Below are 57,671 nucleotides of genomic sequence, written 5' to 3'. Positions count from 1 at the left end.
ACAGCTTCGCGCATCGTGCCGATTGCAGGAAAAAACTACAGCCTGGGTGTGCTGGTTCAGTCCAACTATGGCGGCCACCTTCTTGTCTGCGGCAAGCCTTATCTGTCTCCCGAACACAAGGACAAGGATGGCTCCATCGTCATTGTCCTGGCAACCGATGCACCCCTCTCGTCGCGTAATCTCAAGCGTTTGGCGGCCAGAAGTTTCGGTGGACTGGCGCGCACCGGCGCAGCGCTCAGCAATGGCTCGGGCGACTACGCGCTGGCATTTTCGACAGCCGAGGCTGTTCGCCGCACGCCAGCCCGCCGCAAGTCTGTGGCCGATTATCCGGACCTTTCCAATGACGTGATTTCGCCGCTCTTTGAAGCCGCCATCGAGGCGACGGAGGAAGCAATCCTCAACTCGATGTGTTCGGCAACCACGACGACAGGGATCAACGCCGCAACCGGAAAGCCATCCACAATCGACGCCATTTCGATCGAAACACTTTCCACCCTTCTTTCAGACTGACTTTTCCAGACGGAGTTTTCATGACATCCCCCACCGGTCGTATCGTTTACCTCAATGGTGCATTTCTGCCTGAGGCGGAAGCGCACCTGTCCATCTTCGACCGCGGCTTTCTGTTCGGCGACGGCATTTACGAGGTTACCTCGGTTCTCGAAGGCAAGCTGATCGACAGCGATCTGCACATGGCTCGACTGGAACGCAGCGCCCGTGAGATCGACGTTGCCCTGCCGGTCACGACGCAGGAAATCGTTGAGGCCGAGAAGCGGCTGGTTGCTGAAAACAACATCACCGAAGGTCTGATCTACCTGCAACTGACGCGCGGTGCAGAAGACCGAAACTTCCTCTTTTCAGCGGATCTCAAGCCGACGCTGGTCATGTTCACACAGGCCAAGAAACTGCTTGGCACCGGCGCCGAGGAAAAGGGCATCGCGGTCAAATCCGTGCCTGACCAGCGTTGGGAACGTCGCGATATCAAGACCGTTTGTCTCCTGCCGCAGGTCATGGCAAAGCGTATCGCCAAGGCGGAAGGCTGCGATGAAGCCTGGATGATCGAAGACGGTTTCGTAACCGAAGGCGCGTCCTCGACAGCTTACATCATCACCGGCGACCGCAAGATCGTTACGCGCGGCAACAGCAACAAAACCCTGCCGGGATGCACACGCCTTGCCGCACTCCGTCTGGCTCAGGAAGAAGGCTATACCCTTGAGGAACGCCCCTTCACGCTGGAAGAAGCGCTCAACGCCGATGAAGCATGCCTGAGCAGCGCCTCGAACTTCGTTGTTTCCGTAACGAAAATCGATGGCAAGGCTGTTGGCACTGGCAAGCCCGGCCCGATGGTTCAGCGCCTGCGTGATCTCTATCTTGAGAACGCCCGCCGTACGGCAATCTGATATACGCAAATCGGACCGAAACGCTCGAAGCTGTTTCGGTCCGATGTTTGATCTCGACAGTAAGCACGCGCTCTAAACTAGAGACACGTCTAATCGGCAACGGCCCAGATGCGTTCGACGATCGGACGGCGATTTTCTCTGGAACGATAAAGCCGGATATCAACGCGAATATCCCAGCTTTCATCGGCAGCACGCACGAGAACGCCACTCTCCAATTCCTGCCGCATCAGACTTTCCGGAACCCAGGTCACGCCCCAGCCGGCCATTGCCATGGCTTTCAGACCCACCGACATGCTGCCCTCATGCACACGCTCGAATTTCGGCAGGCGCGCGCTCAACAGGTCATGCAACAGCGGTCCGAAAAACGATGCCTTTTCATAGTCCAGGTAGGCAAAAGGCTGCGTTTCAGCAGTATCGATACGGTGGAGCGGCAGCCCCTTCGCATCGGGCGCAGATACCGGGATGATGTTTTCATTGCCCAGCACCCGAAACTCGAACATCTGCGCGTCGAGCATGACGGGTACTTCATGATGCGCATAGGTCAGCAGGAAGTCACTGTGACCATCCACCAGTGAATTGAGGTTTTCTTCCATGCTGCCGGAATCCGGTCGCAATGCGGAAAACAGCGGCCCGACCTGATCGTTCACCCGCTTCAGCCAATCGGGGAAAAACGTAAAGGAAAGTGTGTGCAGCGCAGTCAACCGCACCGTTTTGGCATCGGCCCCGTCTTCCTGCAGCAAGGTACGGCGAGCATGGTAGAGCTGCTTCAGCGTCTCCTGCGCAACGGGCACAAATTTCACACCCGCTTCAGTCAGTCGTGACGGATAGGACGCACGATCGACCAGCGTCGCGCCAACCCATGCCTCAAGCTGCTTGATGCGGCGGCTGAAAGCCGATTGCGTTACGTGACGCTCGTCGGCCGCCTTCGAAAAGTTCAACGTTCCGGCAAGCGCCAGGAAATCCTCAAGCCATTTGACTTCCAACGGCCTATTCTCCCAACAAAGATAACTGCCCGGTCTCCATGCGAAGACCGGCATTTATTAGGATCATTCGGGCCGCTTTGAAATCCCCTTTAGGAGATGCGCGAATATTCGATCATTCGCGCCCGGCTCGAAACGAGTTCAATGCGATTGTCATCAAGCCGGTTCAGGCAGATCCGCTTCGTCCACGGACCGTCAACCAGTGTGAAGAGGAAACGGCCATTGCCGAGCGCCATCAACGGCATCGACCGGCGGGTCGGGCCGACACCCATCGTCAAAACCGCACCGGAAATTTCAAACTCCGCGCCTTCACTCGACGTCCAGCGACCGGAGAGCGCCTGTGGCACCGGATGGTTTTCGACCGGCACAAACCGCCGTGGGGCGTGGCCAGCCTCACCAACAATGGCATCGCCTTCCTGTCTCAGCCGCATCGGGGACGATGCGGAGCGGGACGAGACCCAGCCATCACCATCGTCATAGAGTGTATCGTCGCCGTCGATGAAGGTTGAGGTGCTTCCCTTGACTTCAAGCCACCAGGGACCGTTGTCCGTGACATACATACCGTCCGGCAAAGTGCTGGAGGCAACCGGCAAGGGTAGTCCTGTCAACGCCGCCATGCTCTCCAGCGCAATCTTGAAACCGTTGGTATCCTCGCGATTGGAGACAACCACAAAACCTGTTCCATTGTCCGGATCGAGCAGGAAATAAGTCTTGTAGCCGGGATGCGATCCACCGTGACCAACGAAACGTCGTTCACCCAGATGCGACCAGCGCAGGCCGAGACCGTACTCGCTCATGCGGCCATCCGCCAAAGAACGCTCCGCAGAAAGCTGGTTCAGAACATTGTCAAAGCTACCCTCACCGCGCATCAAACCCTGCAGCCAGCGGGTCAGGGCGTCCGCGCTTCCGGCGAGGCTGCCTGATGCGGAAATATGCAGGCCAGCGGCCGAAAGCTGCCAGCCGGTCTCACCCTTCCAGTAACCGGGCACAAGACCATTGACGGGGTCGTTCCAGACGTCTGGCGCCTTCAGGAAGGTGTCGAAGGGTGCAGCAATCTGTTCCTGTACGAAATCATCGAAACGGAAACCATTTCGCTCCAGGGCTGCCTCAACGAGGCGATACCCGGTGTTGGAATAGGATACCTCGCTGCCGGCCGCAAAGTTAAGACGTGTGAGGCGCGACAGATATTCCAGAAGCGGACCCGCCTTGGTTTCGGTAAAGACGGACAGGCCGAGAAGCGAGAGGCATTCACGGGTATCCGGCAGACCGCCGCTCATGTCCAGCGCTTGCCCCACCGTCACATCGCTGAGCGGGGATTGCAGTTCCGGCAGATGCTTTCCGAGAGGATCGTCAAGGCCGATCAGATCGGAATGCGCCAGCACCATGGCGCAGAAAACGTGCTTGGTAACGGATGCGTAACGCACCACGCTTTGCGGCGTGAAGGGCGCGAAGGTCGAAAGGCTCTCGACACCACCCGAATGGGCAAAGCGGATACCCTGCAGATCAAAGCCGATGACCGCACCGCCGGGCTCGTTGCCTGCCCATTGCGATACAAAACCCTGTGCGATTGTTGACGCGCCGTTCCAGTCGAATTGCTGTGACATGTTTCCGTCTCGTATTTCCGAAAAAAGAAAGCCGGCATCAAGCCGGCTCTTCCAATCTTATGCTGAGGCTGCGCAATTCAGCCGTATGCTCATGTTTCGTCCGGCCTTCACGCAGATCTTCCGCGCTCAACTGCTCCACCATCTCGCCATTCAGCATCACACCCACCTGCGGGCAAAGATGCGCGATAACCGCGAGATTGTGGCTGACGAGGATATAGGTGAGGTTTCTCGCCGCACGCAGATCCGACAGCAGGTTGAGGATTTCCGCCTGCACCGAAACGTCGAGCGCCGATGTTGGTTCATCGAGCAGCAGGACCTCGGGATCAGCGATCAGCGCACGGGCAATCGCGACACGCTGACGCTGGCCACCGGAAAGCTGGTGCGGAAAGCGGAAACGTACGGCCTGCGGCAAAGCCACGTCCGACAAGGCTTGCTGGATGCGCTTTTCGATATTGTCCATGCCGTGAACCAGCGGAAGCTCGCTCAGGATACGGTCAATGGTCTGGCGTGGATGCAACGAACCATAGGGGTCCTGGAACACCATCTGCACCTGCCGGAAAAATTCCGGCGTGCGCTTCAACGGTGCATCCTTGCCGCCGAAGGCGATACGACCTTCCCAGCTTTCATTCAGACCCGCCATGGCACGCAGGATCGTGGACTTGCCCGAACCGCTCTCACCGACGATGCCAAAGCTGCCGCCCTTTTCCACGGAAAAGGAAACGCCCTTGACCACTTCGCGGTCGCCGAACTTGATACGCAGATTTTCGACATCAATCATTGGCTGGACCACGCTGCATCACGGTTGAGAACGGGAAGACGCTCGCGCGGATGCGTCAGCGAGGGAATGCAGTTCAACAGACCCTTTGTGTAGGGATGTTCGGCCTTCAGAAGTTCCGAAGCCTTCAACTCTTCCATCACGCGGCCGGAATACATCACCGCAACACGGTCGCAAAAATGCGAGACGAGCGGCAGGTCATGGCTGATGAGGATGAGGCCCATGCCGCGTTCCGACACCAGTTCCTCGATCAGACGCAGAATTTCCGCCTGTACCGTGGCGTCGAGCGCACTGGTCGGCTCGTCGGCGATCAGAAGCTCCGGATCGGGCGCCAGCATCATGGCGATCATGACGCGCTGGCCCATGCCACCGGAGACTTCATGCGCGTAGGAACCAGCGACCTGACGCGGATTGCGGATCTTCACCTGATCCAGAAGCCCGATCGCCGCTTCCATCGCCGCACGCTTGCTGCCACCCTTATGGGTCCGCCAGGATTCAGCAACCTGCGTGCCGATCGTCTTGACCGGATTGAGCGAATATTTCGGGTCCTGCAGAATGAAGCCTGCGCGCTTGCCGCGGATCTGGCGCATCTGCTTTTCGCTGGCCGACAAAACGTCGATACCATCGAAGGAAAGCTTGTCCGCCTTGATATCGGCAATTGGTGGCAAAAGCTTCATCAGCGCCCGTGCCGTCAGACTCTTGCCGGAACCGGATTCACCGACGATACCAAGCTTTTCCGTGCCGAGTTTCATCGACACACCACGCACCGCCTCGAAGCGACTGGTGCGGGTCTGAAACGCGATTTTCAGGTTTTCAATTTCGACCAGCATGGCTCATTGTCCCTTCGGGTCGAGCACGTCGCGCAAGCCATCGCCAAGGAAGTTGAAGGCAAGCGAAACGAGGAAGATGGCAACACCCGGAATGGTGGCGACCCACCATTGCTCAAAGATAAAGCGCTTGGCGGTGGCAATCATCGCGCCCCACTCCGGAGACGGTGGCTGCGCACCCATGCCGAGGAAGCCAAGGCTGGCGGCCGTGATGATGATCGAACTCATGTCGAGCGTGATGCGCACGATCAGGCTCGGAACGCAGAGCGGCGCGATATGGCGGGCAATGATGCGCCAGGCCGAGGCACCGGTCAGGCGGTAGGCCGCAACGAAGTCGCTGCCGCGAACCGTCATGGTCTCGGCACGCGCCAGACGCGCATAGGGCGGCCAGGCGGTCAGTGCAATCGCCAGGATAGCGCTTTCGACACCGGGCTTCAGAGCGGCAACGAAAGCCAGCGCCAGGATGAGACGGGGGAACGCCAGAAAGACGTCCGTCACGCGCATCAGCACGGTATCGACGACACCGCCGAAATACCCAGCGATACAGCCGATCGCCAATCCGATCGGCGCCACGAGAACGACAACGGCGATAACCATGCCGAGCGTCACGCGACCGCCGTAAAGGATACGCGAGAGAATATCGCGCCCAAGCTCATCCGTACCGAACCAGTGTTCGGCGCTTGGGAACGCAAGGCGATTGCCGAGGCTCTGCGTCGCCGGATCGTAAGGTGCGAGCACCGGCGCAAGCAGCGACAGCACGATGAACAGCAGAATGATCGTCAGTCCGATCACCGCCAATGGATTGGATTTGAGGCTGAGCCAGATGCGATAGCGGTTTCCCCACGCCGCTTGGCGACGGGAATGCGGCGTCTCATCGAGTGCCCAGTTTCTGAAAGTAGCAAGCATCATCGAACGCGCGGGTCCATTACTCGGTAAAGTACGTCTGCGAGCAGGTTGAGGGCGACATAGATGAGGCCGATCAACAGGGTTGCCCCGACGACAGGGTTCATGTCTGCGTTCATAAGCGACACGGTGAGGTATTGGCCAAGCCCAGGCCAGCTGAACACGGTTTCGGTCACCACAGCGCCTTCGAGAAGGCCGGCATAGGTGAGCGCAAGAACCGTGATGAGCTGCACGGCAACCGTCGGGAAAGCATGTCCCCAGATGACCGTCAGAGCCGAAAGCCCCTTGGCGCGGGCGGTGATGACATATTCACCCTTCAGCGCATCGATCATGAAGGCGCGCGTCATGCGGGTGATATAGGCCATGCTGAAATAGGCAAGAATGCAGACCGGCTGCACCATATGGGCGATGGCGTCGTAGAAAGCATCCCAATCGCCAGCCAGCAACGTATCGACGCTGAGCAGCCCGGTAACCGGATCGATCATCCCGTCGAAAATGATGTCTTGCCGGCCAGGTCCCGGCGCAACGCCAAGCGTTGCGTAAAACACCAGCAGCGAGATCAGGGCCAGCATGAAGACCGGCACGGAGTGACCTGCCAGACAGACAACGCGGATGACCTGATCGGTCAGCTTGCCCTGACGGACGGCGGCCCAGACACCGAGCGGAATGCCGATCAGCGCCGCAATGATAAGCGCAGCCGTGGCGAGCTCGAAGGTGGCGGGGAACACGCGGGTGATATCCACCCAGACCGGGTTGCGGGTCAGAATGGAGTTGCCGAAATCGCCGTGCAGAACCTGCGAAACATAGTGGAAGAATTGGACGACCAGCGGCTGATCGAGGCCCATTTCGGCCCGGACCCGCACAATGACATCCTCGGGCGCGTTGTCGCCGACCGCTGCAATCACGGGATCGACGGGCATGACGCGCCCGATCATGAAGGTGATGACCATCAAACCGAACAGCGTCAGAATGACGCTGCTCAGTGTCGACGATATGCTTTTAACGCGCTTGTTCAATGTCACGCTTTCTTCGCATCGTGGTAGGAATTGCCCTCGGACAGAACGCCGAGTTCGAAACCGGAAACGCCCTTGCGGAAAGCTGCCGTCTTCGTTGTCTGGAAGATGAACACGAAGGGGCTGTTTTCCATGTGCTCACGCTGCAGGGCTTCGTAAAGCTCGACACGCTTTGCCGGATCCTTCTCGTCGCGGGCAGCTTCAGCCTTGGCGGCGAAATCGTCGTTCTTGAAGCGCGAACGCCACAGGAACGGCTTCGACTTGGCGTCGTCGGCATTGTTCTTGTTGATGTTGAAAACATCAGCATTGGAATGCGGATCGAAGTAGTCGGTACCCCAGGCAGACAGAGCCATCTGGTGCTCACGCGCACGCATCTTGGTCAGAACCTGACGGTTTTCAGCCGACTGCAGACGCACCTTGATGCCGATATCGGCGAGGTTTGCCTGGATGGCCTGCGCCAGATCCGGGTAAGGCTGCGCGGAATAGTGATCCATGCTGATCTCGAAACCATCGGCAAGACCGGCTTCCACCATCAGAGCCTTGGCCTTCTCGACATCGCGCTGGTACGGAACGTCGTTGACGGCGCCCGGGAAGCCCTTCGGCTCGAAGCTCTGGTGAACTTCATGTGTCAGCGGCACGATGTTTTCCTGCATGCCCTTGTAGTCCAGCGCCCACTTGATGGCCTGCCAGACCTGCGGCTTCGCAAGGTTTTCATTGCCCTGGTTCAGCGAAATCAGAACCAGCGATGCGATGCTCTTGCGCTCAAGCACGATGTTTTCATCGTTCTGAACGGTGCGAAGCTGCTCGGACGTCAGGTCGCGTGCAATATCGATATCACCCTTCTGCAGCATCAGAAGCTGCGAGGACGGGTCCGTCACGTGACGCAGGATGATGCGCTTGAGGTTGCCCTTGTACGGGCCATTTGGATTGAGCGTCAAAGCCACGCTCTCGCTCGGCTTCCAGGACTGCAGCATGAAATCGCCAGAACCGGCGCTGTTCTTCTGCAGCCAGCCATTGCCGAGGTCTTCGCCGTTGGCGTTCTCGAGCACAGCCTTCTTTTCGACGATCGCACCGATATTGGCCGACAGGCAGTACAGCAGGAAGGAGATTGCCGTCGGCTGGGCAGTCGTCAGCTTCACCGTCTTGGCGTCAGTGGCAACGATGGTGGTTTCGGCGTTGTCAGGCGTGAAACCAAACTGGCTGATGATGAAGGCCGGGCTTTTGTTCATCTTGATGGCGCGCTGCAGCGAGAACGCGACGTCCTCAGCTGTAACCTTTGCACCGCTGGAGAAGGTTGCCTCTTCACCGATCGTGAAGGTGAAGACCTTGCTGTCAGCATCGGCTTCCCACGCGCTTGCGATCACCGGATCGACCTTGGTGGAATCTTCACGGTTGGCGCGCACCAGCTTCTGGTACATGTTGCTGATGATTTCGCCACCAACGGCTTCGAAACCTTCATGCGGATCGAGGCTCGTCATGTTGTCCAGCTGCTGCGCGACAACGAGAATGTCCTTTGGCGTGTCAGCGAAGGACAGGCGGGCATAGGACAGGAATGGTACTGCAGCGCCAGCGATCAGCAGGTTGCGTCTAGAAATCATCAGAAAATCCCCTTTCGGACCTATTATCGAGAAAAAGATCGGAGCTTTGCCCCAATCCAGTCGTTATTTTTCTTTTTTTCGCGATTACCACGACGGATTGAGGCCACACCAATTCCAAATTTGGCAGGCCCTATGCAGGGATTGCATCTGCCCGCACCTTGAAATTTCGCCCGCGAAGGCAGACAACGCTGGCATCTCCACTTCCTTTGCTTCCGAAATTTTCCAAGGTGATGCGAACATGACAAGCGAAACGGCCGTTCCCGTATTCGACGGACATAACGATGTGCTGCTGAGATTGTGGCGCTCAGGCAATCCGTCGCCGGAGACGCTTCTGGTGGACGGTGATACCGTTGGCCATATCGATCTTCCGCGTGCCAAAAAGGGCGGTCTGGCCGGTGGCCTCTGCGCAATCTATGTTCCCTCGCCCAGCATGGAAAAAGATGCAAATGGCGATTTTCTCGCACCTGAGCAGGGCGACGCGCTTGCCGCGACACTCTCCATGGCGAGCCTCCTGTTCCGTGCCGAGAACAAGTCCAACGGCGCGCTGAAGGTCTGCCGGACTGCCGCAGATATTCGCGACGCCATGGCAACCGGTGCATTCGCATCGGTCTTCCATATCGAGGGCGCCGAAGCGATCGCCGGTGATCTGGATGCGCTCTACGTTCTGCACCAGGCTGGCCTGCGTACCCTTGGCCCGGTCTGGAGCCGCCCGAACATCTTCGCCTACGGCGTTCCGTTCCGCTTCCCTTCCACCCCGGATATTGGCCCTGGCCTGACGGAGACCGGCAAGCGGCTGATCAAGACCTGCAATGAACTGAAGATCATGGTCGACCTGTCGCACATGAACGAGCAGGGCTTCTGGGACATCGCAAAGATCACCGACGCACCACTCGTGGCATCCCATTCGAACGCCTATGCGCTGTGCAATCACAGCCGCAATCTCACCGACCGCCAACTCGACGCGATCCGCGAAACGGGCGGACTTGCCGGCATCAACTTCGGCGTTCTTTTCCTGCGTCAGGACGGTGTAAAAAACCCGGATACCGATCTTGGCGAACTGGTGCGCCATGTCGATTATATCGCCAACCGCATCGGTATCGATCACGTTGCACTTGGTTCGGATTTCGACGGCACGACAATCCCGGCCTCAATGAAGGACGCTGGCGATCTGCAACTGCTGGTCAAGGCGTTACGCAACAGTGGTTATGACGATGACGCCCTTGCCAAGATTTGCCACGGCAACTGGGTTCGCGTGCTGGAAAAAACCTGGAGCGCATAAGACGCCCGAGGTTAATCTCAATTGCTCCGGCGCAGATGCGGCGGAGACAAGGGCGGCAAGGCTCAGGCCTTTGCCGCTTTCTTTTTGCCCGTTGCGCGAAACGCGAGAAGGCCGCCAACCAGAGCGAACATCGCCCACTTGAGCGGCAATGCATCCGCCGTCTCGCTGCGGATCGGCAGGACGGTGACAGTGCCGGGGCTCGATTCATATCCGGTCTGCCCGCTGGCCTTTGCATCGGCAATCTGCTGTGGCGAAACAACCCATTCCGCTCCCCGCATCTTGTCGTACGTCATGAAACCACCGCCGGCGACAACGGCAACAACGAGTGAAATCACGATTCTTGTGGGCATGTTCATAAGCATCTCCTTCAACTGAAAGGAGCGTGTAGTCGCATCAAACAACACCACCAAGCAACCATCACGTTTAATTTTGCACAGTTTGGGACAATGGTAAAAAACGCGCATCTCCTGGTTGCTTTTTACCGTTCAATCTGGCGAAATCCTTTAAAAACCAAGCCCAAAGTACACATCGACAGTTTACGCGTTTCTGCTAATCACATTTCCCGAATGACACCGAAATGGCGACACAATCCTGTGGTTCGCCAGTCATCACATCGGCGCCGGCAAGCAGGGCAACATGGCAGACAAGAGCGAAGTAGCGCAGACCGAAACAGCGGAAGCAGAAGCTGAAGGCTTTTTTGCCAGACATCGCCCCTACATCACGGCAGCGGCAATTACGCTGATCTTCGTGATGATGACCGTCGCGATCTATCAGCTCACATCTGAGGTTCGCTATGACGACGTGATCGCGGCCTTGATGGGGACATCGATCACCTCGATCCTGCTGGCAATCCTCTTTACGGCGCTCAGTTTCCTGGCACTGATCTGGTATGATGCCAATGCCATTGAATATATTGGCAGAAAAGTTCCGTTCCATTCCATGGCAGCAACGGCCTTCGCCGCTTATGCCATTGGCAATACGGCAGGTTTCGGCCCCCTGAGTGGTGGGGCTATCCGCTTCCGCGCCTATTCGCGACTGGGCCTTTCCCCAGGTGAAATCGCCCGTGTCATTGCCTTCGTCACCCTCTCTTTCGGGCTTGGGCTGCTATCCGTCAGTGCCATTTCCACATTCATCGTCGCACCGCGAATTGCCGCCATCATCAATGTCGATGCTGCTGTGTTGCGCGCTGCGGCACTTGCCATCATCGCCATTCTGGTGCTTGGCGCCTATTTCGGCCGCAACGGCAAAGCCATTCGTTTGGGAAGCTGGCGCTTGCGCCTTCCAGACAGCCGCACCTCCTCACGCCAGTTCCTTGTCTCGGCCCTGGATATTGCAGCGTCGGCATCCGTTCTCTACGTGCTTTTGCCGGAAACCCACCTCGGTTGGCCGACATTTTTTGCGATCTACGCGACCGCAGTCGGTCTCGGCGTGCTCAGCCACGTTCCCGCGGGCCTTGGCGTTTTCGAGACCGTGATGGTTGCCGGTCTCGGCAATGCCATCAGTATTGATCAACTGCTGGGCAGTCTCGTCCTCTACCGTGTCATCTACCACGTCCTGCCGCTTGTCGTCGCCATTCTGGTGATGATCGCTTCCGAAATGAAGCAGTTCGCAGCCAGGCCGCTCGTCTCGGATATCGGCCAGCTTGCCGTCAGGCTCGCTCCGCCCTTGCTTTCCGCCTATGCAATGCTCCTCGGCGCGATGCTGATCTTCTCGAGTGTTACACCCACGCCGGACAGCAACCTTGATTTCCTTGCGAATTTCGTCCCCCTGCCGATCATCGAAGCCGCCCACTTCCTGACAAGCATCATGGGCCTCATCCTGGTCGTTTCATCGCGCGGCCTGGGTCAGCGCCTTGATGGAGCATGGTGGATTGCACTCGTAGCGGCTTCTGCCGCCCTCGTATTTTCACTTCTCAAGGCCATCGCCGTCTTCGAAGCGGCTTTCCTCGGCATCTTCATCGCGGCACTCGTCGCCAACATGCGCAGCTTCAACCGGCACGCATCGCTCATCAAACAGGCGCTGGGGCCAAGCTGGCTCGGCGCCATGACCGTGATCGTCGCCGGCGCAGCCACGATCCTGCTCTTTGTTTATCGCGATACTGACTACAGCCACGCATTGTGGTGGCAGTTCGAGTTCTCAGAGGAAGCACCGCGCGGATTGCGTGCCGTATTGGGTCTGGTTCTGGCCTCTTCCACCATCGCGATCTTCAGTCTCATGCGCCCGGTCCGCTACAAGCCGGATGCCATCCAGGCGGATGATATCGTCAAGGCGACCAGTATCGTCATGCAGCAGGACGAAGCGGATGCCAATCTGGTGCGCATGGGCGACAAGCACGTGATGTTTTCGGAGACCGGAAACGCTTTCATCATGTACGGCATTCAGGGCCGTTCATGGATTGCCTTTACCGACCCGGTCGGCGATGAAGAGGACTTTCCCGATCTCGTCTGGGAATTTGTCGAAGCTGCTCGCTCAGCCGGTGCACGCGCCGCCTTTTATCAGATTTCCCCATCGCTTCTGTCGCATTGCGCCGATGCGGGCTTGCGCGCCTTCAAGCTCGGGGAACTTGCTCTGGTCAACCTGACGACCTTCGAGTTGAAGGGTGGGAAGCTCGCCAATCTACGACAGTCGCTCAGCCGCGGCGCACGCGACGGGCTGAGTTTCGAGGTCATCGATCCGCCGCAGGTGCCGGATATTCTCGACGAACTGAAACAGGTTTCCGACGGATGGCTGACGCACCACAATACGCGTGAAAAGCGTTTCTCGCTTGGCGCTTTCGAACCCGACTACATTCTCTCGCAACCTGTCGCCGTGTTGCGAAAAGATGGAAAGATTACGGCCTTTGCCAACATCATGGTGACGGACACGAAGAAAGAGGCCACCATCGATCTCATGCGTTTTTCGGTCGACGCGCCGCGCGGCTCGATGGATTTCCTGTTCGTCAGTATCATGCAACATCTGCGCGAAGCCGGTTACGAAAGCTTCAACCTTGGCATGGCGCCCATGTCAGGCATGTCGAAGCGCGATATCGCACCGGTCTGGGACCGCATCGGCGGAACGCTGTTTGAGCACGGCGAGCGCTTTTACAACTTCAAGGGTCTGCGCGCCTTCAAATCCAAGTTTCACCCGAAGTGGGAACCACGCTATCTTGCTGTGCAAAATGGCGCCGATGCCGCGCTGGCACTGATGGACGTCACCGTTCTCATCAGTGGAGGGGTCAGAGGAGTGATTGGCAAATGAGAAAAACCATCCTGCTGAAATCGGCACTTGCAGCCGTTGCCCTTCTTTTCCCGAGCATGGCTTTTTCGCAGGACAAACCGGCTTATGAGACCGGAATGATCCCGGCCGATCACATCATGGTGCCCGATGGCGACATCCTTGCCAGCATCTTCCTGATCTCGGATGCCAATGGCTGGACCGACGCCGATGAGGCACGTGCCAAGGCGCTGGTCGAAAAAGGCGCAGCCGTGGTCGGTATCGACTTTCGCGACTATATCAAGGCGCTCGAAGCCGACGAAGACGAATGCATCTACATGATCTCGGATATCGAATCCTTGTCTCAGCAGATCCAGCGCACGGCTGGCACAAGCAGCTACAAGCTTCCGATTGTAACGGGGATCGGCGAAGGCGGAACGCTCGCGCTGGCAATGATTGCCCAAAGCCCGCCTTCGACCGTTCGTGAAGCAATCGCCGTCGATCCCAAAGCAGGTCTGCCGCTCCAGAAAATCCTCTGCACACCGGCGAGCAAAGACAAGGTCGGCAATGAGACCGTTTACGGCCTGACCGATGGCGCTCTGCCTGCCCCTGTCAGCGTATCCTTTACGCCAGAAGCGGACCAGAAGGGTCGCGACCATGTCAACGGCCTGTTGAAGTCGCATCCTGATATCGACGTCGAGGATGTAACCGACAAGGCCGCCGACGTGTTGGCGCAATCCCTGTCCGATGAGATCGACGCCGCGGGCGATTCCGGCTCGCCGCTTGGCCTGCCGATCACCGTGCTGGAAACCAAACCCGTGATGGATACGATGGCGATCATCTATTCCGGCGACGGTGGCTGGCGCGACCTGGACGAGGAAGTGGGCGGCGCATTGCAGAAGGAAGGCGTTCCCGTCATCGGCGTCGATTCACTGCGCTATTTCTGGAAGGAAAAGAAACCGGAAGAGATCGCCAGCGATCTCGGCCGCATCATCGATACCTACCGCAAGGAATGGAAGGTGCGGAATGTGCTGCTGATCGGTTACTCTTTCGGCGCGGATATCCTGCCAGCAACCTTTAATCTGCTACCGGATCGCGACAAGTCGCACGTCGTGCAGCTAACCCTGATGGGCCTTTCCGACGAAGTCGATTTCGAGATTTCGGTCGGGGGATGGCTTGGCATGTCCGGTGAGGGCAAAGGCGGCAAGACCGTCGACGATATCGCCAAGATCGACCCGAAACTTGTTCAATGCATCTACGGAACCGAAGAAGAGGAAGATGACCCCTGCCCTCGCCTGAAAGCGCAGGGCGTTGAAACCCTCGGCATCGAGGGCGGACATCACTTCGACGAGGATTACGAGGCGCTTGCCAGGCGCATCCTCACCGCGCTCAAGACGCGGTTGCCGAAGTGACGATGTGGACAGTCGGCGGCAAGACTACGCGAACAGGCCGTCTGACACGACGAAACCGCTTTTCTGCAGATCGCTGAGTGTCGTATCAAGGAACTGTATCGAGCCGCCGTCCGGCGTTGCGACAAAGAGTTCGTTCGCCGAAACCACCGTCACTGCGGCCAGCAAAGCAGCCTTGGATGCAAAAAGGTCGCTGCTGAACACAAGCGTATCGTCGGCGCGCAACTGATCCACGATATCGGCGCCGTGGCCGCTGCTGAACCAGAAGGCATCTGCCCCTGCCCCACCTTTCATACGGTCGTTGCCAGTTCCGCCATAGAGCACGTCGTTGCCTTCATTGCCCTCCATCGTATCGTTGCCAGCACCACCAACAAGCACGTCATCACCCAGCCTGCCCTTGATGACGTCGTTACCGCCTCGTCCTTCGATGATATCGTTGCCTGCCAGGCCGGAAATCGTTTCGTTTGCGTCGGTACCCACGATGGTCGGCGTACCATATCCGGGCCCGCTGCTGGCCGGAGCCCCTTTGACTGTCAGGGCCAAAGTTGCCGTCGCCGTCGCACCCTGGCTGTCACGGATCGTGTACTGGAAATTATCCGTCAGACTGGAGCTTTCAGAAAGGCCGGCAACCGAAGGGTTGCTTTCGTCCACATCGTAACTCCAGCTTCCATCCGCTTTGAGAACAAGCGTTCCAAAACTGCCGGTTATTGTAGTCCCTGCTACCGTGACGTTGACGGCGGCGCCAGTGCCGCTGGCAGACAGAACGGACAATGTATCGCCGGTATCGACGTCACTATCGTTGCCAAGTACCGTTCCAGTCGCATTGGTCGCACCAGCGGTGGCCATGGCCGCATCGTCAGCGGCAACGGGCGCATGGTTGGTTCCCTTGATCGTGAACACCAGATTGGCCGTCGATTGCAGCCCGGTTTCATCACGAATGGTGTAACTGAAGGTTTCGGTCAGGGTGGAGCTACCCGAAAGTCCTGAAACCGCCGGATTGGATGCATTCGGGACGTAGCTATAGCTTCCGTCGGGATCGATGACCAACAGGCCATAGGTACCTGTCAACTGTGTATCGTTCTCGGTGACGATAACACTCGACGAACCATGCACCACCCGTGTCACAGCCATGAAATCGCCGGTATCAGGATCTGAATCGTTGGTAACGACGTTGCCACTGGCGCTGGCATTGGCGGCCACCGTGCCGCTGTCATTGATGGCTACTGGCGCATCGTTGCTGCCAGCAATCGTAACCGTCAGGCTCGCCTTGGCCGTACCACCGCGACCATCCGAGATGGTATATTCGAAGCTCTCGACCAGATTGTCGAAATAGAGTGCGTTGACGACCGGGTTGGTCGCAGATGGCGTAAAGCTATATGCACCGTTCGCCGCAATCGTCAGCGCACCATAATTGGTCTGAATGGTTTGCGCTGAGCCGAGGGAATAGGTGACGCCCTTGACCACGATCGAGGCAACCGACAGGACATCCCCATCACTGTCCTGATCATTGGTCAGGAGATTACCCGACGCCGTGTTGCCCGGGCCGTCTTCCGCAACCGTTTTGAGGTCACCGGTCGCAGTTGGCGCGGTATTGGCAGGCCCGGACGGAGCCGAGGGTGTGACAATGAATTGCGCTGCCTTCACGCTCGAAGCCGTAACCGCGCTCAGGGTCGCAACCGTCGCAAAGGCACCGGGACCAGCAGCACCGTCCACATCAACCTCGACAAGCGTGTCGGCACCCGACTGCGTGACGCGAATGTAGCCCGACGCAAAGGCATTTGCGCCGGTCGTGCCCGTAGGCATTGCCAGAATACCGGAAAGATCGAAGAAGTCGTCGGATCGAAAGTCGGAAACGATGTCGCCCATCTCGCTCATGCTGTTGATGACGAAGGTATCCGTACCCGCGCCACCTTTCAGCGTATCGACGCCGGCGCCGCCAATCAGCCGATCGTTGCCCTCATTGCCCTCCAGATAGTCATTCCCATCGCCACCGATCAGAATATCGTCTCCGGTGAGCCCCTTGATCGTGTCGTTCCCCCCAAGACCTGCAATGACGTCAGCGCCCGCGGTACCACGTAGCGTATCGGCTCCCGCCGTTCCGCTGATCGTCGGCTCGGGTTCGCCGCCGGTAGACGAGGCGCGAATGGAAACCGTCAACGATGCGGAAGACTGGAGACCAGCAGCATCACGGACGGTATAAGTGAAGACCTCCGACAAAGAAGCGGAGCCGGAAAGTGCCGCAACCGCGGGGTTGCTCTGATTTGGTTGGTAGACCCAGCTTCCATCGCTTTTCAGGATCAGTGATCCATAGCTCCCGACAAAGGTTGTTCCGCTGGCCGTTACACTCTGCGTCGTGCCTCCCGTCGCGTTGGCGGATAGCACCGAAAGGGCATCGCCCACATCCGGATCAAGATCATTGGTCAGCAGATTTCCGTTGCCCGAAACGGTTTTGACAACCGAGGCCGTGTCGGCAACTGCCGTCGGAGCGTCGTTCAAACCGGTGATCTTCACCGTAACGACAGCGCTTGCTGTGCCGCCGCGTCCGTCCGAAATGCGATAGGACAGAGTATCTTCGGCTGTCTGCCCCGCGCCAATCGCATTGGTGGCAGCCAATGTCGGGTCCACCTTGTAATAATAGCTGCCGTTCGGGCTTATGTAAAACGTGCCGTATTTGCTGGCCACGGCAGTTTCCGTCATCTGAATGGCCGTTGCCTTGGACCCGTAAGTCGCCTGCGTTACCTGCAGGGCATCTCCGTCCACATCGCTGTCATTGGCGAGCAGATTGAAGGTACTGCTTACCGTTGTCCGGTTTTCCGTAACGGTGATGTGGCTGTCGGCGACAGCAACCGGCGCTGTATCGCCAGGCTCCATCACCTCATCCGGGTCTGGTGAGGGACGTGGCCCGGAAATGGTACCAGTGAGCCCCTCCGTGTAAGCGATGTAATTTGCGAGGCGGCCGCCGACCACTTCGTAGGATTCGTTATCGGTATGGACCTGATCCTTCAGCGGCAGATCCTCGGTAATCGAACCGATATAGATGTCGTCGCGACTGGCCGCGATTTCGCGCTGCGCCTCCCGCACGATATCCTGCCCGCCGTTCCAGCGGGCGTCCGAGCCGGTATAGGCGGTGTCGGCGACTTCTTGTATGAACACGGGTGCCGAAGGATCGGTCTGCGCGCGGATATAGTCCAGCACCTCAACCGTCGCATCCTTGTAGGTCTCGACGTCGCTCGTACCGTCCATGATGCGCTTGGCATCAGCCTCTCCCTGTGCCCAGACGATTTTCAATTCTACCGTATAACCTTGCGCCTCCAGCGCGGCGATCGAAGCATTGATCCCCTGTATCGCGGCGACAGCGAGCGATCCGGGTGTATTCGTGTCAGGATACCACCAAAGAAGGTCTGACCCAGGTGCGTCAGAGGCATTACCATCGACGCCACTTGCCCCCTTGGCGAAATCCTGCACGACCACGTTATTGGCAGTCGCAAATTTTGACGACGTTCCCGTACCCTGGATCACTGTTTTCAGTGTCGATGCCGAAGCCCCACCGGAACCAAGATAGGACGACAGGTCGGCAGCAAGGACCGAAGCACCGGAATCGTTGTCCCCATAAAGGTTGAACATGTTGTCGGCATTCGATTGACCCATGAATGCGATAAACTGAATGACTGCCATGGTCCCCTCCGGGCAAACGCCTTTTCGTTAAACTGACTGACTTGTCTGGTACCGGTCGGAACTGATGTCTCCAGTCCCGGCTCAGTCCTCCCTGAAAACATGATTGAGCTGATCCGTCAGCGGCTTGACGAGGTAGGAAATCACCCGCCTTTCCGCCGCTGGCATCAATACCTCTGCCGGCATTCCCGGATAAAGCTTCAGGCCTCCCAGCCCCTCTAAGCTCTTTGTCTCCGGCCTGATCCGAACCGCATAAAACGGCTGCCCCGTTCTCTGATCAGTCAGCACATCCGGCGAAACGGACACGATTTCGCCGTTCACCTTTGGTGTGGTCGTGCGGTCAAATGCGGTAAAATGCAGCTCGGCTTTCTGGCCCGGCTCCACCTGGTCGATGTTGCGCGGTGAAATCTTTGCTTCCACCATCAGGCCATCGTCGCGTGGTGCAACGAGCATCAAGGTTTCTCCCGGCTGGACAACACCGCCAACGGTATGCAACGCCAGCTCGAAGATGCGGCCACTGACCGGCGAACGAATATCCAGCCGTCCGAACTGTTCGATCACCTCGATACGTCGCGCTTCCATCTCAGCGATCTTCGCCTCGGTCTCGGCGAGATCCTTGGCGTTTTCCCCGCGCCGGTTCTCATCGAGCTGGAGAATTTGCAGCTCTACTTCGCTGATGCGGCCCTCGGCCTGAGCTCTAGATGCCAGCCTTTCGCCAAGATTTCCCTGCAGTTCGGCACGGCGTTGCTTGAGTGATGTCAGGCGTTGCAATGTGACAAGCTGTTGCCGATACAGCCCTTCGACAGAGGAAAACTCCTCATCGACCGCTGCAATCGACGCCTTCAAGGCATCGATCTGCACGTTTTCACCATTGATCTCGTCGGCAAGCTGTCCTTTGCGTTCGCCGAGTTGCCGCTTCATGCCTTCAAGGCCATCCCGCCTTGTTTCAAGCAGATTGCGCTCCAGCAAGACAAGCTGACCATAGGCGGGTCTGGCCAACCCTTTCTGTGCAAGAAAATCGGGCTCGAAGGTCTCCCCGCCGGCAAGCTCTGCTTTGAGCCTGGCAGCACGCACCAGAAACTGCACCAGCGCATTTTCTATGATCGCCAGGTTTGCCTCGACAGTCGTACGACTGAGGCGCAACAGCACATCTCCAGCAGCAACCTCACTTCCTTCGTGCACCAGTAGTTCCGAAACTGTCCCGCCGCTCAGGTGCTGCACTTTTTTGACGTTATTCTCGATGACGATGAAACCCTGACCGTTGACGGCTCCCGCCAGCTTCGTCGTTGCCGCCCAGCCACCAACGCCACCGAACAGTGCAAGGCCGAGCCCGATGACAATGGCGATGTGACGGCGGATGGAACGCCGCCAGAAGGCGGCTGAAAGCTCTTCGCTCATCGCCGCATCTCCAGCTTGCCTGTTGCCCCGACAACTTTCAGAATTTTTCCGGCGTGGGCCGCCGGTTCCCGACGAACAACCTGCCCCATGATAGCTTCACGCGGGCCAATGGCTGCCATCTTGCCCTCGTTCATGACCAGAACCGTGTCCGCTTGTGCGAGAATGCCGGGCCTGTGGGTGATCACCACGGCAATTCCCCCACGCGCCTTGATGCCGTTGATGGCACGAGACAGCGCCTCTTCCCCTTCGGCATCGAGATTGGCATTCGGTTCATCGAGAACGACAAGGAATGGCTCGCCAAACAGCGCGCGCGCAAGAGCGATGCGCTGGCGCTGACCGGCAGAAAGCACCGGAAACAGCGGATCGATCTGCGTGTCGTATCCGTCAGGCAATTGCAGAATGAGATCGTGCACACCCGCCGCGCGTGCCGCTGCAATGACCTCTGCAGACGAAATCTCCTTGCGGAAGCGGGCAATATTCTGAGCTATGGTCCCCCCGAACAGCCCGACCTCTTGCGGGAGATAACCCATGTGGCGACCAAACCGGTCAACGTCCCACTGATCGATCGTTGCTCCGTCAAAACGCAGGGTTCCAGCGCAGATTGGCCAGATACCAAGCAGCAGACGGGCAAGCACGGTTTTGCCGGAACCGCTGTGGCCGATAACCCCGAGAACCATCCCCGCAGTCAACGAAAAACCGATATCGGATATGACAGGCTTTTCGGCACCTGGTGGAGCGCCTGAGACAGCTTCAAGCGCGACGGTGCGTGATGGCAACGGCAACTCCGTGGCGTTCGACTGGTCCGCGACATCCCCAACGACGATTTTGAGGCGAAGCCAACTGTGCCTTGCAGCAGCAAAACTCCGCCAATGAACAATGGCCGATTCAACCGGTGCCAGCGCTCGTGACGTCAGGATCGATGACGCAAGAATAATGCCACCAGATGCATCACCCCCGATGACAAGAACTGCCCCGGTCGCCAGAACCCCAGACTGCAGGGCAACACGGAAGATTTTGGTCATTGTCGCGTAGCCATTGGCAACGTCTGCATGGCGTGTCCCAGACCGACGAAACGCCGCATTGTAAATGGCCCACCGCTCCGCGACGTCGGCCGTCATGCCCATGGCCTTGAACACCCCGAAATTCAGACGGACAGAATCGGAAAAGGCCCGACGCATCGTTGTCAGCGCTGCCAGGTCACGCTGCGATTGCTGCAGACCGACATGCGCAAGTGCCGTCAGCACCATCAACACCACCACACCTGCCAGCGCCACATAACCGATGACCGGATGCAGCAGAAAGCAGATGGCGAGATAGACAGGTAGCCACGGAAGATCAAAGAGCGCCGATGGACCGGGCCCAGAGAGAAAACCACGCACAGTATCAAGATCGTCGCTTGCCGAAACCAGTTCCGGCTTGCCACACACAAGCAGCGATCGGCGGTAAAGCACCTGATCCAGCGTGACTTCAAACAGACCGCCGAGACGCGACAGCATTCGGCTTCTGACGATTTCGAACGCCCCCTGGCATACGAACAATAGTCCGGCCAGCAGCGACAGTGCAATCAGCGACTCGATGCTGCCGCTCGGGATGATGCGGTCATAGACCTGCAACATGAAAAACGGGCTCGTCAGGTACAGCAGATTGATGAAACCGCTGACAATGGCAACGACCACAAACCCGCTCCTGCACCGGGCAAACGCCTGATGCAGGAGCGGGGTGCGGGCATGTCCCCCACCCGTCTGACGATAAAACGCGCCGTCTTTGGGCATACTCATTCGCCTGCTCTGTTATTACACGAAATTCTACAGTGGCCGGTGCGTCGCAAGCAGAGCCGCATGAAAGCGTCAGCCCAAAGCCAGGCGCGCTCATGCCATTGTCAGCACCACGCCATTCTCAGTTGGCGGGATGGGGCTCATCATCGAGAGTGCTGTCCGGGACCATGTTGAGATCGAAGACTGGCAGGTCCGCTTCGACGGAAATGATGTCGAGGAGCGTGTCTGCGGTAAAGGCTTTCGGCACGACAGCCAAGTTCCGCTCGGAACTGCGCTGACGGGTGACGACAATCGTGCTTTCTTTTGCAGCACCGTTGTAAAGGGACAAGACCTCACCTTCGCTCGGCGCAATGCTGGCCATCGGCACCAAATGGCGTACGAAACCGTTGCGTATGATATCGATTTTGCCTGACGATATCGCCCAGTTCTCCCAATATCCCTCAGGGACGCGCAACGCGATCATGGCGTTGCTGCGCAAGGTGACTGTGAACACCGAGAGATCACCCTGATCACTCAGTAGTCGCACCTTGCCCCAGCCATAAAGCTGTTCGCGTGTGGCACGCGATTCCGGCATCTTGTTCTGCTTCAGCAGATTGACGGCATCCTTGACCTTCTGGGCCTGCGACATCCTGGCGACCAGTACCGCATCGTCATCGTCGATTACGATCAGGTCTTCCAGCCCGATCAGCACAACCTTCCTGCCACCGCGGGCATAGGCAAGCGTGTTGCTGGAGCCAATCGACACCACCGGTCCGGACAAGGCATTGCCGTTTTCGTCCTTGTTGCGATCGATTTCATGCAGGGCCGAAAGAGAACCAATATCGGACCAACCGATACCCTCGCACCGCACAACCGCGCCACGCGCAGTCCTCTCCATGATCGCCGTATCGACCGGAACATCCGCAGGGGCTGCACGGAACGCCAATTCTTCGAGCATCACGGCCGGTACATCGGCGAACATATCGACGGTGGCTTTTTCAAACGCCTCCTCAGCCGCCTGCAGGGTTTCGGGCGCATGCCGCGCCAACTCTTCCAGCATGACGCCAGCCCGGAACATGAAGATCCCGGCGTTCCAGCAGAACCCTTCCTCGACGTAACGTTTTGCATTCTCGAGCGAAGGTTTTTCCAGAAAATCTCCGGCGCTGATGGCGTACCCTCTGACCTCACCGTCAATTTCGAGCGCCTCACCAGGACGTATGTAACCAAAACCCGTCTCCGGATGCTCCGGTTTGATACCGAAAGTCACGATGCGGTCGGCAAAACGTGCGACAGGCAAGGCGGCTGCCACTGTCTTGTTGAACAATGCAGGTTCCGCGATGATGTGGTCGGAAGGAGCCACGAGCAGCACGGCATTGCTTCCTGCCGCATCCATCCGTGAAATGGTGACCGTCAGCGCCGCGATCGCTGCCGCAGTGCCCTGCATCGACGGTTCGACGATAAGCCCATCAACGGCAAATCCACCGCTGGAGACCTGCTCTTCCGCATGAACCAATGTGTCACGTGCACACATCAGCCACGGCAGACTGTAACCAGGCACAGCGAAACGGCGCAGCGCCTGCTGGAAAAAGCTGTCCTGCCCGTCACCACCCAGCGTGAGAAACTGCTTCGGTTTATTCGAGCGGGACAGAGGCCAAAGCCGCGTGCCGGAACCGCCGATCATGATGGCAGGAACGATCCGAATATTTTCCTCTGAAACAGCGGTCAAAACCTGACGCATGTCGCTTCCTCATAACTCATAAAATATATTTTATAAAAATGGGAGGCCTGACGGCCTCACCAGCAAAGGCCGTGATAAACGATCTGGCCACTTCTGTTGGGCACTTCGACGCGTGCCAGATCCACGACCACCAGCGGTTTACCCGCCGCTTCGATCGCGCCCGTCAGACCAGCATATTTGTGACCGACCACGACGATATCAGCATTATCAATGACATCATTGATTGATGGACGTACACGCGGGGCAATATGGCGAAGATAGTTGCGGCCTTCACTTTCATCTTGAACAACATTTGGATCAAAGATCGAGACGTCTTTGCCGTTGCCAATGAAGTTCTCGACAAGGCTTAGCATCGGGCTCTCCCGCATATCATCGGTATCGGTCTTGAAGGTGATACCGATAAAGCCAATACGATCCTTGCGCGCGTCATTGATCAGCTGCTTGGCGCGATCAATCTGGACCTGGTTTGCCGCCTTTGCGGCATCGAGCATCGGCGTAGCAACATTCATCCGGCGTCCGAAGGCTGAGAGCGCACGCAAGTCCTTCGGCAGGCATGAGCCGCCATAGGCAAATCCAGGCTTCATGTACGCCTTGGAAATATTCAGATGCGTATCGGCACAGACAACATCCATGACGACATGACTGTCGATGCCTTTTGCCTTGCAGAGATTACCAACCTCGTTGGCGAAGCTGATTTTCACCGCATGCCAGCAGTTGTTGACGTATTTGACAATTTCGGCGCTGCGCATGGGAATGACATGCGGGACAACGCTGATATGCGCGACCATTGCCTTGAGAACATCGATCGAGCGCGTATCGTCGCCGTATTGACCGAAAACAATGGCGCCTGGCTTGTAATAATCCGCGATCGCCGAGCTCTCACGCAGGAATTCAGGATAATAGGCAACGCCGAAATCCACCCCGGCAATCTTTCCAGATGCTTCCTCAAGCGCCGGAATGACAATTTCCTCCATCGTTCCAGGGAGAATTGTCGAACGCATGACAACAACGTGGAATTCGGTCTTGCGGCGCAAGGCACGGCCGATCTCGACCGAAACCTGACGAACGTAGTCTGTGTTCAGCGTGCCGTCGAGAAGGCTGGGTGTGCCGACGCAGCAGAGCGACACGTTTGTGTTTTCGACAGCGTCTTCCGCCGAGGTCGTCGCCGTCAGCATGCCGTTCAGATTGGCTTTTTCCAGAAACTCGGCAAGGTCGGGCTCGATAATCGGCGCCTCGCCACGGGCAAGGCACGAAACCTTGAAGCTATCGGGATCAACCGCCACAACACGGAAACCGTCGTTGCTCAGACATGCGGCTGAAACACAGCCCACATAACCGGCCCCGAAAACACTGACCCTAAGACCCATTGCACTGACGTTAATATCAATTTTGGTCATATGAACCCCCGAAAGCGGCTAAGCAGGACACTCAAAAACTTGAAAAAAATTCTGCGAATTCAAAAGGCAAACCCCTTCCAGCATGGAAAGAGGTAAAGCTCGAAAGGCATGGCAAGATCGGGCCCGATGAGGCCGCAGCATGTGAAATTATATTTTCTGAGGCGCCTGTCCGAACTCCAGGGAGAAAACGGCGACAGGCGCAAGAGCGTAAAAATGTATCTTAAGCTGCACGAAACACGGCATCTGCCTAAAAACCGGCAATAGCCCAATTCAAAAAATATACATGCAAAGCAAAAATCACGGGCGACAAACGCAAACTCTTATCGATGCCCAATTAATTACAAATATATTAAACAGGAAGCGATTATTACAGTCAATTAATATTTGAAAAGAAATACAAAAACTTTACGAAACTTAAACAATACTTCAAACAATTTCACGGGCCGTTGCTTTCAGGCATCACCCGGTCGGTAGCATTAACCCGACGTTTCCTTCGATTTGCTTCAATGTTCACCTACCGTCGTCGGGAAGTGAGCCGTGTTGCGTTTTGCGTTGATTGCCTTTTCTGCATCCTTTCTGTTCAGCTTGCCCATGCTGGGCGTTGACAATGATTCAGCTCGAAGCGTTGCAGTCGACAAAACCTTGAATGACAGCGCGGCACCTCAAAGGCTCCCCACCGTCCAGGTGAAACTGGAAAGATCCGGAGGTACTGCGATCGCGAGCGGTGCAAAGGCCAGGGAAATGAGCTGTGGTGTCGCCATTTCTCAAATTGAAACGCCGCCCAGAAAAATTGCAACGATATCGAAATATCGCACGACCGAGCTGACCGGAGACGCTGAAGGTGAAAACGTCTCGCACATCGCCGTATTCAAGCCGATCTGGCGCTCCATTCTTGAGCTTGAAAGCATCGAAACACGCTTTGGAACTGACTGCGCGATGCGCGTTCTGTCTCAATGGGCCACGTCGCAAGCGCTGACCGATGCCATGACCGCTGATGCCAATCTGACACGCGGGCGTGTGCTCGCCGAGATATCCGGATTGATCGCAGCCTGGGATGTTACCGCTGATCGCGAAAAGCAAGACGTTGTTGTTCAATGGCTGAGCCGGATGGCGGACGACACGATGCTGTTTTTCGACAACGAGGCCGGGCCCAAGAGTGCCCGCAACAATCATCGTTATTGGGCAGCGCTTGCTCTTGCCTCCATTGGCAGCCTGAGTGGGGACCAAGCCAAGATCGAGTGGGCGCGCCAGTCCTATCGCATCGGAGTCTGCCAGGTAACGGAAGACGGGACCCTGCCACTTGAAATGCAACGGGGCGCTCTCGCCCGCAATTACCATCTCTACGCATTTCGTCCCTTGGCCGGCACATATGTCGCCTTGCGAAAAATTGGCCAGCCGCTCGATGACATCTGCTCCGGATCGCTGCAGAGACTGGAAAATGCGACGTTGAATGGTATCGATGATGCCGCGTTGTTTGAGGCTGCGACGACAAAACACCAAACCGAGCCGCCACGCGAGGAGACCTATCCAAGCCATTTGCGGCTGGAAACGCTGACACGCAAACTGCGGGAAGGATGACGCGACCACCATCATCGTCGTTTACCTTGTCATGCTGTCAAGCGAGATGAGAGCGGAGCGGGCCAGCAGATATCCGCCATCCGCCGACTTCGTCAGCCAATATTTGGCCTGCCCGATATCTTTGACGACGCCGGTTGCCTGGGCATACATCAGGCCGAGCAGATATTGTGCTTCGCTGTCTCCTTGTGTGGCAGCCAGTTTTCGATAGGCCGCAGCCTTTTCAAGTGAAGGGCTGGTGCCGCGCCCCACAAAATAAGCCTCGGAAACGGCGCGAATGGCATCCATGTTACCCCTGTCGGCATAGGGCTCGAGGATTTTCAGGATAGCGTCGTGCATGGTCACAGGTACACCTGACCGGTTCAGTGCCTTGGCCAGAAAAGGAACGGCCTTTTCGTCACCTGCCCTGGCGGCTTCCGCGAACATGTCGACACCTTTCTGGATATCCGCCGGGTCGTTGCTGTTCCAAAGCGTACGGGCAATCTTGCCCTCCTCGGACACCGGACTGCTCTGCGGTGCAGTGGCGATAATGGCCTGCGCCTTTTCCCGTGCCGCCAGGCTGAAGCGCGTGTCGGAAAGTTTGTTGGCCGCCGAAAGGCTTCTTTTCGGTGCAAGATCGATTGCCGAGAGCAGAAGCTGTTCGCTGCGCGCCGTCGCATCGGGATCTGTGCTTTGCATCAGCAGAGATGCGGTTTCGATATATCGCCCTGCACGACGTTCCGGCTGCAACCTGTCCAACATGGCAATTGCCTCGTTCACATCCCGCGTCACGCCGCGCCCTTCCAGCAAGGCGAGAGAGGTTTCTTCAATGCCACGCAGATTGCCGACCAATGCAGCCCACCTGTACCACTTGTAGGCAAGTGCATCATTTTTAGGAATATCAGTGCCGAGTTGCTGCATGCGCGCCCACGCCACGACACAGCTGGACGAGCCGCGCATCGCCTCCTTCGCCAAGAGGTTCATGACCTTTCCAGCATTCGGCCCAAACGAATAATCGTTGTTGACAATCCCTTTGGCCAGAAGGCGTACGGCCTCGCGATTTCTGGGTGCCGCGGCCATCAGCAAGGAAAACCCGAGATCAGCATTGCGAAGGTCGCGACGAGGATCACTCAGAGCAGCCGTGGCAATTTCCAGTTGCTTCGCAAGCGGGAGTTTTTTCGCAGCCTCAAGCGAAGGCAGCCGCACCGTCTGCGCAGGCTGTGGATTAGCCACCACTGCAGCACGTGCGGTTGGAACAGGCACGTTGCTTGCTTTTCCCGCGGCCATGGCCACCGTCGCGACCGGCAAAACCGTAATCAAGGCCAATATGACAGAAGGTTTCATCGAACGATCCTTTCTCCGGCATCCGGGTGCGTGCGGAGGTTGTGCTATTGGGTGATGGTGGCGGCCTTGCCCAGCCACCGTTCCGCTTCCTGCGGATCAGGCGGGACGCCATAACCAATCTGCAATGCGATGGCGTAAGGTTCGAAAGCCTTGGGGTAACCTGAGATCGCCGCCCGTGCGAGCCATCCAGTGCTATCCGCCGCAGAGAGCGGAAAACCGCTTGTGCCGGTTGCGAAGGCATCGGCAACCATGACCATGGCAGCACCGTCGCCGGTTTCGGCAGCTTTCGTCATCCACACTCTGGCTTTATCGGAATAAGCACCGTCCTCTTTCGCCATGATCGAAAGGACACGCGCCAGAGCCTGAATCGCATTGCCGGAACCACCCTTTGCGGCATCCTCAAGGGCTGGCAATGCTTCAACGACGATTGGATTGGTGGATGTTTCTGGCGCCTCGTCTCCCACCAATTGCTCCACAAGGGTCTTCAAGGCTCCATCGTCTCCGGCACGAACCGCAGCGAGCAACCATTGTGTCGCTTTACCCGGGTCGGCATGGGGCGAGAGAAGGAACATCCGGCCGGACTCACGCATGGCCTCCACCTTGCCGGCCTCGGCAGATTTGACCATCGTGGTCAGCGCCAGTTCCGGGTTGAGAACACCGCGTTTGTTGTCGTTCAGAAGGTTGGCGAGCTGATAAAGCGTGCTCGCATCGTCCGTCTCTGAGGCGAGAGCCCGATCGACCAGTTCTCGCGTCTGCCTGGCGTAATTCGCATCGCGCGATATCGCATCGGCCAAAGCAACTTCGTCCTTCGCGCTGCACAGCGGCTGTTTCAAGGCGAGGTCAAACATGGTGCGGCGAGACTTCTGGTCACCCGCACGTTCGGCGGTCTTCAGTATAGCTCGGATGTCACCGTCATCCACCGCCTGCCCTAGCCAGACATCCGCCGTTCTGCCACCGCCTTTTTTGGCATCGACACCGAGATCGGCGAGCTGGATCATGGAGGCAGTATGCCCCAGACGCGCAGCCTCAACGAGAAGTTTGATCCCTTCGTCCGGTTGAGGCGCAAGACCTGCCGCACCCTTCAGATAAAGCTTGGCGAGGTCATAACGAACCGAGGTGTCGCCACTCGACAGGCCATCCTTCAGAAGATCAACAGCTGCCTTCACATTTGTCTTGTCAGCATTTTCAGAAGAAAGCTGAAGTCTGGCCAACAGAACGAGCGCCTGACCACGAGCCTGGCCTGCTGCCAATGCTTTTTCGTACCACTGGCCGGCTTCACGCGTATCGATATTGGTACCAACGCCATCGCGGTATGCCAGTGACAAAAGCACCATCGCGCGCCGGTCGCCGAGCGCGGCCGCACGACGAATATTGCGGAAGTACATCAGTTTTCCGTCATCACCGGCTTGCTCCGTGAGGGCCTGCTTGGCGACAGCGATCAGGCTGGGACGATTCCCCCCAGCGGCCGCTCTTTCCTGCCAACGGCGTCCAATGTCAGCATTACGCTCAACACCAATGCCGCAGCTATAGGCGTCTGACAGCGTTGCCATAGCCTCGCTCAAGCCGTTATTGGCGGCACGCCTCAATATTGCGATCGGATTGACGCTTTTTGAAATGTTGTGCGAGCTGTCGACCATCAACTGGTAGAGCTCAAGAGCGGCGGTATCAGACCCCAAAGCCACGGCACGTGTGAGATAATCCACGGCCTTTTCGGTGTTGCGTGCCGTTCCCGTACCACTGGCATAGGCACTGCCCAATTGCTTCAGGACATCGGTATCGACAACGGGATTGCGCGCGGCCTGTTCGAGGTAGCCAACCATGGCGGCGTAGTTCGGTTTTCCACCAAAATCCCCATGCGAAATCTGCGCGAGAAGCTCGAAGGCTCTGACATTGCCGCGCTCGGCTTCCTGTTTCAGCGCCTGTGTCGCCTTCGGCAGTGCATCCTTGAGGTCGAGATTCGCCAGCAGCAGACGGGCGAGCGAAATACGGCTACCCGCGTGTCCCCTCGCAGCGGCCGTTTCCAGCAATTCCACCGCCTTGTTGCGGTCCACAGGCACACCATCGCCAATCATGTAGCGTTGCGACAGGCGTTCAACCGCGACGAAATTCCCCGCTTTTGCTGCGGCCATCAACCATTTTGCGGAAAGCTGCGGATTGAAGAGACCGAATTCTTCATTGGCATAGATGCCGGAAAACAGGGTGAGAACGTCGCACTCACCGGCACCAAGCGACTGACTAAGCTTGTCGATCGCCTGATTGAAGAGCAGTTGCGGCGCCTCTTCCGAGGGCGCCAATTCTGGATTGTTTCGATAAAGTCTGGCGAGCAGCAAGGCTGCATCCGGGTCACCGTTCTGAGCGCCCATCTTGAGGTATTTTTCACCCTTCAGCTTGTCCTGCGGCACCACTTCACCCGTGGCGTAAAGCCGTCCCAGGAAGGTCGCGCCTTCCATAAAGCCACGCGCTATCGCCTCGTCCTGCAGCGCCAGGCCACGGCCGAGATCAGGCGACCCGGATGTTGCATCGAACATCAGACGACCCAAAGTGTGCGAAGCGCGGCCCGCCAGTTCATAATTGGCGTTTTTCAGATATTCGAGCATGCGGCGTGCAAGTACCTTGTCGCGCGGCGCGTTACCGGTCCCACCGATGTAGGCCTGTGCGTCCAGCAACATGTCGTCGAGATTGCTCTTTACCGGCCCACCGTCCCATTTGCTCCAGTCGTAGGAAAGGTTGCGCTGCTGCGCTCTGACCTTGCAGATCGGCGCGTAATCAAAATCGGGGCTTGGCATGAGCCCGTCCTGCAACGGCAAGGCCACCTGCGCCTGCGCGGGCTGCACGGCAAAAACGGCCGCAGCAATCAACAGCCCTGCGCTGAGCACTTTCTTTCGGTGCCGGCTGAACAGGAACGCTTTTCCGATTTTGAATGTTGCCATGGACCTGACCCCTCTCATCTTCCGACCTTCGTTCAGGCTTTCGCCGCAACGGATGTGAGAACGATATCGTTCGGCCCGCTGCCCAGAACAAAGATGGACGTAACGGAACGACGTTTCAGCGTTGTCTTTTCGAACGTTTTGGCAATCGCCCCGGCAATCTCGACATTCAAATCGATGGCAACGGCGTTAACCTCCAGCGAGATACCGCTCATCGGTGACACGGCCTTGATAACGGGCGAGCGTTTGGCGAGCGCGGTCAGCGAAACCGGTGCGTCAGTCAGATTGTAAAGCGCAAGTGCGCACTTCGCCGGATCGGCCGTAAAGGCATCGGCAACCACCACCGGCTCTTTTCCGCCAGCACCAGAAAGGATGGTCAGGTATTGCCCTTGCCCGACCGGAAGCGCCATGGACTGCCCTTTGACCAACAGGGTATAATCTCCAGGCGCGCGCGCGACATAGTCGGAGATGCCGCTTGCGGATACTTTGAAAGGCTTCTCGCCGATTGTTGCCGTGGCGACGGCAGCAGGATCGGACGCAGCGATACGCACAAAGCTCCAGTCTTTCGGAATATCCGCGTCATAAATGCCGGCATCGTCGCCGGCAGCAAAGGCAGACGGGCTGACTGCGAGCGTGCCGGAAACGGCAGCAACTAGATGAATGAAACGGCGGCGATCCGCGTTGAAAACAATCTCAACCGAAAACATCTTCTTCAGCCCTGCTTTTTGACAAATTGGTCGGGAACGCGGCAAAGACGGGCTGTCACCGTGACATCGCCGAAATTCCCGTTGACGGAAACGCCGGTAATGGGTGTCGGAAACTCGTCATTCAGCATCAGGTAAAACGTGCCGTCATCGACAAAGCGGGGAAAACCGCCAAGTGTGAGAGTGTCTTCATCGCCATCGCGATACCGCACCGTCACCGTCATCTGGTTCAAACCGGCCTGCGACGCAGCGAACTCCAGATAGGCGTCTCCGTAGTGGTCTGCCTTCAGGTCTTCCGCACCAAGCAGCACGGTTTCGCCGGCGATCTTCTTCGGCCGCGAACTCTCGATGGTGTCCTTGCCTTCGCAGGAACCGTAAACTGCCGCCAGCAATTGCCGTGATGCCTGAAACATCGTCTGATCCACGGCGTAGTAGGACGGAGCTTCCCAGACGATCAGCGGCGTGGGCTTTTCATGAAAGCTTTTAGAAAACAGCAACGTCGCGAGAGACGAAATGAACTGCGCGCCGTTTTCAGCGTAGTTGGTGAAATCCAATCCCGTTTCCTGCGCCAGAAAACCCGCGAAATTGAATTCAGGTGTTGCGCTGAAGGAGGAGCCGACAAGCGCCACCGGTTCGGAAGTTTCAGCAGCATTGCCCAGGAGATCGCTGGCATCATCAGCGGATCGGGTCGTCTGCCAGACTGTTTCCTTCTCGGGCTCGACAGCATTGCCACACAGGGCCTGAATCTCATGGCCCATCGGCGCGATATAATCGAGACTGCCGATTGCTTTGGTCTCGAAATTGTATGTCGAGAGCGACGGATATTCCGGCAGCTTTTTTATCGTTTCGGCAGCGGCGATAGCGGCCAGATGCGCACCTGTTGACGTCCAGTGATGGTCGCGCGCAAAAAAGAAATTACCGCGGGCCTGATGATCGTCGATTGCCTTGAGAACGTCGACAGTGGTTATGCCGTATTTTTGCAGTTGCGCGACATAATGCCGAAACTCCTGCTCCGCAACAGGGGCATTATAGCGGGACTGGATCTCATCACTGTCATCAAGTTTGGATTGTTGTACGATACCGCGGGATGGAAGCGGCAGGAAAACGAGTTCCGTTCCCTTGACGCGCAAGGCATCGGAAATGGCGCGCAGAGAGACCATCGTTTCCGACGTTCTGACGAAGAACTCCTCGAAATCCGTATTGGTGCGGAAAAATACGCCATCGCGGCCTTCGGCCAGATTGAACGCGGTTTTCTTGTTACCGATGTCAGGGCAAACCATGCCAGCAAAGGCAGGTGTTGCGGTGACGACAAATAGCGCACTCGCAAAACCCAGGATCGCCAGGCTCATCTCACCCATGTCGTGACGATCATGGAATTTACGGCTCGTCGTTTTCATCGACCACCTCCATTTTTGGAACTTCGAAATGGGGATCGGCTGCCGCCATCTTCACCAGAATTTTATTCGCCTGATTGTGTTTGAGTGCCTGCGCACGCTTCAGCCAGATGAGACCTTCCGCCTGAAGTGCTGGGGAATTGTCGGCACGAAGCGTAAGCGCCGTCTGGAACATCGCAGAAGGGTTGTTGGCGGCTGCCGCCCGCGCCAGCCATTCATTCGCCTTTTCAGCGTCTCGATCCACGCCCTGCCCCGACTTGTACGCCTCGTAGAGCCGATACATGGCAAGCGGCCCTTCCTCGGTACGGGTAGCTGCGGCCTTTTCCAGCCAGGCAATACCCGCCTCGCCGTCGTGCGGCACACCAAAACCGGACAGAAGCGACAGTCCGACGTCAATCATCGCCGCAGCGTCGCCGCGCTTTGCACCCTTGTAGTTGAAGGCGAAGGCAGCCTCCGGATCGATCGGCGCCGCAAACCCCGAGCTTTCCAGAGCGGCTAGGTCATGCCAGGCCCGATCAAACCCGGCATCGGCCGACGCCTGCAGGTTTGCTCTCGCCAGCTCTCTGTCCTGCGGCACGCCCGCTCCCCAGAGGTAGGCAAGGCCGAGTTCTCGTTGAGCTGAACGACTGCCCGCATCGCTTGCCGTTTGCAGGTATGCGGCGGCCCGCGCCTTGTCGATCTTGACACCCATGCCCTCCGCAAACATGCGGGCGAGCTTCAGATTGATCGACGGATTTTTCGGCTGCAAAGCAAGGACACGATCATAATAGCCCAAAGCGCGCTGCGGATCGGCAGGCGTATGAACGCCATCCAGCAGCAGATCAGCCATCATTATCGTGGCTTCGATATCGCCATAAGCAATACCTGTTTCCAGCACACCCCGGGCTTCATCGATGTTCCGCTCGCTTTTTTCACCATCAAGATATGTCGAGGCCAGCATGGATGCCGCTCCCGGATATCCCGCACCCGCCATCTCCTTCGCAAGATTGACACCACGCAGGTTCAAGAGAGGGTCCGGCGATTTCAACAGGGCCGCAGCCAGCAGGAGGCGATCAGCAGGTAGCAGGTCTGGTACGTTTGCGGCGAGTTCCAGGAACTCCTTGGCTTTGGCGCTCTCGCCGTCTTGCACGGAGAGAACATCATGGAGATCGATTGCCGCAGAGAAGTTTCCGGCGCGTGCTGCAGTTTCAAGAAGCGGAATGGCCTCTGCCAAACGGCCATTGGTCTTGAGAAAACGCGCCATCTCAACCGAAGCTTCGACATTGCCTTTGTCGACCGCCCGTTGAAAAATGGCGTAGGCTTTTTCAAAGGCATCCGGGCCACCGATGCGCATATGCAGATTTGCAAGCTCTATAAGCCCATCCGTTCTGCCCTTCGTTGCCGCTCTTTCCAACAGTTCCGTCGCCTTGCTGACATCAACAGGAACGATCTGCCCTTCCGCATAAAGCTTGCCGAGCTTTAGCATCGCCGCATCGCTTCCTAGGGCATCGGCCTTTTCCAGCCATCCCAAGGAGAGAGCTTTCTGCTCGGCGTTGGGGGAAAGAAGTGCCGCGTCTGCCAATCGGTTCAGCACACGAACGGAAGGACGAACAGCAAGCGCCTTTGAGTACCATGCCATGGCATCATCGACATCAACTGCCTGCCCGACACCGTGGAGGCTGAAATCACCCCGCAACACGATTGCGTTGATGCTGCCTGCGGCAGCGGTTGCCGCAAGCCCGTTGCGCGCCGTCGTCAGCCGCTCGTCTGTCCTCAGCTCCGGCTTTTCGAGAAGCAATTGCGCAAACTGGACCGTTCCGTCCTTGGATTGGCGCCCAACCGTCAGTCCGAAAACATCGAGCGCCTTGCGTGCATCGGCAATCACACCGTCCCCGTCACGAAACATGGTGCCGATGCGCATCAGCGTGTCGACATCGCGCGTCTCACCACCCATGACCTGAGAGAACAGATCATCAGAAAGCTTTTGGCGATTTTCCAACGTGTTCTGGAGCTGAACCGAGAAGTAAAGGACAGCCTTGGCATCCTTGATGCCGGCGAGACGCCGCATCCACTTGTCGAATGTGGCCTGGTCAATATTGATATCGCCGCTTTCGGTGAAGTCCTTGACCAGTTCTTGCGCTGCTTCAACATCGCCCGTCTCAGCCGCCTGATCGAGATAACGTGCTGCCTCCGCGGGATTGAAGAGGCTGCCCACGGAATCCATCTGCAGACGTGCAATCCAGAAGATCGATCGCTTGTGACCGAGCTCAGCTGCTTTTTGATACCAGTCGAGCGCCGCCCTCAATGCCGCATCGGAACTCGCGGTTTCGCGATAATAGGTCGCAAGGTCATAAGCGGCCCGCGCATCGCCGGAGGCTGCGCGCCGTTCGAGCAGCCCGATACCGAAACGAGCCATGGATTGAGCCTCTGTCTCAGGCGTACCAGCTAGGCCTGCAAGTTCGAATGCAGCGGCGCCATAACCGAGCCGCAGCGCCATTTGCAACCGGGCCTTCGCCTCGGGCGCATTCATCTGGCGCTCCACCATCGTTCGCCCGGCAATGTAGGCGGCCTCAGCCACCCCGGAACGCCCGGCTTGTTCCAGGAGCGACAGGGCCCTGTTGATATCGAACGATCCTCCCTCTCCTGCAAGCAGCATCTTTGCCAAGGTCAGCTTGGTTTCGGGCTGGTGCGGACCAGGAATCGTCAACGCGGCTTCGAGCACCGTCCGGGCTTTACCAAAATCCGAAACGAGCAGGGGGTTCTGCGGATCAACAGGCACACCGGCCCTGAGCAGACGCGCATAATCCAGCATTCCCTGACCGTCGCTGCGCTGCGACAGCGCGGTGGCAATCTCAATGAGTTTTCCCGGCGCTTCCGGCTCCGCAGCCGATGCTGGGACAACAGAGAACAGAGCCGTTCCGGCCAAAAGGGCGAGGGTAAGAAAGTGACGATTCTTCATCAGTTCCCCCAGAAACATGTGGCATTGCCGCCAACAAATTCATCGATCAATGGACGCTCTGGCGCGGCATCCTTCTGCAGGAGAGCAACCGCGCGCTGCATGGAAATGTTTTCAGCCGGTACGGCAGCCAGAGCCTCAAGGAATGCAAGGTAGTGTCGGCCATTGCCGCGATTTTCGAGGAAACCGACATCCTGATGAAGATAATCGCGGCTTGGACCGGGAATGTAGTTCTCCGCTGCATAAGCGTTGACGAGAACCGGGTCGTTTATGCCGTTGAGCCAGTAACCGAAGATCGTCCAGATCGACCGTTTGACGGGATTGGCATCGCTGGATGTTTTCACATAGAGGTTTTCGCCACGACCGCGGGCAACCTCCGCCATCACCACCATGCTCGTCAGAGACTGGCGCATATACCAGAGTGCCCGCGCACCCCGGCGCGTTTCAAGCGGCAGACCGCCATTGCTGCGCGCCTCATCGAGAATGGAAAGAAAGCGAGACTTGCCTTTCTCATAGAGACCTTCGTCCCGAATGATACCACCCCATGTCATCAGTACGCTGTCTGCCAGATACCGATGGTTGTTGATGTCCACGTCACCATTGAATGTCTGGTCGACGCGACGAACCAGCGGATCGAGCCACGTCTGAATTTTCGTGCGCTCCAGTTCCGGCAGATCATCGCGAATAATCGAAAAAGCGGTAATGGTCGGCAACAGGGAACGCTTCAGCGCATAATAGGCGTCATGCCCGACTTCCGTTTTTTCAAAGGCACCGCGGTCAGCCCAGCTGTTCAGAATCGTGCGCAACATCTTGGTGGACGCAGCATCCCCGCCAAGCGAACGTCCGGACAAAACCATCAGAGCCCAGGCGAACTGGGACCCGGCACGATCGCTGCCATAACCGGCCGTGGGACGAAACCCTTCGACGATTTCCAGATCGAGCCACTTCGGATCTGCCTTGATAGCGAGGCATTGTTTGCGCAACCGGCCCGAACCATCGGCGGCGATTGCTGCCTTGCGGGCCGCAACGTCGAACAGACCGTCATAGGCCGGAGCAGCAGCGGCAGCCGAAGTGACGGTGAGAACAACAGCAAGGGCAGTCCCAGCACCGCTTTTTAGCATCGTCTTTGCGCCTGGAAGCCTGGAAAAGACTCTCATCAGCTTCGCCCTCCCGTCCCGTTGAAGTTTTCGTACTGAACGGAGTTTGAAACATTGGTGCAGGTATCGGTCAGCGCGTCCTCGGCAAAGATTGCCGATTGGCCATCACCATCGAAGAAGCCGGCATCGCGGAACCGGCAATGATAGGCCTCAGGTCGTTTCGGGCGGCACACCGTCGAGGTTATCAACACACTCTCACGCTCGTTGAAGCGCAACATGTGTCCTTCCATGGCCCTGCCATCGCCATCGATCAGCCGACCAACCTGGTTGAGGTAATCATTGCCGGAAAGGCTGAAACCGGAGACACCGTCCACTTTGATACCACCGCCATTGCCATGAATGCGGTTACCACTGGCTGCAAATGTCGTCAGAGGCAGATAGGGATCGAACTCAAAGTCACGCAAGGCATTTGCCGGTGATGCGCGCAGGTTGCTGATATAACCGTGGATGGCGTCCTGCGCGTTGTTTTCCAGAACGTTTTCATGAACGCCAACTTCCCAGCTATTGCGGATTTTGATGCCAGCGCGCTTGTTATCGAAGAAGCGGTTGCCAACGGCCAGATTGCAACTGCTTTCGAAGAAAGTCAGGCCATCCTGCTTGTTGTCGAAAGCGGCATTGGCATAGATGAAGTTATCGACGCTGTCGCGGTCGACCATGAAACCCGAGCCGGTGTTGGTATGGGATATATTTCCAACGATCCAGGAATAATTGACCTCACGCGAAACGATGATGCCGTGTTTGGCTTTGGTGTCGTACGTGGTGTTAAGGGCGATCAGAAGCCGGTGCGACCGGTCGTGCGGGTCGATCGCGTAAAGCACGTTATCGCGATATTCATTGCCCACCAGGCTGACTTCGTCCGCCTCATAGGAATAGAACCCATACTCGAAATTGTGGAAGAAGTTGTCCGCAACGATACCCGTCGGCGCACGTGGTTCGCTTATCTGCTGTGCCACCGTTTTAGGGCCTGCGGAAAAGGCCAGCCCGAACGACTTGGGCGCAGCATAACCGAGCGAATCGAGCACGGAACCACCGATCATCAGCCGTGAATTGCTCCAGCCGATGATGTAGGGTCGGAAGACGTGGCGTTTTTCCTTGTCAGAATACCGTGGTGTTCCGGTCGCTTCGTCCCATGACGTAACGGTCGTGTCCTGAACATAAAGCGTTCCAGCCACGGAGATGAAACTGCCGGCCGTCGCCGAAAGACGGTACGTGGCTGCTTCCTGCCCGGACAGGATCAGCGTAGCGCCCTCTGCCACCAGAACAGGAGCGCGCAATGTCACGATGTCATTTTCACGGGTCACCAGCGGGAAGCCGCTACTTTTATCAAGTTCGCTGGCAAGGCTGCCAAGCGTATAGACACCGCTCTGGATCACAATGATGCGTGGATAAGGAATTCCCTGCGCTTCGGCAGCAAAGGACAGCCCGGTATTGCCGGCAGCCAGATCTTCCATGAACTTGTCGCTATAGGGACTGAGATTGGCAAGCGTGACAGCAGCGTGGCCGGGTTGCGGCAAGGGCATGCCCTCACGCACGGTTTTTACGCTGACGGAAATGTCGGGATAGGTGTAGCCTTCTGGAAGGCTCATCTTGCCATCTTGTCGAGCAAGGGTCAGTCGTCCGTCGCTGAAGGCCGCAGCCGGTGCGATTGGCGCCGATCCCTCTGGTTTCGGTGCCTGCTGCATGACCCGGTAGTCAACCGGGGATCCTTTGCCCCAGCCGAGGTTTCGCACGTCCAGGGAGCGGAAATTGGCTTCAGCAATGGACCGCGCCGTACGGACGCGAAGCATGTGATCCTTTATCGTCGCGGCCTGGACCGACGCAAACTTCAGCATCGCTGGATTGGCAGCAGCCGCGACCAGAACCTCAGCCTTGAGCGCCTCGTCACCATTTGCACCGGTGAATGAGGCAAGATAGGTGAGAGCCCCGTCACCGGCCCCCTCCAGCGCTGCACGTTTGCCGATCATGCCGGCGGCCCGTGCCTTGATTTTTTCATCGTCAATGCGGTCGACCAACTGCTTTGCAGCATCGGTTTTTCGCGCGTCGGTCAAAGCCTCGACAATTTTAAGATAACCCTTGTCGCGGTTATCTTTTTTGTCTTCACCGGCAGCGACCTTGACCGCCTCGCCAACCAGTACATCGAAATCGCTTGCTTTGTTGTCGTTGGCGACCGAAGCGAGCCGTAACAGTGCCTCTATCCGGAATTCCGTGTCCTGAATGGACAAGGCGACTGACTTGGCGTCGTCCATTTCGCCGTTTTTGGCGAGTGTGCGGGCCAGCTCAGACTGGACGCGCCCCTTGTCACGACTGTTTACGATGATTTCGATTGCATTCTTGCCAGCTTCGATGTCGCCTTCACGCACCTTTACGCGGGCAATACCCGAAACAGCCTTGTCGCGGTCATTGCCGCCCTGGAGATAGGGAAGCAAATTCTCCGCATCTTTGATCTTGTCGGCGTCCGCCAGGCTTTTGGCGAGATTGGCAAGCGTATTGCCACCATCGCGCACTGTCCGCAGTTCCGGCACCAACGCCACGGCATCATCCAGTCGTTCGAGACTGATCGCGCTTTCTGCCGCTGCCACAACCGCAACACCCCGCTCGGCGCCAGACAGGCGCGCAAGAACGGAATTTCCATTGGCGTAAGAAGCATCTGCCATCTTCGTCAGATCGTTTTTGGCGAAAACGGTTGCAAGCGTAAAATCAAGCTCGGCACGCAACGCGCTTTCCGGCAGATATTCCGCCAGTTTCGCCGCATCGAGCCCACGCCCGGCCTCAATGCGCTGCTTGACGATCTTCTCGATCAGATCTTCCTGATCGCTGTTGTCCGCAAGGCTGGTCGCCAGCACCGGCATCCATTCGAGTTTGCCTTCCTTCAACGCCAGATCAGCGACGTTACCGACAGCCTTCTTGCGCGCTTCGGAATCTTCAGGGTTGATTGCAAGCGCCCACAGCAATGCTGTTTCCAGATCGCCTTTCTTCAGCGCGTTGGCACTCTGAGCCAGAATACTCTCTGCGGCGGCCGCACTGACGGGCTTGCCTTCGATCTGCTTGCCTGCAAGGAGACGCAAAGCCAGATCATAGCGGGCATAGCCGCGCATACGCGTCGGCCACATGCGCGAGATAGCCTTGTCGGCGATGGCGGACGACAGATTGGGATCAATGATCGTCGCGGTCTGCGCCAAGGTATTCAACGCCGCATTTTTCGCCGTCTCGTCCTTGATGGACACCACACGGTCGGCCGCTTTTTCCACCAGGCTGATGGCGCTGGATTTGTCGCCCGCCGCAACGATAGCCGCATATCCACTGAGAGCGGCAACCTGCAGTTCGGGCAGGGAAAGAGCATCAATCAGCTCCATCATGCGGACCCGCATCTCGGTTCTCTGTTGCGGATCGGCAATGCGGCCCGCCATCTGCTGCTGCAATGCGGAGATACTGGCGGAAACCAGGCTGTCGGCATCGATGCCACCGGAGGCAAGCGTGTTCAACGCGGTTTTCGCCTCAGCGGCGTCTGCCGCCGCCCAGGATTTCAGCTGGGCCAGGCCAGCACGTGCCGCGTCGAGAAACGACAGGCGCTGCCTGGCATCTGACGCACCATCGGCCTTCAGCACGTTTGCTGAAATGTCAGACAGGACGGTATCGACTTTACCTGCCGCCGGGGGCTGCGGTGCCGCAGCCTGTTGGGCAAAAGCAACCGACGAAACAGCAGACCAGTCGCCGGCCGGAAACACGAGGCAGACCGACAACGCCAATGCGCGCAATGATCCCTGTACTACCGCCACATTCGGTAGCCACTGGCAGTGGGGACGTGATGAGCGGGTGATGTCGCGTGTCATCATTTTTCCTTCGTCAGGTCAATGTCGTAAAGCGGCTCGATACTTGCGTGCAGAGAATTTGAGGCAGGCAACAGAAGTCCCATCAGAGACATCGACCTTGTCCTGCCCATGAACTTCCTGCGATTGGCATGCGATGCGGCGGCCTATGGTGGCCCTGCGGCGGCGGGAAGCGCGCGGCCTCCCGCATCCCGTCATTTCGGCAAGAATTTGCTCTTCAGGTCAGCAAACCGCTGGTTCAGGCCGAACCAGGGTCCGTTGTCGAAACGAACGGAAGCGGGTGTGCCGATCGCGGACGACAGATCATGTCCACCGAGATCGATCCTGACCGCGACCCGATCGCTCGTCGCGGCGGACTGTTCGCTGACCTTCGGCAGTTGAGATACAGTTACGTCATGCAAAACCGTGCCTTGCGGCAAGTCCACACTGACATGCGGCGCGTTGTAAAGCGCCATCAGATGCGAGCGGTCGACCATTGCCACGACATGCGGCCTGGCATCCGCATTGCGAAGCCCCAACACCTGAGCACCCACCTTGACCTGTGTGTCGACTGCCGGGCCCGTCGACTCGGCAACGCAATCGCATGAAGCAACCACTGACGTGCTTTGTCCGCTTTCGGTCAGAACGGTCAAAATCCGTTCGCCGCTCTTAACAGGTCCGGTCACAATATTGGTGATAATGCCGTTGGCTGGCGCCAGAACTGGTGTTGTGTCAACCGTCACCACGGCACTGTCTGCCTCGAAGACCCAAAGTCGCTGATAAAGACTGCTTGCCAGAAAAGCGGCGAGCGCCAGCGAAAGGGCCAAAGTGGCAACAATACCAACAGCCTGACGAACCTTGCTTGCGCCGGGAGCGGCCTCGGCTGATTTTCGCGGCCGCAGCTTCACGTCGCCCGAGGCACGCTTGGCGAAATCGAGAAGATCGTTGCCATCAACGATTTCACCGCTGATGTAGGAATCGTGAATGTAACGCAACATGCGTTGTGCCGCCGCCGACGTATCGACATATTTGAAACCGGTACGCCCGGTTTCGGCGCTGGAATGGCGAACTTCCGCTTTTACAGGCAGAAGGACATCAAAGCCATCAAGCGGGATCTGCAACTGCAGGGGCAGCACTTTTCCTTCTTCGAACGTAGCGCTGCCCGTTGCGACACCCACGCCGCCCAAGGACCAGTCGATTGACGAATATCTGTGCTGATCAATGACGCATTTTAGCGGTAACTTGTAGCGCGCATGCTGACGTTGTTCATCCGCTTCGAAACTCACGACGCTCATATTCATTTTGGGCTCCTTCGCGGGTCAACGCATACCGAAAATCGCGGTCGTCGCCCCAATGCCTGGGACTGACAATTGGCCGACGAGCAACGATATGAGGGTTACAAACAGGGTAATCGATAAAACATGCATGTATGTGGAAGAGGCGTTTTTCAACGCGACGGCACGGCCCGCACCACTGGAGGACAGCGTTGTTTTCTGCCGCGTCCACTTCTGACGATCGAGGTGAAAGAAAATATAGGTTTTAATGATCGAGCCAAAGACCTGATTGAAATAGATAAAAAATGGATAGAAGATCGACACCCGCGGACGGGAATTGAACAACATCAATGTCATGATGTAGCGGGTCAGCAGAACCCAGGCGATATAGGCCGGAAAAATGAACGGGTTATCGAACAGCCCGATCAGAATGACCATCACCAGACCGGCAAGCGATGTCCACATCGAGATGCGTTGATCGAAAATCGTCCACCAGGTGAAATAACCGATACGCCAAGGACCGAGTGCCAATGCGCGGCTGTTTGTGCGTAACATGTTGCCGAACCAGCGCGTCATCAATTGCGCTGCAGCCTGGAAAAATCCGGATGTCGGCGGATCTTCAACCGTCGCGACGCTAACGTCAGGCAGATAAAGCATCTGATAATTGTTGCGCAGCAGCCAGTACCAGCTCGACTTGTCGTCACCGGTGAGAAACTTCAACCTGCCAAGACGCCAATGCTCGATATAGTCCGACTCCACCTGACAGATAAATTCGGGATTGGTGATGACGGACGCGCGGAACATCGACATCCGGCCGGTCAGCGTCAGCACACGCCTGGAAAGGCCGTTGGACGACATCAGAATGTGGCGTTGTGCAAAACGCAGCGAATACCAGATGTGAAATGATGATTTCCCACGGACCCGCGACGTCTCGTCCGTGGTCAACGCACCAACCCGACCATCCGCGAAGAAACCGGCACACCGGTCGACAAGATTTTCAGGCACGATGGAATCGCCATCGATCACGGCAACCACGTCGTCGGCACGAGGCTCCAGCTTGGAGACCGCCCGGAAAGCATAGGCCAGTGCATCACGCTTGCCGCTGCCATTGATGCGGGTGATCACCAACCGGACACTGGTTTTTTCGCCACAGATAAGGCGGTGCATGGAACGGATCAGGCGCTGATCCGACATTTCTACGATCGACGCGACAACAGTCGCTCCACCGCGAGACGAAAGAGCGGCGCGGAATGCGGCACGGTAGACTTCCGCCGTTGTGTCGCCGTCGATACGAAAACTCGTTACTATGAGATAGGCATGTGGCGCCTGGCCATTTTCCGCACTGTGCAGAAGATGGCGATCCGCACGGCGACGCATTTTGGGGAAAACGACGCTGCGGTAAATGTTGGACCGCACGAAATGCAAAATACCCCAGAAATATCGCCATACGGCCAGAGCGCCCAGACCAAACAGGAGGCCGGTGTTCGCGCCAAAAAGAACGCCTTCCGGAACGACAACAATCAGACTGGCGAGCGCCAGCACAAACAGCACGTGCGCTGGAAGGCTTTCACTCCAATAAACGATAGCGGATTGCTCTCCCGCCTGAGAAACAGGGACTGTTGATAATCTATCGACAGGCAATACTTCAACAGGGAGACCGAGCACTCTCTTTTCGAGATTGCGTCTCATGGCATAATCCATCAATTAAATATTTTTTGCACCAGCATGCAATTCTAAGTATAAATCTGAATATATCCAATATATTTCTTTATTATAAGATAAATCTGGAATTATTCAAACTATAAATTCAAAAATACAAATAATTATTATATTCTACGCAGCATCATCCAAGTAACGAACTGGAATTTCCCACAATACGACCTTCGGCACGGTCTGGGCATCCAAAGCCTTGAGAAACTCCTGCATGGGCGCGAACGGCCCCTTCCCCTCTCGGGCGTAGTTGAGAACATCGACCTCGCATATCGTTTTCAGCTGGTCCTCGAAAGACCACAGCGGGTTTGCGCTGTAGCTGGTTCCAACAAGCACAACCTGGTCCATCACTTGCGCTTCACCGTCACTACCGGCAAACAGCGCATCGGCATCATCGACCTTGGCCGCAGCCGATATTGGCTGGATAATATCAGCGCTTTCCTGAGAACCGGACAGCATCCAGCCTGCATCGACAAACTTCGCAAGGTCGCCAACGTGGCGCACATTATCTTGCGGCACACTTTCGAAAGCGGTTTTCATCAGCTGGTCCCGACCGGGAATTGCCAAACAGGCCGCCTTGGCGGCAAGGCCACTGCCTTTGACGGTCCAGTGTGTATCCGCCCGCAGGAAAAGTTCTTCCGGCTTTGCAGCTCCGAACGTCGCTGCGACATCCGCAGCCGGAATGCCTCTTTCTTTAAGAAAAGCCAGAAACCTGGGGTAAAGATCGGCGTTGCTATCAGGCAGGACGTTACCCCCCAGTTCGCCGGCAACGACCTGCGCTTTGGGCGGGACTGGCACAATCACCAGAGTGCTGCCTTTTTCGACCAGAGTGGCACGGATATCCGTGATCGTCTGGAAAGATCTATCCAGGTTGGCCTCCGATGTGCGGCCCCAGGCAAACTCCTCCGCCGTGAAAAGCCAGCCATTGCGACCAACGATAGCACCCTTCCGCGCCTCTCCGAAAATACCGAGAGAAACTGCATTGAAGAGTTCGACAGCAAAACCGCTGAACGGCAGTTCCCGCTCATAACCTTCTTCAAACCGGCTGGTCATCTTGCCGGTCCACACATCGGCAAGCGCGTCCACCCTTATATCCTCCTCCGGAAGATCGACGACATAGTTGGCGGTGATGCCTGCACCGGTCAGCAGAAGGAAAAGAACCGACGCGGTTGAAAGCAAACGTGGTGAGATCATGCGTCGCACTCCCTAAAACTGAAAATAGAGGAAGGGTGAGTCGTTGTCGGCCGTCAGCTTCAGTATCGACACCATACCGAGAAAGCACACGATGCCCGTTGCCGCCAAGGCTACACCCCCAGTCGACGGGGAAAGTTGCATATGGATCAGTCGCTCAGCCGGAAAAGTCCGATTAAACCATGGTTCGACGAACACGACCACAACACCCACAGCCAGGGATGCAAGGGCGAAGTTCTTGATTTGCCAAGCGATATCCGGCTGCATGGCCAAACCGTTAAGTCCGATCATGCCACGATACATATCGAGCGCACTGTGCACGTCGAGTGACCGAAACATGACCCAGCCAAGCATCACCAGCAACAGGGTGCCACCCAAGGCGACGACAGAACGTTTATCCGACGGCTTGATACCGAGCAGGCGTTCCAAAGCCAGCAGGCCACCATGCCACACACCCCACAGCACGAAGGTCCAGTTTGCACCATGCCACAGTCCGCCAAGAACCATGGTGATGAACAGATTGAAGTAAGTCCTGAATGTCCCGAGCCTGTTGCCACCGAGTGGAATGTATAGGTAGTCGCGCAGCCAGGCCGAGAGGCTGAGATGCCAGCGACGCCAGAATTCCGTAATTGACCGCGATACATAGGGACAATCGAAATTCTCGATAAAACGGAATCCCATCATCATGCCCAATCCCACAGCCATGCTGGAATAGCCGGAGAAGTCGAAATAGAGTTGGATTGAATATGCGATCGTTCCAAGCCAGGCTTCGGCAAGGGTTGGATCGGCCTTGGCAAAGATGGCATCGGCAATGGGTGCCACGGAATCCGCAATCAGCACTTTTTTTGCAAGCCCGGCAAAGAAACGAATGCCGCCTTCGGCAAAAAGCTCCAGGGAATGCTGCCTATACATGAACTGATGGGCGAGATCCTTGTATCGCAACACCGGACCGGCGACCAACTGAGGAAACAAAGCCTTGAATGCAGCGAAGTCAAAGAAGTTCTGCGCCGGCGGTGCGTCCTCTCGATAGATATCGATAAGATATGAAATCGCCTGAAATATATAAAAGGATATTCCGATCGGCAGCAGAATACGCGCATGCCATGATGTGAACGGCGCGCCGCCATTGAACAAGTCGGCAAGACTGTCCATGAAGAAATTACAATATTTGAAGTAACCGAGCACAAGCAATGGCCCGGTAATGGCAACAACCAGCAGTCTTTTGCGCGACTGTGCCGTCCGCTCTACATAGATCAGCTTTCCGAAGATGTAACTCCAGAGAGTGACCAGGAAGAGCAGGGCAAGATAGTCCATCCTCCACCATCCATAGAATAGATAGGAGAACAGAAGTATAACAAGGGATTTATACCGAAAAGGAACGGAGAAATACACACCGAACGCAATTGGCAAAAACATAAATATGAATAAAACGGATGAAAAAACCATCTTTATCGACTTTCTTCATGAAGGCCGAATTAAATATGCTGATATAAGAATATGAATTAATACCAGAGTCAACAATACTGTTAATAAAAAATTAAGGCGCTTGTAAAAGCGCGCCAAATTGACTTTCGATCCACAATTATGGAAAATAGATTTTAGAATTTTTTTGCCATGCAGCATAGGCAATACGAAAACTAGGATTTATCAATATATTTCTCAAACGGCGTCGTAGTATTGCGAAACTGCAATTGAGACACTGCGAGAAGACTGAAGTTAGAATTATTTTTTGATTTTTTAGCATTAATTGGGAAATACGGTTCATCAACATGAACTGAACGCCGCGACGACAGGGAATAATTTCGCCCTCAGGAACGGCGATATCCGGATGATTTTACCATATGCGACATCTGCGAGCACACAGAGGAGACGGTGTGCGGCGCGTTAAAATGACATGTGCATGTCTTTCAGCTTTGGCCGCTAGAGGGAGTAACTCTTTTTGAGACACAACCTTCTGTCGCACCAGCCATATTTTCTATTGCTTGCAGACAACAGATTTTATATGTCCGGAACGGTTCAGGGAGCCGCCGATGTCCGTATTGAAAAGAAAAACCAAAACACCTGTACTCGTTGAGCGCATCGAAGAATTCGTGGAAAAAATCAACCGGACGATGGAGAGGAACGAGGAAACTCGCAACAAACAGATTCGCGATCTGTGGGACGAGGAAGTCCGTTTCCATTTCGACAATGGCCGTACAGAAAAGACGCTCGAACTCTATATCATGAAGTATCGGTATGCGCTGAAAGCGAAGTTTGGCCCCAAGAGCACGCCGCTTGCCATCTGCAACATGAAAAAGCTGCGAGAGCGGCTGAAAACCTACATTACATCCACGGACTACCAAAGAACCGGCGTGGCAACCTCAATCGTCGAGAAGATCGAACGCGCCGAATTCAATACCGCCGGACGCAAGCCGACGGTGCTGTTGCGCATTTCAGATTTCATTTCGTCCATGAACGGCATGTCCTCCAAGGAAGACATGGTGGCTCTGTGGGAAAATGAACTTCAGAGCATGGACGGCAGAGCCCGTACTACGATCATTTCCTACATCACCAAGTACCGCAATGCGATCAAGGAGGCATTTGGTGACGAACACCCGATGCTCAAGATCGCGACAGGCGATGCGGCGATGTATGACGACCAACGCCGCGCCAAGATGGAAAAGATCGCCACCAAACATGGCGCGCTGATTACGTTCCAGAACTACAAGCAGGTCTTGAAGATTTGTGCCGATTGCCTCCAGTCGAGCGATCCCTTGATGATCGGAATCGGGCTGATTGGTCTGACGGGACGGCGGCCGTACGAGGTTTTCACACAGGCAGAGTTCTCCCCTGCTCCTTATGGCAAGGGCGTTTCCAAGTGGAGCCTTCTGTTCAGTGGTCAGGCCAAGACAAAACAGGGCGAAGGCACGAAGTTTGGTGTCACCTATGAAATTCCGGTTCTGACGCGCTCCACTGTCATCCTTGCGGCCTATGAACGGCTGCGAAAGAGCAGCCAGGGCATCCTCTGGCACAAGATGTCGATTGACGATTTTGCTGCTGCAACGCGCCTGCCGTTACGAGAGGCCGTTTTCAACATTTTCGAGAACGTCTGGCCGGAGGAAGAACTTCCCAAGCCCTACGGACTGCGTCATCTCTATGCGGAAGTGTCCTATCACTTCTTTGCACCGCCGCACGTGACGAAAAACAGCTATTTCGCTGCCATTCTCGGGCACAATAACAACGACCTCGAAACGTCGCTCTCCTATATGACCTATACGCTGCCGGAAGATCGCGCAGACGCCGAGGCACGGGCGAAACGCATTACCGAGCGAACGTTGCTGCAGATGACAAACATTACGCCAGCGTCTTTCGAGAACGAAACGCGCTGATAACGGTGGCATTACCTATGTCTTCGTAAACAGAGAAGCGATCGCTCTCAGGCTCAGTCACTTTGATGTTGCTGGCTAATCGCACCAAGACCGCCAATGGCGAAACTATAGAGGTGCTCGACAAGCGCCTCGCGCGGCATCTCCAGAATCTGGTTGGCAAAGATGTTGGGGCCGCGCCCGACCACCAGCAGCATCGCGCAGGGCGCCGCGACACTGACGAGACATCTGACCAATGCGGGATCATCGGAAGGGATCGCCGTGATCTCGCTGAGGATCGGCAGAATGATCCGGAATTTCGGCATGACCTCGGTCTGCTGCATCGACAGGAAATGTGAGGACGGTGCGAGAATCTCCCGTCCGAGAATCCTGACCGGCCATCGTTCTGTTCCTGTCGCACCGTCAACAAGGAACTCTATCAGTTTTTTGAGCTTGGTCGTCGCCGGAACAGTGCTGGCGGCAAGCCGTTCCAGATCTCCGACATTGATCAGACGGCGGTGCGCTTCCGTTAGGGCAGCCTGATAAAGACCGTTTCGGCTGCCGAAATGGTAATTGATCGAGGCAAGGTCTACCTCGGCCTTTGCGGCTATCATCTTGCTTGTCGTTTCGGCAAAGCCGACTGAGGCAAAGAGTTCGCCCGCCGCCACCAGGATGCGATTGTAGGTCACCTCCCCATCAGCGCGCTGCGTTCGGACCGTCTTCTTCCTCATCAACTCACCCCAGGTACAGAACCCATCTTCTTCGAAGCCATATCTGTCGGGCGTATATTCCTCGATCAGACACGCCACCGGATAGCGAAATTACCCTCAATTTCAAGAGACTCGACAATAACAGTGCAATAGTCTAAATTCAATTTAAATTTAATATCGCACATGCCGGTGTTTGCCAGCCTGCTGCTCAAAGGCCCTTCTCATGAAAAAAGCACTGTTTGCTCTCCTGCTCATCGTTGCTGCCGCTGCAGCCTGGTATTGGCAAGACCAGCGGAAAGACGAGGAAACCGGTGTTCTCGCTCTGTTTGGTAATGTGGATATTCGGCAGGTCTCACTCGCCTTTGACGGCAGCGGCAGAATTGCAGAGCTCAATGCTGAAGAAGGTGACCGCGTCACTGCCGGACAGGTCGTCGGCCTGCTTGATAACAGGACACTCGAGCTTCAGGCAAATGAGCAGGAAGCGAATGTCGACGTGCAGCGACAAACCCTTATCAAGCTTCGCAACGGCTCAAGACCTGAAGAAATCGCCCAGGCACGTGCCCAGCTCGCTTCGGCAGAAGCATCGGCAGCACGTGCCGAACAGGATTTCGCCCGTGCCAGCCGATTGCGCTCGCCCTCCGGTGGCGCGATCAGCGAGCAAAGCTACGATCAGGCACAGGCAGACGCCCGCGCCGCAACCGCAAAGGTCAATGAACTGCGTGCAGCCCTGCAACTGGCGGAAGCCGGTACGCGAAAGGAAGACATTGCTGCCGCAGAGGCACAACTCAAGGCATCGGAAGCGAGCCTTGCGCTTTTGCGGCACCAGATCGACCAGGGCCAACTCCGAGTTCCCATGGACGCCGTTATCCGATCACGCCTGCATGAACCAGGCGACATGGTTACATCCGCCTCCCCCGTATTCTCTCTTGCCCTGACCGATCCCAAATGGATTCGCGTCTATGTCGACGAAGCTGATATCGGCAAGATCAAGCCGGGGATGCAGGCGCGGATCATGACAGACAGTCACTCGGATAAAGCCATCGAAGGCAAGGTGGGCTACATTTCCTCCGTAGCTGAGTTTACACCGAAATCAGTGCAGACAGAGGAGCTCCGCACCAGCCTCGTCTATGAAGTGCGTGTGATCGTTACGGACACCGAAAACGTGTTGCGTCTTGGCCAACCGGCAACGGTTCGCCTGCAAATCGGGGCGCCATCGTGACCAAAGCCGATACAACCGTCGCGATCGAGAACCTCCGCAAGACCTTCAAGGGTTCAGACGGCGGACCGGTCGTCGCCGTCGACGGTATATCGATGACAATGCGCCCAGGCGAACTCACAGCACTCGTCGGCCCAGATGGAGCCGGAAAGACGACCCTGATGCGGATGATTGCCGGTCTGCTCCAACCAGATTCAGGGTCACTCGCTGTTTTGGGCATGGATGTCGTCGCCACGCCGCAGGCTGTGCAGGATCGCATCAGCTACATGCCACAGCGGTTCGGCCTCTATGAAGACCTGAGCGTCCAGGAAAATCTTGATCTCTACGCCGACCTGCATGGCGTGCCGCAGCAGGAACGTCGGGACCGCTTTGCCCGCATGCTCGCGATGACGGATATGGCGCGGTTTACCGATCGGCCGGCTGGCAAGCTGTCCGGGGGGATGAAACAGAAGTTGGGGCTCGCTTGCACCCTCGTGCGCGCACCGGATCTTCTGCTGCTTGACGAACCGAGTGTCGGCGTCGATCCGTTATCACGCCGCGATCTCTGGGAAATCGTCCAGCAACTTGTCGATGACCAACAACTCAGCGTCATTGTCAGCACGGCCTACATGGACGAGGCAGAGCGCTGCGCTCAGGTGTTTGTCATGAACAATGGGCGGCTTTTGGCCAACGGAACACCTGAGCAACTTAAACAGCGCGCGGAAGGGCTGACCTTCATCGCAACGCCGCCTGCGGGCGAACCAGCTCGCGAGCTTCAGGCACATCTGATCGATGCCAAGGACGTCATCGTCGATGCAGTCCCGAAGGGTGGCAATGTCCGTTTCATTCTTCAGCCACAAGCCGATCAAGCCCTGACCGATCGACTTCTGAAAGACCTGGATGTCGCGCCGTGCCCCGAAGAACTGGAAGATGCCTTCATGATGCTTTTGCAGCAGGAAGCGCATGGCGCAACGCCCGCTACGGAGGCTTCCGACCAGCACGCGGCTCGATCGCCGTTACGGGCAGAAAACGACGAGAAGCCGGTCATCGTTGTTCGTGATCTGGTCCGGAAGTTCGGTGATTTTACGGCTGTGGCCAGCACCTCCTTCGATGTGGCTCGCGGAGAAATATTCGGCCTGTTAGGGCCAAACGGCGCAGGCAAGACGACAACCTTCCGTATGCTGTGCGGTCTGCTCCCCGCCACCAGCGGCCATCTGGAAGTCGCAGGACACAACTTACGAACTGCGCGCGCAGAGGCACGGGGACGCATTGGCTACGTTTCCCAGAAATTTGCGCTTTACGGCAACCTGACGGTTCAGGAAAACTTGGAATTCTTTGGCGGTGCTTACGGTTTGCGAGGCAAAAAACTGCGCGAACGTGTCGATGCGGCTCTGGAACAATTCACGCTCAGCCCTTCCGCGCAAAGCGGTCTTCTTCCCACCGGTTACAAGCAGCGTCTGGCCATGGCGACCAGCCTCCTGCACCAACCGGACATCCTGTTTCTGGATGAACCCACGAGCGGCATCGACCCGTTGGCTAGGCGCGCCTTCTGGCGCACCATCACAACGCTGGCGAGACGGGGTGTGACGATCATCGTCACCACCCATTTCATGGAAGAGGCCGAATATTGCGATCGCATCGCCATTCAGGATGCCGGCCATCTCCTTGCGCTCGGAACACCTAAGGCGGTGCGCGAACAGGCCGGTGAGGCCGGCGCCACGGATATGAACAGCGCCTTCATTGCCATCGTCGAGCAAGGACGCGCCGAACGAGACGCAAAAGAGGCTGCCGCATGAGCGCCTCCGGTTTTACGAGACGTCTGATCGCCCTGACCCGCAAGGAAATTCGCCAGATGCTGCGCGATCGGAGCAATCTGATCGTTGGGCTGCTGTTGCCGGCAATCCTGATCCTGCTGTTCGGTTACGGCCTTTCTTTCGACGTAAAAGATGCGCGCGTAGCCATTGTCCTCGAGGATAGTTCTCCAACGGCCCGTCAGGCGGTCGCCGGGCTGCAAGGCTCGCCTTATCTCGCCCCCCGTTGGAGCAATTCGATGGCCGAGGCCGAGCGCATGATCCGCGCTGGTGAGACCGACGCAATTTTGCGTGTGCCTGGCGAGTTCTCACGCCGCCTCGCCGCCGGCAACGCTGAGCTCCAGCTTTTGCTCAATGGTGTCGATTCCAACACGGCCTCGGCAATAGAGACCTATGTCACAGCCGCTATCGCCATTCCGATACAGCAACAAACCGACCGCGCCGGCAACAAACCCGCTGGAACGGCAAGCGTCGTCATCACACAGCGCATGTGGTTCAATGAGGTGGGCGAGAGCACCTGGTATCTGGTGCCGGGATTGATCGTGCTGGTCATGACGTTGATCGGCGCATTTTTGACTTCACTGCTGATCGCAAGGGAATGGGAGCGCGGCACGCTCGAATCCCTCTTCGTCACTCCAGTCCGACCACTTGAACTGGTTCTTTCCAAACTGGCGCCTTATCTCGTCATTGGAGGTATCGACCTCGTCCTGTGCCTTCTGGCGGCCAAATACCTTTTCGAAGTGCCGATGCGCGGCTCTCTCTGGATCATTATCGGAGCATCGATGCTCTATCTGCTGGTATCGCTCAGCCTTGGTCTTCTCATCTCCGGCACAACACGCAACCAGTTCGCCGCCAGCCAGATGGCGCTGCTCACCAGCTTCATGCCGGCCATGATGCTGTCAGGGTTCGTTTTCGACCTGCGCAACGTACCCGTGGTGATCCAGATCATCAGCAAGCTTCTCCCGGCCACCCACTTCATGGGTCTCATCAAAACGCTTTTCATGGCTGGTGACTATTGGCCGGACATCGTGCGAGACTGCACGATCCTCGCTGTCTACGCGGTGGTCTTGATCGCACTGACACATCGCACTCTCAAGAAAACACTGGAGTGAGACGATGGAGGCGGTGATCGGCTATATCGCGAAAATCGTTTTTCTGTTCCGCAAGGAACTGATGGCCCTTCTCAAGGACCCATCCAGCCGGGCACTGCTGGTCGCGCCGGCGCTGATGCAGGCACTGCTGTTTGGTTATGGCGCAACCTACGATCTCACCCATGTTCCCTATGCCGTTCTGGACCAGAGCCGAGGAAAGGCTTCAACGGAACTGTTGAGCCGGCTGGACGGGACAGGCGTGTTCGAGCGCGTTGCAACGCTGACATCTTCCAGTGAGATTGCGGATGTCATCGACCGAGGTGACGCTCTGCTGGTGATTGCCATTCCCTCCGATTTCGAGACACGGCTGGCGGCAAACCGACAGGCTCCCCTTCAGGTCATTCTCGACGGTCGAAACTCGTCCACAGCAAGCCTTGCCGCCGGCTACGTCTCGTCAATCGTCGCATCCTACAACCAGTCGCTTGGCCAAACGCCGTCCATCACTATTCTGCGGCGCGCCTGGTTCAACCCCAACCTGGAATCTCGCTGGAACCTGATGCCGGCGCTGATCGCCTCTCTGAGTATGCTGCAAACGCTCATGCTGGCGGCACTGTCCGTCGCTCGCGAAAGGGAACAGGGCACATTTGACCAGTTGCTGGTCACCCCGTTGACCCCACTGCAAATCCTGATCGGTAAGGCACTGCCATCTATTCTCGTCGGTCTCATGCAGTCGACGATCATCTTCCTGATCATTCTCTTATGGTTCCAGATACCGATGAATGGGTCGGTCTGGCTGCTTTATCTGGGGCTGGTCGGTTTTACGACGGCGTCGGTTGGCATAGGCTTATCCATCTCTGCGGTATCGCTGACCATGCAACAGGCCATGCTCTACACGTTCATGTTGGTCATGCCGCTGACCCTGCTCTCCGGTCTGCTCACACCCATCCGCAACATGCCGATCATCCTGCAGATAGCCACATATGCCAACCCGCTCCGTTTCGGCATAGATCTGGTCCGGCGCGTTTATCTGGAAGGTGCCGGGCTTGGCGATATCGCCTTCAACTTCGTCCCGTTGCTGGCAATCGCCGTCGTGACGTTGCCGCTCGCAGCATGGCTGTTCAGAAATCGGCTGGGCTGACAAAGACGTTACACCGACATTTATTCCTTATATTTTTTTTACTCCGGGAGCCCCGATCCGCAATCGAAACTCTATGCGGATCGGCGCTACTCAAGCTGCAAACAACCTGCAGCCGCATTGAATGCACAACGACTTGTTCGACACCGCCACACTTCGCCACCGCCTGCTGAATGGATCGCAGCTCCGTGAGGAGCATGTGTGGTGCCTGGCAAAACAGGCTTTTCCTGCGCTCTGTTCAGACAAAACCGTAGCAGCCGTGCGCTTTCAATCGTTCCTCCGTGCAAACGCGCTTCTCGATGCGATGGTTCTGGCCATCTCGACGCTCTCTCCGCCCATATGTCTCGACCATATGCGACGAACGGGAAGCGACTGGTTTTGTTCGGCATCGACCGATGTCGAGGGCCACGCGGCAAAAGCAACCGGGAAGCACAGGGATATGGCGGCTGCCATGTTCATTGCCCTCCTGGATATTTTCGAACGCCGAAATGGTGGCCAGTCCAAGCGCAAGAGAAGACTAATCGCAAACGAAGACAAGGATGAATAGCGTGCGGGAAAGTTCCCATTACAGACGTCGGTTAGCTGTTACGATGACCGCGCTGGTAACACCGTTTCGTGGACATAGTGTCGATTACGCAGCCTTTGACCACCTGGTGGAGTGGCAGATTGATCAGGGCATCGAAGGCCTCGTCCTCAATAGCCTGACAGCAGAAGCACCGACTTTGACGGAAACGGAACGCCGCAGTTTGATAAGCCGTTGCGTGCATATCAGCAAAGGCAAGATTCCCATTGTGGTCGCAACCGGGACGAACAGCACAGCCACCACCTGTGACAGAACCCGCGAGGCCGAACATCTCGGCGCCGACGCCGTTCTAATAGTCCAGCCATATTATAATCGCCCGGCCCAGAAAGGCATCATTCACCACTTCGAAGAAGTGGCGAAACGAACCGCGATGCCGATCCTCGTTCAGAACGATCCAGGTCATGCGGCAGTGGACATGAGTTTGGATACCATTCATCGCCTGTCGCAAATACCGAGTGTGATTGGCGTCGTTGACGACACCGCCGACTTTGGCCGCATCATCGCACACCGCAGCTGCATCGATCCCGAAGTCCTGAGTTTTTGCAGCAACGACGCCGCAACGGTCAGTCTTCTGGCCCAAACCCACGGATCGATATCGAGCGTCGCAAACCTCTGCCCATCGCTGGTTTTGGACCTGCATCGCGCGATCCGCGACGGTGACCTGCAGCAGGCATGCGAGATCGATGAAAAATTGCGTCCCTTGATAAAAGCGGTCTCGCAGGAAAATACTCCGGCCGGATTGAAACAGGCTCTGTCCCGCTTGCGCGGTATTGATGCCTCAGTCCGACTTCCGCTGACAAACATTTCGGACGAGACGGCGCAGTCGATCTTTCAGGCGCTGAAGACACTGCGAAGCGAATGCGATAACTGCGGAAGATCGGACTTGGTTATCGAGGCAAAAACCGCACGCCAAATCGCCAGTGGCAAGTTGTCTTTATGAAAAGATTATCTGGCGCACTTCTCTCCCCAATCGAAAACTTATGCGCCGATCCATATCGTTCATTGGCGCAGGGAAGCCAAATGGCTGCCTGTTTCAAGGAGTGTTCACAGATGCATGGACGTTTTGGATTGTATTATCGGATGCAGAGCGAATTGCGCAGACGGGAGGCCACAGAAACCTTGGCCAAAAAACGCGAGCCAATGAAGAAGCAACCTGCACCATCGGATTTCTTCATGCTGGTCAGGCTCATGGCTGTCGTAGGCGGCCTGTTGCTTGCCGTCTCGGTCGTCATGAACGCCATCCAATAACCTCAGACAACCGAAAATCCTGAAAAACACCAATAACCGGAGTAAAAAGGATGCACGAGAAGCTCATCGAACCACCCCCTTCGACCAATGCCAGGTTCACCATCGGCCAAAATGAAAATGGCTGGTGGCTGGTCTGCGACAGGTTAGGCCTCGTCGGAGGACTGTTTATCGATAGAGCATCGGCCGTGCGTTTTGCGAAAGACGAAAGCGACGGCCATCCAGAACAGGTCGGCTGCCTGCCGGAACGCCAGGGCCTGGAGCTGAAAGACGTTTTCCGCGGCAGAAATTCCCAGCGCTTTTCGTTCGGGAGCCTGCCCCGCAGCATCAAACCACATATGCGGCGGGTGTCATAACAGGCTTCCAGACCGCCCTGTCGCTTTTCATTCACCCGCAAGTCGACAGGGCGGTTTTTGCAGGAACACAAACGAAAATGAACCGCGAACAAAGATCCAAAGCCGCACGCGTGGTGCGGATGCGCGCATTTTTTGAGCTATCGATGCTGTTCCTCATAACGATCGGAGCCATCTCACTCACCGTCGCACCATCAATCTATCCGCATCTGCCTTAGATGCATCCGAGTTAAACGTGAACGTTGCACCAAGACGAAGCTTAGGCGGGAATACGTCGTGTAAGAAAGCTGATTGAGAACGAAATGACCGCTGCAGACCTTTATGCCTATCGGGTCGAGACGATTGAAATTACTTGGGATAACCTGACGTCGTGCGACGACTATCGTAAGAAGCTGGCAATTGCCTATTCTGCAGAGGAAGACCGCCCGACGCGAGAAGAGCGTCTTTCCGCTTTGGTAAAGTTTGAGTCATTTTTCAAATCGGCACTTGAAGCTGCCCGACGCGTCGGTTCGGAAGGAAACTTCCTCGTCGATCCACACATAGGCTTTCTCCCCGGCAACGCCCGCATGTGCGCCTATCTCGTCTGGAAGGACGACGACCACGGCAGCACGTTTATCGTATCGCCAATCGAAATGCGCTGGCTCACCAGCCACTGAGAACATGACGCGTGGCTAACGGCGATCTGTGTGGCGCACTCCGCTCTCATCGGCCACACAGTTTGCTTAATCTCCCAGAGGTGATGCGCGTGTTGACCAAAAATTTTCGACATGGTCGACCACAATCTGCGCGACGGAAAGGTCGGAAACGGCCACCGCTATCAACAACTCGCTTGGATCTTCAAAGACTCAGGGCAAAACAAAGACGTCTGGCCCTCTAATTTTTCCCCCTCGGTCATCCATCTGTGAACCTGCGCGATGCCCTCCCTCTTTTAGGCGCCACTTGATCTCGGTCCCCAATTGCGACGGTCGCAACATTGGGATCGACAGCAGCGTATTCTCCAGGCTGCCACCATTGCTGTCCGGGAGTTCAGCGAAATCAGCTTAAGCCTGTCGGAGATACCGTACAGGTCGCTGTAGTCACCATCCGAGCCCCGTTGTTCAAGGACCCCGGCGGGTGATTTGGGGATGATGTGTTTGTGGTTATTCTGGGAGGGTATTTTTTGTATGTGGGGAATTAGATTGGTTGCGGGGGCAGGATTTGAACCTGCGGCCTTCAGGTTATGAGCCTGACGAGCTACCGGGCTGCTCCACCCCGCGGCACCATGACTTTGCC

Annotated in this window: 41 protein-coding genes and 1 tRNA gene (1 of these 42 running past the window's edge); 16 read left to right on the top strand and 26 right to left on the bottom strand. The window is 56.8% G+C overall.

Features of this window, described 5'->3' with window-relative positions:
* Both ACIQT8_RS09525 and ACIQT8_RS09520 read left to right on the top strand, forming a co-directional pair.
* On the top strand, window positions 1–510 hold the final stretch of the coding sequence (locus ACIQT8_RS09525) for a P1 family peptidase (protein ID WP_400964892.1). Its footprint begins 549 nt before the window's first position; the window shows 510 of its 1,059 coding nt (coding positions 550–1,059); the start codon falls outside the window, past its left edge; it ends in the stop codon at window positions 508–510.
* Between the two features lie 20 nt (window positions 511–530).
* Complete coding sequence (locus ACIQT8_RS09520; RefSeq protein WP_400964891.1) at window positions 531–1,397, top strand: D-amino-acid transaminase; 867 nt, start codon at window positions 531–533, stop codon at window positions 1,395–1,397.
* A gap of 89 nt (window positions 1,398–1,486) precedes the next feature.
* Here the strand turns inward: ACIQT8_RS09520 and ACIQT8_RS09515 are convergent, their stop codons facing one another.
* The 7 genes from ACIQT8_RS09515 to ACIQT8_RS09485 form a co-directional block, all read right to left on the bottom strand.
* Entirely contained in the window at window positions 1,487–2,380 is an 894-nt protein-coding gene (locus ACIQT8_RS09515) for a LysR substrate-binding domain-containing protein (protein ID WP_262523282.1), read from the bottom strand.
* Between the two features lie 89 nt (window positions 2,381–2,469).
* Window positions 2,470–3,981 (bottom strand): serine hydrolase domain-containing protein, encoded by a 1,512-nt coding sequence (locus tag ACIQT8_RS09510; RefSeq protein WP_400964890.1) that lies wholly within the window; start codon window positions 3,979–3,981, stop codon window positions 2,470–2,472.
* Window positions 3,982–4,018: 37 nt separating this feature from the next.
* Window positions 4,019–4,759 carry an ABC transporter ATP-binding protein gene (locus ACIQT8_RS09505; RefSeq protein WP_138791346.1) on the bottom strand — a complete coding sequence of 247 codons (741 nt, stop codon included), beginning with the start codon at window positions 4,757–4,759 and terminating at the stop codon, window positions 4,019–4,021.
* Window positions 4,756–5,586, bottom strand: a complete 831-nt coding sequence (locus tag ACIQT8_RS09500; protein WP_400964889.1) for an ABC transporter ATP-binding protein — start codon at window positions 5,584–5,586, stop codon at window positions 4,756–4,758. The genes ACIQT8_RS09505 and ACIQT8_RS09500 overlap by 4 nt, the downstream gene beginning before the upstream one ends.
* A gap of 3 nt (window positions 5,587–5,589) precedes the next feature.
* Window positions 5,590–6,492, bottom strand: a complete 903-nt coding sequence (gene nikC / locus ACIQT8_RS09495; protein ID WP_400964888.1) for a nickel transporter permease — start codon at window positions 6,490–6,492, stop codon at window positions 5,590–5,592.
* A complete protein-coding gene (locus ACIQT8_RS09490) occupies window positions 6,489–7,502 on the bottom strand; it encodes an ABC transporter permease (RefSeq protein WP_400965391.1) in 1,014 nt (337 codons plus the stop codon). The genes nikC and ACIQT8_RS09490 overlap by 4 nt, the downstream gene beginning before the upstream one ends.
* Window positions 7,503–7,504: 2 nt before the next feature.
* On the bottom strand, window positions 7,505–9,097 hold the full coding sequence (locus ACIQT8_RS09485; RefSeq protein WP_400964887.1) for an ABC transporter substrate-binding protein: 1,593 nt from the start codon (window positions 9,095–9,097) through the stop codon (window positions 7,505–7,507).
* A gap of 238 nt (window positions 9,098–9,335) precedes the next feature.
* On the opposite strand from ACIQT8_RS09485, the gene ACIQT8_RS09480 reads away from it, so the two are divergent.
* Window positions 9,336–10,376: a dipeptidase gene (locus ACIQT8_RS09480; protein WP_400964886.1), complete on the top strand. Its 1,041-nt coding sequence runs from the start codon at window positions 9,336–9,338 to the stop codon at window positions 10,374–10,376.
* 62 nt (window positions 10,377–10,438) lie between these two features.
* Here the strand turns inward: ACIQT8_RS09480 and ACIQT8_RS09475 are convergent, their stop codons facing one another.
* Entirely contained in the window at window positions 10,439–10,732 is a 294-nt protein-coding gene (locus ACIQT8_RS09475) for a hypothetical protein (protein WP_138791352.1), read from the bottom strand.
* 280 nt (window positions 10,733–11,012) lie between these two features.
* Here ACIQT8_RS09475 and mprF point away from each other — a divergent pair, with 280 nt between their 5' ends.
* Both mprF and ACIQT8_RS09465 read left to right on the top strand, forming a co-directional pair.
* Window positions 11,013–13,613 carry a bifunctional lysylphosphatidylglycerol flippase/synthetase MprF gene (mprF, locus tag ACIQT8_RS09470; protein WP_400964885.1) on the top strand — a complete coding sequence of 867 codons (2,601 nt, stop codon included), beginning with the start codon at window positions 11,013–11,015 and terminating at the stop codon, window positions 13,611–13,613.
* Window positions 13,610–14,980: a virulence factor family protein gene (locus ACIQT8_RS09465; RefSeq protein ID WP_400964884.1), complete on the top strand. Its 1,371-nt coding sequence runs from the start codon at window positions 13,610–13,612 to the stop codon at window positions 14,978–14,980. Before mprF ends, ACIQT8_RS09465 begins: the two co-directional genes overlap by 4 nt.
* A gap of 24 nt (window positions 14,981–15,004) precedes the next feature.
* Here ACIQT8_RS09465 and ACIQT8_RS09460 read toward each other — a convergent pair whose 3' ends face one another.
* The 5 genes from ACIQT8_RS09460 to ACIQT8_RS09440 form a co-directional block, all read right to left on the bottom strand.
* The gene (locus ACIQT8_RS09460; RefSeq protein ID WP_400964883.1) at window positions 15,005–18,652 is read right to left on the bottom strand and encodes an Ig-like domain-containing protein; all 3,648 of its coding nucleotides are present in this window, start codon (window positions 18,650–18,652) and stop codon (window positions 15,005–15,007) included.
* 81 nt (window positions 18,653–18,733) lie between these two features.
* On the bottom strand, window positions 18,734–20,047 hold the full coding sequence (locus ACIQT8_RS09455; protein WP_400964882.1) for an HlyD family type I secretion periplasmic adaptor subunit: 1,314 nt from the start codon (window positions 20,045–20,047) through the stop codon (window positions 18,734–18,736).
* Complete coding sequence (locus ACIQT8_RS09450) at window positions 20,044–21,819, bottom strand: type I secretion system permease/ATPase (protein ID WP_400965388.1); 1,776 nt, start codon at window positions 21,817–21,819, stop codon at window positions 20,044–20,046. Before ACIQT8_RS09450 ends, ACIQT8_RS09455 begins: the two co-directional genes overlap by 4 nt.
* Window positions 21,820–21,943: 124 nt before the next feature.
* Window positions 21,944–23,539: a mannose-1-phosphate guanylyltransferase gene (locus ACIQT8_RS09445; RefSeq protein WP_400964881.1), complete on the bottom strand. Its 1,596-nt coding sequence runs from the start codon at window positions 23,537–23,539 to the stop codon at window positions 21,944–21,946.
* A gap of 56 nt (window positions 23,540–23,595) precedes the next feature.
* Complete coding sequence (locus ACIQT8_RS09440) at window positions 23,596–24,936, bottom strand: nucleotide sugar dehydrogenase (protein WP_138791359.1); 1,341 nt, start codon at window positions 24,934–24,936, stop codon at window positions 23,596–23,598.
* 741 nt (window positions 24,937–25,677) lie between these two features.
* Between ACIQT8_RS09440 and ACIQT8_RS09435 the strand changes: the two genes are divergently transcribed.
* The gene (locus ACIQT8_RS09435; RefSeq protein WP_400964880.1) at window positions 25,678–26,514 is read left to right on the top strand and encodes an alginate lyase family protein; all 837 of its coding nucleotides are present in this window, start codon (window positions 25,678–25,680) and stop codon (window positions 26,512–26,514) included.
* 21 nt (window positions 26,515–26,535) lie between these two features.
* On the opposite strand, the gene ACIQT8_RS09430 is transcribed toward ACIQT8_RS09435, so the two are convergent.
* The 11 genes from ACIQT8_RS09430 to ACIQT8_RS09380 all read right to left on the bottom strand — a co-directional run bounded on the left by ACIQT8_RS09430 (window position 26,536) and on the right by ACIQT8_RS09380 (window position 46,378).
* Entirely contained in the window at window positions 26,536–27,834 is a 1,299-nt protein-coding gene (locus ACIQT8_RS09430) for a sel1 repeat family protein (protein ID WP_400964879.1), read from the bottom strand.
* 44 nt (window positions 27,835–27,878) lie between these two features.
* On the bottom strand, window positions 27,879–30,764 hold the full coding sequence (locus ACIQT8_RS09425) for a tetratricopeptide repeat protein (protein WP_400964878.1): 2,886 nt from the start codon (window positions 30,762–30,764) through the stop codon (window positions 27,879–27,881).
* Window positions 30,765–30,796: 32 nt separating this feature from the next.
* Window positions 30,797–31,468, bottom strand: a complete 672-nt coding sequence (locus ACIQT8_RS09420; RefSeq protein ID WP_400964877.1) for an alginate O-acetyltransferase AlgF — start codon at window positions 31,466–31,468, stop codon at window positions 30,797–30,799.
* Between the two features lie 5 nt (window positions 31,469–31,473).
* Complete coding sequence (locus tag ACIQT8_RS09415) at window positions 31,474–32,862, bottom strand: alginate O-acetyltransferase (RefSeq protein ID WP_400964876.1); 1,389 nt, start codon at window positions 32,860–32,862, stop codon at window positions 31,474–31,476.
* Window positions 32,843–35,797, bottom strand: coding sequence for a tetratricopeptide repeat protein (locus ACIQT8_RS09410; protein WP_400964875.1), 2,955 nt, complete (start codon window positions 35,795–35,797; stop codon window positions 32,843–32,845). The genes ACIQT8_RS09415 and ACIQT8_RS09410 overlap by 20 nt, the downstream gene beginning before the upstream one ends.
* On the bottom strand, window positions 35,797–36,951 hold the full coding sequence (locus ACIQT8_RS09405) for an alginate lyase family protein (protein WP_400964874.1): 1,155 nt from the start codon (window positions 36,949–36,951) through the stop codon (window positions 35,797–35,799). The genes ACIQT8_RS09410 and ACIQT8_RS09405 overlap by 1 nt, the downstream gene beginning before the upstream one ends.
* The gene (locus ACIQT8_RS09400) at window positions 36,951–40,784 is read right to left on the bottom strand and encodes a right-handed parallel beta-helix repeat-containing protein (RefSeq protein WP_400964873.1); all 3,834 of its coding nucleotides are present in this window, start codon (window positions 40,782–40,784) and stop codon (window positions 36,951–36,953) included. The genes ACIQT8_RS09405 and ACIQT8_RS09400 overlap by 1 nt, the downstream gene beginning before the upstream one ends.
* Window positions 40,785–40,972: 188 nt before the next feature.
* Window positions 40,973–42,058 carry a PilZ domain-containing protein gene (locus ACIQT8_RS09395; protein ID WP_400964872.1) on the bottom strand — a complete coding sequence of 362 codons (1,086 nt, stop codon included), beginning with the start codon at window positions 42,056–42,058 and terminating at the stop codon, window positions 40,973–40,975.
* An 18-nt stretch (window positions 42,059–42,076) separates the two neighbouring features.
* Window positions 42,077–43,720 (bottom strand): glycosyltransferase, encoded by a 1,644-nt coding sequence (locus ACIQT8_RS09390; protein ID WP_400964871.1) that lies wholly within the window; start codon window positions 43,718–43,720, stop codon window positions 42,077–42,079.
* A 144-nt stretch (window positions 43,721–43,864) separates the two neighbouring features.
* Complete coding sequence (locus tag ACIQT8_RS09385; protein ID WP_400964870.1) at window positions 43,865–44,935, bottom strand: hypothetical protein; 1,071 nt, start codon at window positions 44,933–44,935, stop codon at window positions 43,865–43,867.
* 12 nt (window positions 44,936–44,947) lie between these two features.
* A complete protein-coding gene (locus ACIQT8_RS09380) occupies window positions 44,948–46,378 on the bottom strand; it encodes an MBOAT family O-acyltransferase (RefSeq protein WP_400964869.1) in 1,431 nt (476 codons plus the stop codon).
* A gap of 584 nt (window positions 46,379–46,962) precedes the next feature.
* On the opposite strand from ACIQT8_RS09380, the gene ACIQT8_RS09375 reads away from it, so the two are divergent.
* Window positions 46,963–48,300 carry a telomere resolvase gene (locus ACIQT8_RS09375; protein ID WP_400964868.1) on the top strand — a complete coding sequence of 446 codons (1,338 nt, stop codon included), beginning with the start codon at window positions 46,963–46,965 and terminating at the stop codon, window positions 48,298–48,300.
* 53 nt (window positions 48,301–48,353) lie between these two features.
* Here ACIQT8_RS09375 and ACIQT8_RS09370 read toward each other — a convergent pair whose 3' ends face one another.
* The gene (locus ACIQT8_RS09370) at window positions 48,354–49,007 is read right to left on the bottom strand and encodes a TetR/AcrR family transcriptional regulator (protein ID WP_400964867.1); all 654 of its coding nucleotides are present in this window, start codon (window positions 49,005–49,007) and stop codon (window positions 48,354–48,356) included.
* Window positions 49,008–49,209: 202 nt separating this feature from the next.
* Here ACIQT8_RS09370 and ACIQT8_RS09365 point away from each other — a divergent pair, with 202 nt between their 5' ends.
* From ACIQT8_RS09365 to ACIQT8_RS09325, 9 genes are all read left to right on the top strand, one after another.
* Entirely contained in the window at window positions 49,210–50,205 is a 996-nt protein-coding gene (locus ACIQT8_RS09365; protein WP_400964866.1) for an HlyD family efflux transporter periplasmic adaptor subunit, read from the top strand.
* On the top strand, window positions 50,202–51,977 hold the full coding sequence (locus ACIQT8_RS09360; RefSeq protein ID WP_400964865.1) for an ATP-binding cassette domain-containing protein: 1,776 nt from the start codon (window positions 50,202–50,204) through the stop codon (window positions 51,975–51,977). The genes ACIQT8_RS09365 and ACIQT8_RS09360 overlap by 4 nt, the downstream gene beginning before the upstream one ends.
* Complete coding sequence (locus ACIQT8_RS09355; RefSeq protein ID WP_400964864.1) at window positions 51,974–53,104, top strand: ABC transporter permease; 1,131 nt, start codon at window positions 51,974–51,976, stop codon at window positions 53,102–53,104. Before ACIQT8_RS09360 ends, ACIQT8_RS09355 begins: the two co-directional genes overlap by 4 nt.
* Before the next feature lie 4 nt (window positions 53,105–53,108).
* Window positions 53,109–54,221, top strand: coding sequence for an ABC transporter permease (locus ACIQT8_RS09350; protein ID WP_138791374.1), 1,113 nt, complete (start codon window positions 53,109–53,111; stop codon window positions 54,219–54,221).
* 121 nt (window positions 54,222–54,342) lie between these two features.
* A complete protein-coding gene (locus tag ACIQT8_RS09345; RefSeq protein ID WP_400964863.1) occupies window positions 54,343–54,765 on the top strand; it encodes a hypothetical protein in 423 nt (140 codons plus the stop codon).
* Window positions 54,766–54,808: 43 nt separating this feature from the next.
* Window positions 54,809–55,741, top strand: coding sequence for a 4-hydroxy-tetrahydrodipicolinate synthase (gene dapA / locus ACIQT8_RS09340; RefSeq protein ID WP_400964862.1), 933 nt, complete (start codon window positions 54,809–54,811; stop codon window positions 55,739–55,741).
* A gap of 80 nt (window positions 55,742–55,821) precedes the next feature.
* Entirely contained in the window at window positions 55,822–56,049 is a 228-nt protein-coding gene (locus tag ACIQT8_RS09335; protein ID WP_400964861.1) for a hypothetical protein, read from the top strand.
* Window positions 56,050–56,099: 50 nt separating this feature from the next.
* Window positions 56,100–56,402, top strand: a complete 303-nt coding sequence (locus tag ACIQT8_RS09330) for a hypothetical protein (protein WP_400964860.1) — start codon at window positions 56,100–56,102, stop codon at window positions 56,400–56,402.
* 299 nt (window positions 56,403–56,701) lie between these two features.
* Window positions 56,702–57,055 carry a hypothetical protein gene (locus ACIQT8_RS09325; RefSeq protein WP_400964859.1) on the top strand — a complete coding sequence of 118 codons (354 nt, stop codon included), beginning with the start codon at window positions 56,702–56,704 and terminating at the stop codon, window positions 57,053–57,055.
* Between the two features lie 523 nt (window positions 57,056–57,578).
* On the opposite strand, the gene ACIQT8_RS09320 is transcribed toward ACIQT8_RS09325, so the two are convergent.
* Window positions 57,579–57,655 (bottom strand) — tRNA-Met (locus tag ACIQT8_RS09320).
* Window positions 57,656–57,671 lie beyond the last annotated feature (16 nt).

The sequence above is a fragment of the Agrobacterium sp. NPDC090273 genome (assembly GCF_044772305.1).
Taxonomy (GTDB): Bacteria; Pseudomonadota; Alphaproteobacteria; order Rhizobiales; family Rhizobiaceae; genus Agrobacterium.
This window is presented reverse-complemented; position numbering and strand designations above follow the sequence as displayed.

Bases quoted from the DNA above. Each gene is read 5' to 3' on its own strand.
- ACIQT8_RS09380 (WP_400964869.1), bottom strand. From the start codon at position 46,378: ATGGTTTTTTCATCCGTTTTATTCATATTTATGTTTTTGCCAATTGCG.
- ACIQT8_RS09505 (WP_138791346.1), bottom strand. From the start codon at position 4,759: ATGATTGATGTCGAAAATCTGCGTATCAAGTTCGGCGACCGCGAAGTG.
- ACIQT8_RS09350 (WP_138791374.1), top strand. From the start codon at position 53,109: ATGGAGGCGGTGATCGGCTATATCGCGAAAATCGTTTTTCTGTTCCGC.
- ACIQT8_RS09430 (WP_400964879.1), bottom strand. From the start codon at position 27,834: ATGAAACCTTCTGTCATATTGGCCTTGATTACGGTTTTGCCGGTCGCG.
- ACIQT8_RS09420 (WP_400964877.1), bottom strand. From the start codon at position 31,468: ATGTTTTCGGTTGAGATTGTTTTCAACGCGGATCGCCGCCGTTTCATT.
- ACIQT8_RS09400 (WP_400964873.1), bottom strand. From the start codon at position 40,784: ATGATGACACGCGACATCACCCGCTCATCACGTCCCCACTGCCAGTGG.
- ACIQT8_RS09370 (WP_400964867.1), bottom strand. From the start codon at position 49,007: ATGAGGAAGAAGACGGTCCGAACGCAGCGCGCTGATGGGGAGGTGACC.
- ACIQT8_RS09510 (WP_400964890.1), bottom strand. From the start codon at position 3,981: ATGTCACAGCAATTCGACTGGAACGGCGCGTCAACAATCGCACAGGGT.
- ACIQT8_RS09415 (WP_400964876.1), bottom strand. From the start codon at position 32,862: ATGAAAACGACGAGCCGTAAATTCCATGATCGTCACGACATGGGTGAG.
- ACIQT8_RS09410 (WP_400964875.1), bottom strand. From the start codon at position 35,797: ATGAAGAATCGTCACTTTCTTACCCTCGCCCTTTTGGCCGGAACGGCT.
- ACIQT8_RS09500 (WP_400964889.1), bottom strand. From the start codon at position 5,586: ATGCTGGTCGAAATTGAAAACCTGAAAATCGCGTTTCAGACCCGCACC.
- nikC (WP_400964888.1), bottom strand. From the start codon at position 6,492: ATGATGCTTGCTACTTTCAGAAACTGGGCACTCGATGAGACGCCGCAT.
- ACIQT8_RS09485 (WP_400964887.1), bottom strand. From the start codon at position 9,097: ATGATTTCTAGACGCAACCTGCTGATCGCTGGCGCTGCAGTACCATTC.
- ACIQT8_RS09425 (WP_400964878.1), bottom strand. From the start codon at position 30,764: ATGGCAACATTCAAAATCGGAAAAGCGTTCCTGTTCAGCCGGCACCGA.
- ACIQT8_RS09405 (WP_400964874.1), bottom strand. From the start codon at position 36,951: ATGAGAGTCTTTTCCAGGCTTCCAGGCGCAAAGACGATGCTAAAAAGC.
- ACIQT8_RS09330 (WP_400964860.1), top strand. From the start codon at position 56,100: ATGCACGAGAAGCTCATCGAACCACCCCCTTCGACCAATGCCAGGTTC.
- ACIQT8_RS09390 (WP_400964871.1), bottom strand. From the start codon at position 43,720: ATGAGACGCAATCTCGAAAAGAGAGTGCTCGGTCTCCCTGTTGAAGTA.
- ACIQT8_RS09385 (WP_400964870.1), bottom strand. From the start codon at position 44,935: ATGATCTCACCACGTTTGCTTTCAACCGCGTCGGTTCTTTTCCTTCTG.
- ACIQT8_RS09375 (WP_400964868.1), top strand. From the start codon at position 46,963: ATGTCCGTATTGAAAAGAAAAACCAAAACACCTGTACTCGTTGAGCGC.
- dapA (WP_400964862.1), top strand. From the start codon at position 54,809: ATGACCGCGCTGGTAACACCGTTTCGTGGACATAGTGTCGATTACGCA.
- ACIQT8_RS09365 (WP_400964866.1), top strand. From the start codon at position 49,210: ATGAAAAAAGCACTGTTTGCTCTCCTGCTCATCGTTGCTGCCGCTGCA.
- ACIQT8_RS09440 (WP_138791359.1), bottom strand. From the start codon at position 24,936: ATGACCAAAATTGATATTAACGTCAGTGCAATGGGTCTTAGGGTCAGT.
- ACIQT8_RS09520 (WP_400964891.1), top strand. From the start codon at position 531: ATGACATCCCCCACCGGTCGTATCGTTTACCTCAATGGTGCATTTCTG.
- ACIQT8_RS09455 (WP_400964882.1), bottom strand. From the start codon at position 20,047: ATGAGCGAAGAGCTTTCAGCCGCCTTCTGGCGGCGTTCCATCCGCCGT.
- ACIQT8_RS09335 (WP_400964861.1), top strand. From the start codon at position 55,822: ATGGCTGCCTGTTTCAAGGAGTGTTCACAGATGCATGGACGTTTTGGA.
- ACIQT8_RS09395 (WP_400964872.1), bottom strand. From the start codon at position 42,058: ATGAATATGAGCGTCGTGAGTTTCGAAGCGGATGAACAACGTCAGCAT.
- ACIQT8_RS09325 (WP_400964859.1), top strand. From the start codon at position 56,702: ATGACCGCTGCAGACCTTTATGCCTATCGGGTCGAGACGATTGAAATT.
- ACIQT8_RS09435 (WP_400964880.1), top strand. From the start codon at position 25,678: ATGAGCTGTGGTGTCGCCATTTCTCAAATTGAAACGCCGCCCAGAAAA.
- ACIQT8_RS09345 (WP_400964863.1), top strand. From the start codon at position 54,343: ATGCACAACGACTTGTTCGACACCGCCACACTTCGCCACCGCCTGCTG.
- ACIQT8_RS09460 (WP_400964883.1), bottom strand. From the start codon at position 18,652: ATGGCAGTCATTCAGTTTATCGCATTCATGGGTCAATCGAATGCCGAC.
- ACIQT8_RS09475 (WP_138791352.1), bottom strand. From the start codon at position 10,732: ATGAACATGCCCACAAGAATCGTGATTTCACTCGTTGTTGCCGTTGTC.
- mprF (WP_400964885.1), top strand. From the start codon at position 11,013: ATGGCAGACAAGAGCGAAGTAGCGCAGACCGAAACAGCGGAAGCAGAA.
- ACIQT8_RS09450 (WP_400965388.1), bottom strand. From the start codon at position 21,819: ATGCCCAAAGACGGCGCGTTTTATCGTCAGACGGGTGGGGGACATGCC.
- ACIQT8_RS09445 (WP_400964881.1), bottom strand. From the start codon at position 23,539: ATGCGTCAGGTTTTGACCGCTGTTTCAGAGGAAAATATTCGGATCGTT.
- ACIQT8_RS09480 (WP_400964886.1), top strand. From the start codon at position 9,336: ATGACAAGCGAAACGGCCGTTCCCGTATTCGACGGACATAACGATGTG.
- ACIQT8_RS09355 (WP_400964864.1), top strand. From the start codon at position 51,974: ATGAGCGCCTCCGGTTTTACGAGACGTCTGATCGCCCTGACCCGCAAG.
- ACIQT8_RS09465 (WP_400964884.1), top strand. From the start codon at position 13,610: ATGAGAAAAACCATCCTGCTGAAATCGGCACTTGCAGCCGTTGCCCTT.